Raw genomic sequence first — 55,779 nt, 5'->3', positions numbered from 1 at the left:
CGTGCCCAGCGCTTCCACAAGCTTTTCCGGGGCAATCGCGCGCAGCGCTGCCACATCGCCCGGAACAATGCCCAGCCGCGCAAGAAAGGCTTCGGCGCGCTTCCTGGCATTGATCGGACCGGAAGCCGTGACCTGTTGGCCGCTCATTGTCGCGGCGGAATGGAATAATCCCCTGGCGGCCGGTGCGGCCATGAGGGTTGCAATTTTTGCTCCGCCTCCGGATTGACCGAACACCATGACCCGGGCTGGATCGCCCCCAAACGCCTCGGCATTGGCACGCACCCATTCCAGCGCCGCAATTATATCCCACTGCCCGGCATTCCCGGAATCCGGAAAGGCCTCGGGCATCAGCTTTCCGAGAGAAAGATAGCCGAAAGCGTTCAGGCGATGATTGATCGTGATGACCACCACATCCCCGTGGGCGGCCAACCGGGCGCCATCATAAAGCTCGTCGGAGCCCGAGCCGGCGTTATACGCGCCCCCATGAATGTAGACCATCACCGGGCGCTGCGCCCCGCTCCGGGCTTCCGGTGTCCACACATTCAGGAAAAGACAGTCCTCAGACTGATTTGGTTCATTGCCCCGCTGAGGCGCGGCCGCGCCATAGTCAACGGCGCGCAGGGCCTCTTTCCAGGGCTCCGGCTGCCGGGGCTTTGCAAACCGTGTGAGGGCCGTATCGGCGCCATACCGGATCCCGCGAAACACGGCCACGCCGCCTTCATGAGCGCCTGAAACGGGGCCATTGGAAGTCAGCACGACCGGATCTTCCCCGCCGCCGGCCCGCGCCGCCAGCGCCAGCCCGGCGCTGCCCATGGCCGCGAGTACGCTGCGGCGGTTCAAATATATGTTCCGGTCCGCCATGCGCCGTCTGCCTCAGCGCGGTCTGAAGTGCCGCGTCGAGGGCAAAAATGACACCGGTATCAAATGGGGTCAAGCTTTAGAAGCGATTACGGAAAACAGTCGCTCGCCCCGGCCCTGCGCCCTATTCGGCCGCGACCATCGCGCCCGCGTCATCCTTGCGAACGGCGCGGCGGATCACGTCGAAATAGTCCCGCGAGAGGCAATCGACGCCCTCATAATAGCCGCGCGCGGCCAGCAGCGTGTGCAGCTTGCGCAAATTATAGGGCGGGATGTGCGCGAAGAGGTGATGCTCCAGATGGAAGTTCACATTGTTGGGCGCCACGAATACGCGCTGCCAGAAGGGGGCGAGCGTGGTGCCGGTATTCAGGCGCGCGTCGCGGCTGGTGCGGTCCAGCGCGGTGCCATGCTCGCCAATCTGGCGCAGGCGCACGATGGCCGGATAAACGAAAATCTCCGCCGCCCACCACATCAGATACGCCCAGGGCGCCCCTGCCAGCGTCAGCGTGCCGAGCAGCAACACATGAAACGCAAGCCACGGCCAGTTCCGCGACAGCTTGAAACTGCGGATCTTGCGCAGCGTATCGCGGTATCCCGTCTGACCGGTGAGATCGCGCACGAATTTGCGGCGCAGGCTTTCGGCCGGCACCGGATAGTTCTTTACAAAGATGATGTCGGGATCTTCCGGCGTGCCCGCATGCTGGTGATGCTTCAGATGGTAGGCGCGGTAAGCGGCCAGCGAAATGTTCATCGGCGCACCCACGATCCAGTGGCCGACAAACTCGTCCACCGCCTTGCTCTTGAAGAAGGCGTGGTGGGCGCAGTCATGATTGATGATGCCGAGGCCCAACTGGCGCCCGCCCAGGATGAGGATGCCCAGGAGGATCGTGAACGGGTTTGGCCAGACGATGGCGATGGCAAATGCCGCCACGATCAGCCCCCAGTTCCAGACCAGCGTGGCCGCCGCCTTCAGGTCAGATTTCTGCCGCAGGGTATTCAGGTCGTCTTTTGACAGGACGTCGGAAATCTTGGCTAAAGACTGCATGCACTGCCTCCCATTATGTGTTCTGAAACACTTATTACCTAAAATGACGCAATGAGTCAATTCTCGTATCATTTTGCGCCCCTGCCCCCGGAGGCGCTGTCGGCCCGCGCACTGATCCTGTCGCTGATCGCCAGCATTGGCACCGGCCGGCAGATGATTGCCGGGCTGATCCATGCCGGCGCGTTGTTTGGCATCGAACCGGCCACCATACGGGTCGCGGCCACGCGGCTGCTGAAAGAAGGCCTGCTGGAAAGCCCCGAGCGCGGCCTCTATGTGCCCGGCCCCAGGGCGCAGGCGCTGACCCGGCGGGTGCAGCAATGGCGGGATGTGGCGGGCAAGATGGTGCCCTGGAATGGCGACTGGCTGGTGGCGATGACCCATCCGCTGGGCCGGCGGGACCGCAAGCAGCTGCGCAACCGGGAACGGGCGCTTGCCCTGTTCGGGTATCAGGCGGCCGAGGCGGGCCTCTGGGTGCGTCCGGCAAACCTCGCCCGCGCCCTACCCGATCACCAGCAGGACCTTGCCGGCATCGGCGCTGACGAAACCATGCCGATTCTGCGGGTTACCGAAATGACGGCGCCAGGCCTGCAGGACTGGGCCGGGCTCTGGTCTGCGGCAGACCTGGAACAATCCTATCAGGCCGCCCTCCGTGCCATGACGGAAAGCCTTGAGCGCCTCCCCCGCCTCAGCCTGGCGGATGCGGCGCGGGAAACCCTGCTGACCGGCCAGGCCGTGATCCGGGCGATCAACTTCGATCCGCTGCTGCCCCCGGAACTTGGCAATCAGAAACTGTTCCTGGAAATGGTGGACGCGATGGGCGTCTATAACGAGCGAGGGCAGAAATGCTGGCGGGCCTATAATGCCGCGGTGCCCTCCGAGGCCTGAACACCGGAGGCTCCATCTGTGCCGGCATGAGACATTCCAGGCAGGCGCCGCCCAGATGCTGGGAACTTCGTTTGACTTCCGGGCATAAGAGGCGCATAGGGCCGCTTGTTAAGGCGGCAAAGCTGCCTGGTCGGGTCTGCGTGAGCGAGCAAGTCAGAGCAATCTGAAACGTTCCAGACCCTTCCTTAGAGACAATTCACCCCACGTCCTGAATCACGCCGGGCCGTTAATTGCCCCCCACGCTGGCTGCCACCTGTGCAGTTCCGGCGGCTTTCTGACGAAAGACTTCATGTCCGATTTCCAATCTCTCGGCCTTACCGGCCGGATCCTCACGGCGCTGACCAAAGCTGGCTATACCGCGCCGACCCCCATTCAAGCCCAATCCATCCCGCTCGTCATTCAGGGCCGCGACATTGTTGGCCTTGCCCAGACCGGCACCGGCAAGACGCTGGCCTTCGCCGCGCCGATCCTTGACCGCCTCAGCCGCAATGCCGGCCCGGCGCCCGTGCGGGGCACGCGCGTTCTTGTGCTGGCCCCCACCCGCGAGCTAGCTGGCCAGATCGCCAAATCCTTCGAGACCTATGGCGCGGGGTTGAACCTCCGTATCGTGATGGTCTGCGGCGGCGCCAAGATCGGCGGCCAGATCCGCCAGCTGGAGCGCGGCGCGCATGTGCTGGTGGCCACCCCTGGCCGCCTGATCGACCTGATGGAACAGCGCGCTGTATCGCTCGACAAGGTGGAAACCCTTATCCTCGACGAAGCGGACCAGATGCTGGACCTTGGCTTCATCCACGCCCTGCGCGCCATTGCCAAGAACGTGCCTTCCAAACGTCAGACGCTGTTCTTCTCGGCCACCATGCCGAAAGCCGTCGAATCTCTGGCCGCGACCTTCCTGCGCAATCCGGCAGAGGTTTCCGTCACCCCGCCGGCCACGACCGCCGGCCGTATCGAGCAGCAGATCTGTTTCGTCGAGCAGGCTGAAAAGCTCTCCCTGCTGGTCGAAAAGATCCGTGATCCGGCACTGCGCTCGGCAATCGTCTTTACCCGCACCAAGCATGGCGCAGACGGCGTGGTGAAACGCCTGGCCAAGGCCGACATCGACGCCGTGGCCATTCACGGCAACAAAAGCCAGGCCCAGCGCCAGAAAGCGCTGGACGCCTTCAAGGCCGGGCGCGTGCCAATCCTGGTTGCGACCGACATTGCGGCCCGCGGCATTCACGTCGATGGCCTCACCCATGTGATCAACTATGACCTGCCGGATGTACCCGAACAGTTCGTGCACCGCATCGGCCGCACGGCCCGCGCCGGCAATTCCGGTGTGGCCATTTCTTTCTGTTCGAAGGATGAGCGCCCAACGCTGCGGGCCATCGAGAAGCTGACCGGTCTGCGCCTTGCCCCGAAAGGCGAAGTGCTGCCGGATGAGCCGATCCGCCGCCCCGGCAAGCCGCAGGGCAACCGCAATGGCAACGGCAATGGTGGCCGCAACGGCGGCCGCCAGGGCGGTCCGCAGGGTGAGCGTAAGGCAAACCCGCACGGCGGCAAACCCCACCGCAAGGGCGGCCATGGAGGCGCACAGCAGACCTCCGGCCAGCAAGCGCAACGCTCCAGTAACGGATCAGCGCGCTCGCGCCGTTTCAAAGAACGCACCGACGCCTGATCTGGCCGACGCCATCAGACACAGTGCTGAAATAAAGACAGCCCCGGCAGCGATGCCGGGGCTGTTTCAGTTAAGGGAGTCATTTTTTGGAGGGTTATTCGTTGGCGGGCAGAAGCGGTCCCTGAAACTCGATCCAGGCGCCCTCGGGCGAGCGGATCGAGACGACCTGAACATCACCGAAGGGGCCGCGCGTCATTCCGGTTGCCGCCGTTTCGATGGGCCAGCCCCTGCCCGCGATGGCAGCCTGCGCGGCGCCGGCATCCGGCACGGGATAGGTTACAGACAACCAGCCGAGATTTGGCGCATGGCACCGGGGCGCATGATCAAACCCCTCCAGGCCATCAATCTCGATATATTCCATCCGGCCAAACTCGCCCTGCACCGGCTCGAATATTCCAGCGGCATAGGGCACGGTGGTCGTAAGATTGCGAGGAATGCCAAGCGGCATGTCCGTCGGCTGAGCATCGACATGGGGCGGGCCGTACCAGTAGCGGCCAAAGCCCAGAACATCCTCCATCAGAAGGCGGGCCGCTTCACGGTCCCTCGTCATCTGCATGATGTTGAAGGGCTGGCTGATCCTGTCGAAGGAACCGAACGCTTCCGGCAATGGCGGTGACAGCCGCTCATAGGCCTGCACCTGCAAACCATCCGGCCCCTGAAAGACGACGACTTTCAGAACCGAGCCGCCAAAGTCCAGATTCGCAACGGGCGTCTGCGTCCACCATCCCATGGCGACGGCGTCGTCATAAATGCTGTCCAGCCCATCTGCGCGTACCATGAGCGACCAGAAGCAACCGGTGTCCCAGGCGCGGGCGCCCGGACGGGTGGGTTCCTTGCGGCCAGCATCGTCAAACCGCACCAGCCTTACCCAGCCATGCTGCGCGCCAGGCGCGGCAAGGATCACGCCCGCTGCCGAGGCGCCTTCCGGCAGATTGAGCGCCGCAATCTCGCGCGGGTCGAGCGCGCCTTCCCACAAGGTTTCGTAGCCGCCGATCTCGCGAAAGAAACGCGCCGTGCGGTCAATATCCGTCACGCTGGCGGTCGCCATCAGCCAGGGAGCATCCGTTACCGGACTGGGCCGTTCCGCCGCCTGCAGGGTGGCACCCTTGTCAGCCTGCGCGGGCACCGGCGCTGGGCTGGCGCAAGAAGCAAACAGCCCCAGCGAGATCGCTGGGGCTGCCAGTTTTCCGAGGAACCGGAACATTCAGATCAGAACTTCCAGCCGAGATCGATACCGTAGGTAAGCGGCTCGGATGCATAGGCGGAGTAGGAGCCTGCCGTGGTGGCACGGTAGTATTTCTCGTCGCCGAGATTTTTGCCCCAGAGGGCAACAGACCAGCCTTGAGCCGACTCGTACTTCACGCGGGCGTTCACCAGGGTCGGGATTTCGCTCAGGGCATGCGCCGGATTGTTCGCCACGAGGCTCCAGGAATCATCCTCGAAGGCGACATCGCCCGAGAAGATGAGTTCCCCGCTGTAGAACGGCATCGTGTAGAGCGCGCCAAGCGTTGCCTTGTATTCCGGCGCGTTCTTCAGTTCGAGCCCAAGAGCGCAGGCTATGATCTGGGCATTGTCGGACGCCACCGTGCCAGCCGGGCAACCTGCGCCGTTGTTTGTGAGGCCGCGTGCCTGATCACCGGTCATGTCGGTGTATTCCGCGCTGAGCAGGCCGAGGTTGCCGTTCAGCTGGAAGCTGTCGGTAACCTGCCACACACCTTCAACTTCAAGACCCATGATCTCCGTCTCATCGACGTTAAAGCGGGTGAAACCAATGCCCGGAACGGTCGCGCCGATCTGCAGGCCTTCATACTTGTTGAAGAAGGCAGCCGTGTTGAGGCGGACCTTGTTGTCGAAGAGGTCAGTTTTCAGGCCAGCCTCGAACGAGTCGAGGGTCTCTTCGTCAACGCGCAGGAACACTGCCGTTGAGCTGAACGCATCCGGAGACCAGCCGCCGGATTTGAAGCCGGTGGAGTATTTGGCATAGCCCAGCACCGAGTCGTTGAAGCGATAGTCAGCGCCGATGGTGTAGCTGACATTGTCGAAGTCCGCGCTGTCGGTGCGGTTGAAGCCCAGCGTCCGGTTGATGCCGTAGAAATCCTTCGTTTCCGTCGTGAAACGCACGCCGCCCGTCAGGCTGAGCGCGTCGGTCAGCGCGTAGGTTCCCTGGCCAAACAGGGCGAAAGATTCCGTTTCAGCCTCGATCGAATTAGGGAAGACGAAGATCGAGTCGAGGGTCAGGTCTTCATTGAAATAGAAGCCACCAACCAGCCAGTCGAGCTTGTCGCCGGATTTGCCGAGGGTGAACTCCTGACTGACCTGAGACTGATCTGTCTCCTGACTGTAGGGTGATCCGATGCGCGTAACCAGTTCGTCTTCCAGTTCGCGGTAGGCGGTGATCGAGGTGAAGTCGAGACCAGCGATATCGCCCTTCACGGTTGCCGAGAGACCTGCGGATTTCGAGCGCTGATCGTAACCCACGAAGCAGCCAAGCGCCGTCGAGGTCGAGGTGCAGGTCACCCCAGGCAGCGGCTCGATGGTGAACAGGTCCCCGTCGGCATCAAATCCGGGCGCTGCAGAATCCGGGATCGGGTCCGAACGGTCGATGGTCTGGTCAGCCGCCACGAGCAGCGACCATTCCGGCGAAAACTCCGTGTAGAAGCTGCCGCGAACCGCCATGATGTGGGTGCGCCCCACTCCATCCCGGCGCTGATCGGCGAGCGCGCCATTCGGAATCACGTCATGGAAACCATCGCGCTCCCGCAGAAGACCCGTCAGACGGAAAGCGGAATTTTCACCAACCTGAAGGTTCGCAGTGCCGCGCACATCAAAGCGGCCATTGTTGCCGACGGTGGTGCGCACGTCTCCGGAATTTTCGAACTGCGGCTTCACCGATGTCAGTTTCACAGCGCCGCCGACGGTGTTGCGGCCATAGAGCGTGCCCTGGGGACCGCGCAGCACCTCGATGCTGGAAAGATCGACTACATCGAACAGCGAGCCCACCGAGCGGCCGACATATACGCCGTCGACATACACGCCGACTGCCTGGTCAACCGCGCCGCGGCTCTCGTCTTCGCCCACGCCGCGCAGGAAGATACGCGCAGCGTTGGCGGTGCCGGTGTTTGTGGCCATGTTGATGTTGGGCACAACGGATTGAAGGTCGAGGAGATCGCCGATCTGTTTGTCCTCGAGCATTGCCGAATCGAGCGCCGTGACGGCGATAGGCACATCTTGCAGGTTTTCTTCAACCCGCTGCGCGGTGACAGTGATGGCGCCGAGGCGGCGTGTGTCGGCATCAGCCGAGTCTGCTTCCTGTGCCACTGCCGGCAGCAGGCTGGCCCCCGAGAGCAGAACCGCAAGGCTCGCGCTCACCGAAAGTGAAGATCTGAAACGCATAGGGGTCCTCCCGAGCTAAAGGCAGAGCCAACCTCCACCTCCGCAAATGATATATCTTTTAAGGCGCTCTGATTACAATATGTCCGGTCAAAGTCAATTTCCTTCATGACAGAAATTGCACGGTCTTGAGGCGCGTGTGCCCATTCCTGAAGCGCTTTGCGTCCAGCGAGTGTCAGGGCAGGTTTAAAAATCTCCGCGCGCATGCCAGCCTCCCACAGGAAAATCCGGTCTGGCGCTCGACGCAAAGAAAAGGATATATCATTTGAAGATCACCCATTTTCCCAACGAGGATCCTTGTCCATGAGCGGCTACCCCACCGAACCCACCATGATCCGGTCCGACAAGACCGCCCGCGAGATCTTCGAGGAAACGCTGGCAAATCCGGCGCGTGCAAAATTCGGCTTCGGCGAAAAAATTGCCATCGTGAACGTTGACCCGCAGAAGGCCTACACCCGGCCGGACCTCTTCCCGAAAACGGCCTACATCACCGACCCCAACCAGGTGACCTATATAAATGACATTTCAAGCGCCGCGCGGGCCAAGGGTCTGCCGGTCGTGTGGACGCATGTTGCCTATATGGAAAACGCCGCCGATGCCGGCGTCTGGGGCACACGGACGAACACGCCCGATTCGCTGCAGAACATCAAATACGGGTCCGACCGCCATGCCTTTGACGACCGGTTGACCATCGATGAGAAGGTCGATGCCGTATACACCAAGCGCATGCCGAGCGCCTTCTTCGAAACGCCGCTGCAGAGCTTCCTCACCTGGCACAAGGTAGACACGGTCATCGTGACGGGCGGCTCCACATCCGGCTGCATCCGCGCCACGGCCGTGGACGCGCTCAGCCGGGGCTACCGCGCCATTGTTCCCATCGAATGCGTGGCCGACAAGCATGAAAGCTATCATTTCGCAAACCTCACCGACCTGCTCATAAAATATGCCGATGTGGTTCCCGTGGCTGAGGTGAAAGCCTGGATCGAAGGATACAAGGGATGACGCATTCCGATCCCAATCTCTATGATTTCTGGCCCTATGAGGGCAGGCCGCAGATCCGGTGGCCGGGAGGGAAGAAACTGGCCTTCTGGATCGCGCCGAACATAGAGTATTACGAGTTCGATCCGCCGGCGAATCCTTCGCGGGCACCCTGGCCCCGTCCGAACCCGGACATTATCGGATACTCCCAGCGCGACTGGGGAAACCGGATCGGCCATTGGCGTCTGATGGACCTGTTGGACAAATATGGCATGCGCGGCTCGATCTCGCTGTCGATCGGGCTCATCGACCATCACCCGGAAATAATTGAAGCCTGTGTTGCACGGAACTGGGAGTTCTTCAGCCACGGCATCTATAATACCCGCTATTCCTACGGCATGGACGAGGCTCAGGAGCGCGCGGTTCTGGAAGATTCGATCCGCTCTGTGGAGAAGGCCACCGGCCAGCGCATCCGAGGCTATCTCGCCCCGGCCCTCACCCATACTGAACGCACGCTGGACCTGATCGCCGGACACGATTTCTGGTATTCCTGTGATCTTTTCCAGGACGATCAGCCTCAGCCGCTGAAGACGAAAACCGGCAAGCTCGTCTCGATGCCCTATTCTCTGGAAGTGAATGACGTAATCACCTATTCCGTACAGGGATGGAGCCCACAGCGCTACACCGATCTGCTGAAACGGCATTTCGATCAACTGCTGAAAGAGGGGGAACAGTCCGGCACGGTGATGTGCATTCCGCTGCATGCCTATCTGGTCGGCCAGCCCCACCGCATCCGCATCTTCGAGGAAGCCCTCAAACACATCGCGACTCATTCCAGCGATGTGTGGATCACCACCGGCGCCGAAATCGCCGACCATTTCCGCACCCATTACTGGGACCAGAGTATTGCCGACATCGCCGCGCGCGGCGCCGCCACAGGAGGAACCGGCTTTGCCCCTGCCCGCTGAGTTTCTTGAATATCCCCACCGCGCCTATGGCATGGATCAGGACCGGTATGACTGGCAGCCCGCCGACCGGCGCGCGCCGCTGCATCTCAAATCCGGCGCAAAGGCGATGGCTTTCATCACCATCCCGCTGGAATTCTTTCCACTGGACCCGCCGGCCAAGCCCTTCAAGCATCCGGGCGCGATGGTTACGCCCTATCCGGACCTGCGCCATTACACGACGCGCGACTATGGCAACCGTGTCGGCGTCTACCGTCTGCTGAGAGAACTCGGCGCGGCCGGTGTGAAAGCCACCTTCGCTGTCAACGCCGCCGTGGCGGAGCGCTATGCACCGCTGATCGAGGCCATCCACGCTGCGGGCCACGAGATTGCCGCACACGGCGTATCGACCGCGCATATCCATCATGCGGGCCTCAGCGAAGATGAAGAACGCACGCTGGTGGCGCAGACACGCGCCGTCTTGCCCGAAGCCATCACCTGGATGAGCCCCGCGCGCAACCAGTCCTTCCGCACGCCAGACCTTGTCCGCGAAGCTGGCTTTACTGTCTGCCTTGACTGGGAAAGCGACCAGCGCCCGCTGGACATGCGCACCGCTCACGGCCCGCTGACCTGCCTGCCCAATCATTATGAGCTGTCGGACTTTCTCATGCTGTCTACCCGCTCCCAAAGCGAGGAGGAATGGGCTGATCAGATCCTCGAAGCGGCCGCCCAAACCTTGGCAGAGCATGACGCGCGCGGGGCGCAATGTTTCGGCTTCACGCTGACGCCCTACATCACCGGCCTGCCCTTCCGGATTGAAGCGGTCGCCCGTGTACTGACGGGACTGGCTGCCATGGAAGGGCTGGAGATCGCAACGGCTGCCGGGGTTTCTGCCGCATTTGCCGAGGCCAGCTCATGACGCGCCGCGGCCTGCTGATGGGCGCTGCCGCCACGTCGCTCCTGCCGTTCGCCGGCGGATCAAATGCCAATGCCGGGGAGGCTAAATCCATGCGCTATACCGCGCTCGCGCTGCAAACCGTCTGCGAGGCCGTCAATCAGGACAAGACGCCCGAAGCGTCTCACACCCGGATGAAGGGCGCGATTGCCCGCGTCACCGGCCAGATCATGGCCTCGAAGAACTTCCTCAAGGGCTTCAATGGCTATGATCTGAAACTCGTCGTGCTGCCGGAATACTGGATGACCGGTTTTCCGATGGGCGAAACGCGCGAAAGCTGGCAGGCGAAGGCGGCCATCCCCATGGACGGGGCCTTTCCCGATGCGCTCGCAAAAATGGCGCAGACAGCCGGCGTCTATCTGTGCTCGAACCATTATGAGACAGACCCAAACTTTCCCGAGCTCTATTTCCAGTCCAACGTCATCTATGGGCCAACCGGCGAAACGCTGCTGCGCTATCGCCGCATGATCTCGCTCTATTCGCCTTCCCCCTATGATGTCTGGGAGAAGTATCTGGATATCTACGGCGCCGACGCTGTGTTCCCTGTGGTCGAAACCGAGATCGGCGCGCTGGCCACCATTGCGAGCGAGGAAATCCTCTACCCCGAAATCGCCCGCATGAGCGCGTTCAAGGGCGCCGAAATCCTGCTGCACCCGACCTCGGAAGTCGGCAGCCCCGGCCTCACGCCCAAGCATATCGCCAAAAAGGCGCGCGCCATCGAGAACATCGCCTATGTCGTCTCGGCCAACTCCGCCAGCATCACCGGCACGCCGGTTCCCGCTGCCTCCACCGATGGCATGTCCATCGTGCTCGACTGGTATGGCCGCACCCTGGCCGAAGCCGGCACGGGCGAGACGATGAACGCCAACGCCGTGCTTGATCTCACCGCCCTGCGTGAAACGCGCCGCAAAACGGGGATGACCAACACGCTCTCCCGCCTGCCGCTGGCCGCCTTCGCCCCGGCCTATGCCGGAAACGAGATGGCCCCGGCCAATCGCACGCCGGATGGCAAGATGGTCCAGCGCGCCGACGCGCTTGCCCAGCAGCAGGCCGTGATTGACCGTCTCGTCTCCGCCGGTGTCCTGAAATGACCGGAACAGCGCCCCCTTTCGTCAAGAAACCCGAAGGCACCTGCTATCTCGTCATCTGCCGCGATGGCCCCGGCGCCGCCACGCTGCGCGCGCAGCATCTCGACGGTCACCTCGAACATGTAGAGCTACACTGGACCCGCTACATCACCGCCGGCCCTTTCCGGGAGCCGGGCGGAGAAACCTTCGTCGGCTCTCTCTTCCTGGTGATGGGCACCACGCTCGACGAGGTGAAATCGCTGATGGATGGCGATCCCTACATTCGCTGCGGCATGTATGCCTCAGTCGAGTACAAGGAGTTCACCAACTCCATCGGCCAGTTCATCGGCGGCAAGATATGGGAAAGCCGCGAGGCCATCCGCCACCGCGCCGCTGGCGGCCCGCCGCACGACATATCGAAAGGTTATAAAATTTCAACCTAAAAAGAGGGAATACTTTACTGCCAATGTTTATTGGTTGCCCAGTAGAGGATTAGATCAATGGCCCAATACGCAAGGCGAACATGTTATCATTGTGCGATAATGCTTCCCCAACCAAGCATGAGAATAGTCCATATAACTCCTATGAGCGTGACAGGAAAAGCGCTTCGCGGCCGCTCCAAATGGGTTTGCTCATCCTGTTTTAGCCTCCATCATCTTCTTTCCCCCGCTCAGAATGGTTTTTCCGCTTGGGATCGAAAGTTTATGGATCACTAAATCAGGTTTGATTGCTCACTTCTTCGGAGCTACTGGCCCCAACCCGGCCCGCCTTCCCCCTTCTGCAGCCTGCGGACTTCCTCAAGGCTTTCCGGCGGTGCCAGCCACAAAGGCTTCTCCGCCTTTGCCCATTCCAGAAGTTCCGGCGGAAACTCCTCCACCGAATCCACGCGCCAGCTCAGCAGATGGTAGATGCCTTTGCCGCCCCCGGCCCAGGGCGGCAGATCACCCAGGCGCTGCCAGCTCATCTGGTGGGGCTCGCTGACGCTGCCTTCGGGATGAATGAAGAAGTCGTAGTTCTCCCAGGCTTCATACTGCCCGCCGCTGGGCAGCGGAAAATTCAGGAACAGCGGCGCCGTGAATGCCCAACTATCGCCGACCTTGCGCGCGATGATCCCGTCCTTCGACTCGATCTTCTGCACGCGCGGCTCCACGCCCTGCTCCACATCGGCAAAGATCAGCCCGTCTTTCATCCGGTAACGGATCACCTGATAGGGATAGGCAATCGGCACCACCTTCTGCCCGTTGAACTCTGTCAGGAACTCTCCCGTCACCGGGTCTGTATAGGTGAAGGTCTTGCGCGTCAGGTGGATCACCTCGCCCTCGCCTCCCTCCGGCCAGATCACGCGCGAGCTGTCAAAGCCCGTCATGCCGAGGATCTTCTCGCCCGAGGGATAGGCATAGACCGCTCCCTGCGACACCCAGTGGACCGGCGCGCCATCGCCTGCCCGCGCCGCGATCCAGAGGCGGAAGATGTCGTCCTCTGCTGACGTCTCGGCTACGCTCTCCGCTTTCGGCGGCTCACCCGCCGAAGCACAGGCCACCAGAAAAAGCATGGCGCCGGAAACCAGATATCGAAACATGAACACCCCCAAATGATATATCTTTTGCAAGGCTAGCGGAAATGTACCGCCATGCAACTCAAACCTTTTGATTCCCCCGAAAACCCTATGGTGCATTGCAAACAGGGAACGCTCAGCCGATAAGTGGAACAAATCATTCAACTTGTAACGGATACTCGCTCCATGGCGGCCGACTCGACCCTCAGCCTGACTGCCGATCTCATCGACGAGACGGCCGGCCCCCCGCTCTACCAGCAGATTTATGACCTCCTGCGCGCCAAGATCGTCAGCGGAGAGCTTGGTCTCAACACCCGCCTGCCCGCCGAGCAGGAGCTGACTGAGATGCTTGGTGTCTCCCGCATCACGGTGAAGCGCGCGCTCAACGAACTGGCGGTCGCTGGCTTTGTCCGCCGCCAGCGCGGCATCGGCACGGTCATCACCTTCGACGCCGCCGCCCCGACTGTGAAGGGCAGCTTCGAAAACCTCATCGACGGCCTGACGCGCATGGGCGTTGAAACGCAGGTCCAGCTGCTGGACTGCACCATGGCAGCGGCCAGCCCCGCCATCTGTGACGCGCTGGAATTGCCCCATGGCTCATCCGTGCAGCGCATCGTGCGCCTGCGCCGCCTGGGCGGTGAGCCCTTCTCCTACCTCATCACATACATTCCCGAAGATGTGGCCGAGGGCTATTCGGAGGACGAACTGGCCACCGAATCCCTCATCAAGCTGCTGGAAAAGGCCGGCCATGCCCCGGTCGAGGCCGAGCAGACAATCATGGCCGAGGCTGCCGAAGCCGCAGTTGCGGCAAATCTGGGCGTAGCGCCCGGCTCGCCACTGCTGCGCATCCACCGCGTCATGCGCGACAAGAACGGCCGACCGGTTCAGGATATCACGGCCCACTACCGCGCAGACCGTTTCCAGTACCACATGCGCCTCACCCGTAACACAGCGCGCCAGAAAGACTGGAAAACAGACAGCTGAGCTTGCGTCCGGCGAAACTTCGCGCGATTAAAAGATATATCTTTTGATCTCCGGATACGCCGATGACCGAAATTGCGATCTTCACGCTGCTCCACCTTCTGGTGTTTGTTTACTGGCTGGGCGGCGATCTCGGCGCCTTCTACACCAGCCGCTTCCTCATCAAGCCGGGCATCAGCGCCGACCGGCGCATGCTTGCCGCCAAAGTGGTCAATGATGTCGATATGGCGCCGCGCACGGCGCTCATTCTCGCCTTTCCCACCGGGCTGACGCTTGCCCATGTCAAAGGCTGGATCAGCCTGCCCCTGCCGCTGCTGGTCATTGTCTGGCTCGCCGCGCTCGGCTGGCTGGCCCTTGCCTGGGCCATCCATATGAAACATGGCGCCGCCCCGGCGCTCTGGCGCCAGGCGGACCTTGCCATCCGCTGGGCACTGATCACCGGCCTTGTCGCCGCTGCGCTGTGGAACATGGCCGGCGAGGGCAGCCTGCCCCTCTTCCTGTCGCTGAAGCTGCTGGCGCTCGCGGGCTGCACAGGCTTCGGCCTCTTCATCCGCTCGGTGCTGAAGCCACTCGGTCCGGCCCTGATGGGGCTTTCCGGCCCGGACGCGCCGGCTGCGGAAGCCAGCCTCGCCGCAACCTTGAACCGCGCACGCCCGCTCGTCACCGGCATCTGGGCGCTGCTTGTCATCGCCGCCCTGCTCGCCCTCTTCAAACCCGTCTGACCCTCCCGGAGAACCGCCATGGATACCGCCACCGTCCCGCAGACCATCGCCGCCGTCCTGAAACAGATCCTGGGCGCGTCGGGCTACAGCGAGGATCTCGCCGCCCGCGAACTGTTCAGCCAGGACATCTGGGCCAAGGGCGTCACCGCCGATTTCATCGCCACCCCGGACACCGTTGAACAGCTTCAGCAGACGGTTGCCGCCTGCCACCAGCACAATATTGCGCTCAACCCGCGCGGCGGCGGCATGTCCTACACCAGCAGCACAACGCCGGATCGTCAGGGCGTCGGCATTCTGGATCTCTCCCGTCTCGACAAGATCGTGGAGATCAACAAGGACGACATGTATGTCACCGCGCAGGCAGGCGTTACCTGGAAACAGCTCTATGACGCGCTGAAGCCGCTGGGCCTGCGCACGCCTTTCTGGGGGCCGCTCTCGGGCCTGAACTCCACCATTGGCGGCGGCCTTTCCCAGGGCAATGCAATCTTCGGTGCCGGCATCTATGGCACCACGGCTGACAGCGTAACCGGCCTGCTGGTGGTTCTGGCGGATGGAACGCCCGTGCGCACCGGCACCGGCGCCACGAAGGTCGGCAAGCCCTTCTGGCGCTATTACGGCCCGGACCTGACCGGGCTTTTCTGTGGCGATTCCGGCGCGCTCGGCTTCAAGGCCGAAATCACTTTCCGCCTCATTCCGTGGCCGGAGCATGAAGAGTGGGCAACCTTCGAATTTGCCACCCGCGATGCCTGCGCTGAAGCTATGGCCGCTGTCGCGCGGCAGAACCTCGCCTGCGAAGTTTTCGGCTTTGACCCTGCCCTCACTCGCGTACGCCTGAAACGCGCCTCGCTCGCCGCAGACACGAAGACGCTCGCCAATGTGGTGAAGGCACAAGGCAATCTGCTTAAAGGCCTTCAGGAAGGCGCCAAGATCGCAATGGCCGGGCGCAACTTCATGGAGGCCGATAGCTGGAGCCTGCATTTCGTTGTTGAAGGCCGCTCCAAGGCCGGCGTCGCAGATGATATGAAGCGCCTGAAGGCGGCCTGCGCGGCGGTGGGCGGAAAAGAATCTGAAAACTCGATTCCGAAAATCGTCCGCGCAAACCCCTTCACGCCGCCAAACACCATCCTGGGCGCCGAAGGCGAACGCTGGGTGCCGGTACACGGAGTTGTATCTCTTTCTGACGGGCCGAAAGTCTGGAAGGCTCTGGAAGACTATTTCGCCTCGCTTTCCGCCGAGTTCGAAAAGTACGAAATCCAGACCGGCTTCCTCATCAGCTCCCTGGGCACAACGGCCTATCTGATCGAGCCGGTTTTCATGTGGCCCGAAGAACTGCTCGCCATTCATGAAGACACTGTCGATCCTGCCCATCTCAGGAAGCTCAAACGCTTTCCGGCAAACCCGGCGGCAACCGCCGCTGTGGCCAGGGCGCGCCGCGGCGTGGTGGACCTCTTCGATTCCTATGGCGCCGCCCATTTCCAGATTGGCCGCTGCTATCCGTATTCGGAAGTTCTCAGCGACGCCTCGCTGAACCTGCTCAAAGCTGTTAAGGCGGTGGTTGATCCCAAAGGCAATGTAAACCCTGGAGCCCTTGGCCTGTGACCTCTCGCACACTCCCCGTCCGCAACCCCCGCACCGGCGCGCAGGATTATGAAATCTCCGCTGCCGGCACGGCGGAAATCGCCGCCACGGCCGCGCGCCTGCGGACGGCGCAGAAGGCATGGGCCGCCCTCCCGCTCGCCGATCGGGGCGCCGCGCTGCTGCGTCTTGCCGGCGCGCTGGTAAAGCACCGCGCCGCCATCACGGCCGCCCTTGAGATCGACACCGGCCGCCGCCGGATCGCGGGCATGGAGCTTGACGGCGCCGTCGCCGCGCTGCGCGGCTGGGTTGCCCAGGCGCCCCACCTCTTGCCCGAAGGCTGGACGCAAGGCCGCGCCATGCCCCACATTCGCCACGCGCCGCAATTCATTCCGTATGCGCTCACGGGCGTCATCTCGCCCTGGAACTTCCCGCTTACCCTCTCGATGATCGACACCATCCCGGCCCTGCTCGCAGGCTCGGCTGTCATCATCAAGCCTTCGGAGGTCACCCCCCGCTTTGAAGCCCCGATGATGGCGGCCATCGTGGACGCAGGCCTGGAAGATGTCCTCACCTTCGTCACCGGCGATGGCGCGACCGGCGCTGCGCTGATCGAGGCCGTGGATGTGATCTGCTTCACCGGCTCGGTTGCCACTGGCCGCAAGGTTGCCGCTGCGGCGGCCGCAAAGATGATCCCCGCTTTCCTGGAACTTGGCGGCAAGGACCCCCTCATCGTCACCGCCAGCGCGGATATTGAAAAAGCAACAGACGCGGCCCTGCGCGGCTCCGTCCTTTCCACTGGCCAGGCCTGCCAGTCCATCGAACGCATATACGTCGCCAAAGATATCCACGACGTGTTCCTGAAACGCCTCACCGAAAAAGCCGCCGCCGTCCGCCTCAACTGGCCAGACATCACCAACGGCGACCTCGGCCCCATCATCTTTGACAAACAGGCCGCCATCCTCGCAGACCAGATTGAGGACGCAAAATCCAAAGGTGCCCGCATCCTCACCGGCGGCGAGATCGAAACCCATGGCGGCGGCCTGTGGCTGCGCCCCACCGTCCTTACAAATGTCAGCCAGCAGATGAAGGTGATGACCGAAGAAACCTTCGGCCCTCTCCTGCCGGTCATCCCCTACACGGCAACAGAAGACGCCATCGCGGCGGCCAACAACAGCGAATACGGCCTCTCCGCCGCCGTCTTTGCCGGCACGCTGGAGGAAGCCGAAGCCATCGCGGTGCAAATCGAAGCGGGCGCCATCAGCCTCAACGACGCTGCCCTGACCGGCCTATTCCACGAAGCGGAGAAGCATTCCTTCAAGCTCTCCGGCCTCGGCGGCAGCCGCATGGGCCCTGCCGGTTTTCAGCGCTTCTTGCGGCGCAAGGCGCTGATCGCTAACACCGGCGCGCCTGCCCCGCTTTCCGCCTTCGCTGAGGATGCCCAATGACCCTTCCGATCCGCCTCGACATTGCCGCCCCGCTTGCCGAAATCGTGCTCAACAAGCCTGAGCGCCGCAATGCCCTGTCGGTCGATATGTGGGCCGCCATCCCCGGCCTGGTGGCTGAGGCGAATGCGACCCCGGATGTGAAGCTGATCCTCCTGCACGGCGGCACAGCCGGCGCTTTCGCCGCCGGCGCAGACATCTCCGAATTCGAGACCATCTACGCGACCGGGGAAGCCGCCAAAGCCTCCGGTCAGCGCATTGCGGACGCGCTCGACGCCATCGAGAACAGCGAAAAGCCGGTGATCGCCGCCATTGAAGGCGCCTGCGTCGGCGGCGGTGTCAGCCTCGCCATGGCCGCAGATCTGCGCGTGGCGGGCGCGGGCGCAAAGTTCGGCGTCACGCCCGGCAAGCTCGGTCTGGTCTATCCCGCCGGCGACACGCGCCGCCTTCTCTCCGCAGTCGGCCCCGGCGCCACGAAAGACATTCTCTTTACCGGCCGCATCTTCGCCGCCGAGGAAGCAAAAGCCCTTGGCCTGATCGATCGCCTGGTGGAGACCGGCACTGCCCTCGAAGCAGCCCGCACCTGGGCCGGCGAGATCGCCGCCATCTCGCAATGGTCGGTCCGCGCCACCAAGCGCATGATCCGTGGTCTGCAGAATGGCTGGACGGAGGAAACTCCGGAAGCGGAAAGCCTGTTCCTGAACGGCTTCTCGAACGAGGACTTCAAGGAAGGCTACAAAGCCTTCCTCGAGAAACGCCCCGCCAGGTTCACCTATCGCTGAAGCGCCAGCGGCACGGGCGGGGCCCCAAACAAACGCTCCAACGTCTCGGCCACGTCCAGCACGCGGGCCTCGGCGCCCTTCGGCCCGATCACCTGTAATGACAGCGGCAGCCCCTGCGCGCTGAGCCCTGTGAACACGGCCGCTGCGGGCAAGCCCGCAAAGTTTGCCCATGCGGTAAAGTCCGCCTGATTCTCCGGCACGGGCGCGCCGAAGGGAAACGCGGTCTGCGGCGCCACTGGCGCGATCACTAGATCCTGCGCGGCAAACACCGCGCCTGCGGCGGCCTCAACGCTGCGGATATGCTCATACGCCGCTTCAATCTCCGCCTCAGGCCGCGCTGCGCCCCATGCCATCAGTTTACGGAAAATTTTCGAAAACCCTTCCGGATCATCTGCGAGCTTTGCCGCGTGAATTTCGCTCGCTTCCACTTCGGAGATCAGCAGCCCTGCGCGGCGGGATTTGCCATATTCATAGCCGGGCGGCTCAATCCTGCTCAGCACAGCGCCGGCCGCTGCGATCCTTTCGGCCGCCGCCGCGAATGCCGCCGCCACGCCCGGGTCCATGCCGTCGCGGCCCTCCCCGTCCCAGATGGCGGCGCGCAGGCCGTTCAGCGCGCCCCGCCCAGTGGGAAATTTCTGCCCCGTCATCACGCCCAGCGCGGCCCGAAGGCTCGCCACATCCCGCGCATGCGGGCCAACGGTGTCGAGCGTATGCGAGAGCGCCAGCACGCCTTCGCTCGGAACAAGCCCGGCGCCGGGCTTGATGCCTTGCGCCCCGCAATAGGCCGAAGGAATGCGCACAGACCCCATCGTATCAGAACCAAGCGCCACATCGCACAGCGCTGCGGATACCGCCGCGCCCGATCCGCCAGACGATCCACCCGGCGTGTAGCCTTCCTTCCACGGATTTTGTGTCCGCCCGAAGGCTTCATTGTCTGTGGTCGCCCCAAGAGCGCCCTCATGCATGTTCACGATACCGAGGATCACCGCCCCGCCGGCCCGCAGGCGGCGGATGACTTCGGCATCCTCCGGCGCGATCATATCCCGGTAAGCTCCGATGCCGGCATGATGGGGCAAGCCCTTCACGGCAATGTTTGCTTTCACCGCGAAACACCAGCCATCAAGCGGCGACAGGGGCTTTCCGGCCTCATGGCGGGCCTGCGCAGCGCGGGCTTCTGTCTCCGCCTCGCCGAGGCGAAGGTGAAGATAGGCATGGATCGCGCCGTCATGCCGGGCAATCCGCCCGGCATAATACTCGAACCGCTCGATCGGCGTCATTTGAATCGCTCGTCGATCAGGCGGATCGGCTTCTGGCGAACTTCCGTCTGCGTCAGCGATGCCAGTGTTCCCGGCGCGCTGAGTTCCACGCCGACATCAATGCCGATCTTCTGTTTCAGAAGTGCCCGGAAACGCTCGGCAACCGCTTCGCCCGCGTCACCGCTGACTTCCGCCGCCACGATGAACTCGTCCCGGCCGCTTTCGTCGCGCTTTGCCTTGCAGATGAACTCGCCGGCAAATGCCTTGTCCTCTTCGAGGATAGGCCCCATCGCCTGCGGGAAAATGTTGATGCCGCGGATCTTCACCATATTGTCGGAGCGGCCTAGGAAGCCCTCAATCCGCTGGAAGTTGATCCCCAGGCTCGACTGACCCATGCGCAGGCGCGTCACGTCATGCGTATTGAAGCGGATAATCGGATAGATATCGTCCTTGAACAGACAGGTGCAGATCATGTCGCCTTCGGCGCCCTCGGCCACAGGTTTTCCCGTGTCGATATCGCCGATCTCGAGGAACTGCGCGTCCTCCATCACATAGAGACCGTCTCGGTCGGGACCTTCCCCGGCAATGCAACCGGTGTCGCCCACGCCATACCAGTCAAAACACGCCGCGCCGCCCCATGCCTGCGACAGCGTATCCTTGTCCTCCCGGCCCAGGTGGCCGGAAATCATGCGGATCTTGAGATCCTTCACCGGATCAATGCCTTGCTCGGCGGCCACGCGCGCGAGTTTCTTGATATAATCGGCAAAGCCCACGATTACCGTCGCGCCGAAATCCTTCATCAGCTGCACCTGCTTGACAGAAGGCGTTTCCACGCCCGTGCCAGCGGAAAGGAAAAGTGAACTCGTCCAGTGCGTCACCGCCTCGCGGACATAGTGACCACCATTGATCATGCCATGTCCGTAAACGGAGTGGACCACATCATCTGGACGCAGCCCCTGGAAACGGTAAAGACGGCCCAGCAGGAGGTTCTGCACTTCGCGCGACTTTGCACCGAACAGCAGCACCTGCGGCGTGCCCGTCGTGCCGGAGGTCGTGTGCATGATCGTTGGCGGGCGCTCGCCCAGCCCATAGGCTTCAAACCCGGCAAAATCACCCAGCGGAGGATTGCGCGCAATCGACTCCATGATGTCGCTCTTGTCGAAACTTGGAAGGGCCGGCAGCGTCTCGAGGCCCTTGATATCGCCCGGCTGGATGCCGGCCTTGCCCCAATGATGCTGGTAGAATTTCGTCTTCCAGGCCCGATCCACCAGACGCTTGAACAGTGTTTCCTGATGCGCGCGGATTTCGTCGCGGCTCTTCTTGGCGAAGGCGATGAATGCGTCGCCGGTGGGATGCTCTTCCTGCATCTTCGCCCAGTCGACCGCATTGAAGTAAGTATTGTGTCCATCCGTCATCGGATCACTCCATTATACCAGATGCGAGGCGGGAAAGCCGTCCGGCATCATCCAGATTTTCAAGACCGGTCACGGCGGCGATGATCGCCGCCTCTATATCCTCACGGGCCGTTCCGAAGCCAAAGGCACAGCATTCGCGGAACTTCGCCTCATTCTGCGCAGGGGTCAGGGGATCGGCGGGCGCTCCGAAAAGGGAATTGATCGTGAACTCGCGCGCCTCGCCCGTCATCAGCCGTATGCGGAGAACCTGCGGGGTGAAGGCCGCTGGGTTGGGCTGGCCATCAGCGACAACTTCGATCTTCGCGCCAAGCGCTGCCACATCCGCCCGCGCCAGCGCCTCTGGGGAAAAATCCTTCAGGCCCACATGCCCGTCGATCAGCGTCAGCGCGCCGGAATACTGGTAGCAGAGGCGGGCATAGCTGGCCGTCATGCCCGCCTGCGCCGGGCGGCCCACTAGACGCTTGATCAGCGGCGGCGCGGTCAGGACAATTGATGCAATCTCCTCAGGCCGGATGCCTGCGGCCTTCGCCTGCTTGGCCAGCACGATCCCGCCCTGCGCGGCGCGCCCCGTTGGAAAGGGCTTATGGCTGACTTCCGCAATCCGAAACACGCGGCCGAGCGCGGCCACCACCGGCGCCACATCAAATCCGTCCTCGAACAGAGTCAGGTATCCGAACGGCCCCTCGATACTGTCCTGCGCCGCTTCCATGCCGGCGGCGGCCAGGTCGCAGGCCATCACAGCGCTACGGGCTGCATTGGCAATCTGCACCGGCAGGGCCGGCTTGCCTTCCGTATGCGCCTGCATCGTGCCCGACGCGAAAGAGAGCGCGTAGCCGAGCGCGTTGCGCGCCTCGCCTTCCGAAAGCCCCCGCAACCGGGCAACTCCCAGCGTCGCGCCAAAGACCCCCGCCGTGGCGGGGCGGAAGAATTTCAGCGGCGTCTTGGCGGCAATGCCCAGCCCTGTGGCCACATCCACCGCCGCAGCAATCGCCGCGCCCAGGTTGGCGCCCGTCACATCGCCCTCCCGGTCGCAGGTGGCCATCAGCGCGGCAAGGATCGTCGCCATCGGGTGAACCACGGCGGGTTCGTGGACGCAGTCGAATTCCTGGCAGTGGATCTGGAAACCGTTGATGAAGGCCGCATTCGCCGCGCTCGTCCGGTAGCTGCCCCGGCCCCATACATTCGCGTCGCCCGCCCCCGCCCAGGCCAGCGCAGCCTGGCGCACCTGCGCTGTCAGCGGCGCTCCGGCGCCGGCGATGCCTACGCCCAGGCTGTCGAGCAAGAAGGTCTTCACCGCCTCTTGCGCCCCGGCAGGGATGGCATCCCAGCGCAGCCCAAGGGCATGGCTCACAAAGGCATCTGCCGCGCCGCTCATGACAGCACCTTGCCAATCAGGCCCGCAAGGCCGGGCGAGGCCGTCTCGGCCGCCGCCCTCAGCGTCTCGGCCTCATCCCTGCTGAGGCCACCGGCAGCGAACAACGCCCGAGCCTTCTCCCGCAGCTGATCCAATCCGACCGGGTTCTCCGGGTCGCCCAGGGCGTCCGGAACTGTCTCGGTCTGTCCGGCAAAGGTCACCGAGGCGCCGAACCGTGACGGGTAATTGTCCTGAAATGTCCGATTTTGTCCAACTTTGACACGTCTGCGCAGCGCCGCGAGCACCGGGTCAGCCACCGCCTCCAAGCTGAAATCCTCCAGCTTCGGGCGTCCACGCGCCATCACGACCGCTACCGAATGCTGCAACGAAAATTTCGCCTCGATCACCGTTCCCGGTTCCGGCTTGTCGCAGAATGTCAGCGCATCGCGATAGGTTTCAACGAGGATATCGCCGTCCTTGTCCAGCACATCCACACGCTCGCGCAGCGCCAGCGCCGCATCAATGGTGGCATGGGCATGGCGGCAGGCCGGCCAGGGCTTGAAGCTCACATCATGAATGCGCCAGCCGGCGTCTCCTGCAATAACAGCGGCTGGATCAGCCCCGGGGCACATCGCCGCAAAGAAGCCCTGCGGCCCTTCCAGGATTGTCAGCGGCCCCTTGAAGCCCGCCGCCGCCAGCCGCGCCGCATCCAGCCCGGCCCGCGCCGAAACCGCCGTGTGCAATTGCTTGCCCATACTGGCTGGCTCATGCCGTGTCTGCCAAAGTCCCGCCGATTGACTGACCGCCAGCGCCAGCGCGTGGGCCGTGGTTGCCCGGTCAAGGCCCAACAGGCTCGCGCATGCCGCCGCCGCCCCGATAGCTCCGCAGGTGCCCGTATTATGCCACAGCGCATAATGCCCCGGCCCCACCGCCCGGCCGAGCCGGATCGTCGCCTCATAGCCCCGCACGATGGCATCCAGCAGCGCGCCGCCGGAAAGATTTTTGTCGATGGCAAGCGACAGCGCCGCCGGAATGATGCTCGGACCGGGATGGAGAAGCGCGCGTTTGTCGACATCATCCATCTCGAGAATATTGCCAAGCCCGCCCCAGGCAAAAGCCCGTCCGCCTGCGCCAGCCTCCATCTGCGACAGGAGTATCCTGCCCGCAATTTCAGCTCGCCCGGCGACCGCACATCCCGCCCAGTCGAGCAGGTGCAGGCATGTGCGCGCCCGGTCTTCCTCTCCGACAGGCGCGTCAAGCAGGCCGGCAAGCGCCTCCACGAGGGTCAGGGAAGCCTGAAAATCGGGAAAAGTTTGTCCGGACATATGACGTGTCTACATGAGCCTTTCGCAAACGAAAACTGCTTTTGGTATCCTCGGGGAATTTATTTGATATATCTATTGTATTCTCGCCTGTTGTGCACAGATCGGATGCGGTCAGCCACTGATTTTCGCGGCTTGCGATCTCGTCTTGGGCGCGTTCTGTCCAAATTTACTGATTGTTACGGGATTGCCGTCCTGCAGGGGACTGGCCATTACTGGTTGACGTTGAAGACAAGGAGAGGGCGTTGAACACGATACAGCCCCGTTACAGACAGATCGCCGATGAACTTCGCCTGCTCATTGCATCGGGCAAGCTGAAACCCGGCGATGCCCTGCCAACGGAAATGGAGTTGTGCGAGGTCAAGGACATCTCCCGGCATACAGCACGCGAAGCGCTGCGCATCCTGACCGAAGATGGGCTGATCGCCCGCCGCCGCGGCGCCGGTACGGTCGTCACCACGCCGCCTGCCCCGGCCTTTGCTCAACCGATCGGCGATTTCGAGTCGATCCTCCAATATGCCCGCGACGCCGTCTTCATTCCCGAGCGCACCCGTCCGGCGAGCGCTGCCGATCTCAAGCGCATGGGCGTCGAGGGAGACTATATCGCATATACGGGCCTGCGCCGGGCCACCGGTGAAGCCCCGCTGGCCATCACCACGATCCTGGTGCTCCGTCAGCTTGCCCCGCCGCTGGAAGAAGTGAACCAGCTCCAGGGCTCCATCTCCGAATGGATCGAGGGCGCACATGGCGCCTCGGTATCAAACGTCATTCAACGGATGGAAGCGGTCGCCCTCGGCAAGGGCGATGCCGCCCGCCTCGGTGTCGCCCCCGGCTCCCCGGCCCTGCGCACGCTGCGCCGCTATGCCGATACGGCCGGCCGCACGATCCTCGTCTCTGAAAGTCTGCATCCGGCAGGCCGCTTCGCCTATGAGATGAAGCTGACCCGTCAGAGGAAATAGGCGTCAGGCAACACGCGATTCTTCGCAAAGCGTGCGGCGATAGATCTGGCCGTCCTTGAACCAGTGCCATGTGCGGGCCCGGTGTTTGCCCCCTTCGCCCATGATGATGAGTTCGACAAAATAGGCGCCCGGCTCATCCTTGCGGATCAGGTTCAGCATCAGATGGCCGCCTTCCGTCTCCCAGCTGCGGCCATGAAATGTCGGAGAATCATAATAAAGATGGTCACCCCGGTCGAGGCCATCGAAACCCGCTTTGCTATAAACCCCATCCGGCGTCCAGAGCTCCGTGGTCTGCCGGTAGATGACCCCATCCTTCTGCGGGAACTCGCAGGTGACGCGGGAGCGGAAGCGGCCCTCTTCCGTGCCGTCCACGGCCAGATGCCGATACTTCCCCTCCCAGATACCTTCATGCGCGAAATGGGCTGGAAAGCGTGTCATCAGATGGTTCCTTTCGCCCTCAGGGCCTCAATCTCTTCCGCGCTCAGACCGGCCTCGTGTGCAATCTCCACCGAATGCTCGCCATACGCCGCCAGCTTCGGGCTCGGCCTCGGCGGCTCCTTCGCAAAGCGGATCGGGGGGCCGACATGGCGGTTGCCGTCGGCATCTGTGAACACCATGCCGCGCTCCGCCGTGAACGGATCATCGAACGCTTCCTTGAGATTGCGCACCGCCGCCCAGCAGCAGTCCACCGGCGCCAGAAACGCCTCCCAATGGGCCTGCGTATTGCCGGCGAAAGTCTCGCGGAAGAAGGCCTTCAACGGCTCCTGCTCATCGCCCGGCGGGATCTTCGCATAGGGCAGAAGGTCCACGCGCCCCAGCGCCGTCAGAAGGTTCTCGGCAAACTTCACTTCCGATCCGCCAATCACGATAAACCCGCCATCCGAGGTCGGATAAATCGAATTCATCGCCGCGCCGCCAAAGCTGCGCATCTTCTTCGGCTCGGGCGCCGCGCCCTTGCCAAAGGTCGGCCCCAGCACATTCGGCGTCCAGGCAATGGCGGCGTCATACATCGACATGTCGATATAATCGCCCTCGCCCGTCTGCGTGCGCCGGTAAAGCGCCATCAGGATCGCCGACAGCGCCATCAGCGAGGCGGAGGCATCCGCAAATGGAACAGGCGGGGGCGCGGGCTGCCCATCGCTGAGGCCCCGACCAATGTCCATCAGCCCCGTCATCGCCTGCACCACCAGGTCATGCGCGGGCTTCTGCACATGCTGCCCCTCCTGCCCGAAGGCAGAGATGGAGCAGTAGACAATCTTCGGGTTGCGCGCCGACACCGCCTCATAGCCCACGCCGAGGCGCTTCACCACGCCGGGCCGGAACGCCTCGACAAACACGTCCGCCTCCTCGGCGAGCTTCAGCAGCAGCGCCACACCGGCAGGGTCTTTCAGGTTCAGCTTCAGGCTGCGCTTGCCGCGCGCCACATTGCGAAACCACACGGTCGTCCCGTCCGGCGTCCGCTCCCCGATCTCCCGCACCGGCTCGCCCACGCCATTGGCCGGCTCCACCATGATCACGTCGGCCCCATGGTCGGCCATCATCATCGTCATGTGCGGACCGGGCAGGAAGGCCGAGAGATCGAGAACTTTGACACCGGCGAGTTTCATGGTTTTGCCGGCGCGCCGTGGCTGAACTCGCCATTATGCTCGCCAAGCTCGGGCGCCCGCGAGGTGACGGGGCGTTTCCCGTTCACGCGGAACGGCGACGCCAGCGTGCGCAGACCTTCCGGTTTGGAGGGATGGGCAACAACCTCAAGCATCTCGGTTTCAGCGAGGTAGGGATTGTCGAGCGCGCGCGGGATGTCGAGCACAGGCGCAAACGGAACCTGCCCGGCAAAATGGTCCACCCATTCCTGGCTCGTCCGTTGGCTGAGAATTTCGTCAACCACTTCCGTAAGCTGTGCAAGGTTCTTGTGGCGTGCCGGATTGGTGGCAAACCGCGGATCTGTCTTGAGATGCTGAGCGCCTGCAAGTTCGCAGAAAAGATCCCAGAATTTCGGCGTCTGGCACATCAACAGGCCCCAGCCATCCTTCGTCTTCACCAGCTGGCTCGGCGCGATGGAGGGGTGCGCGCCGCGCGGCAGGCGCTCGGTCGCGTGGCCGCGGTTGAGATACCAGGTCGCCGGATAGGACAGTTGATGCAGCGCAGTATCAAACAGGGTCACATCGACATCACACCCCTTCCCTGAACGCTGCGCGCCGAGGATACCGGCAAGAATAGCAGTGGCGAGATGGCTGCCGGTGTGGAAATCGATGATCGAAAGGCCGCAGCGGATCGGCGGGCCATCCGGCTCCCCCGTCGCCAGCATGAAGCCGGCTTCCGCCTGCATCAGGTAATCATAGCCCGGCCAGCCCGCACGGGAATTGTTCCGCCCATAGGCCGAAAGGTGGGCACAAACGATCTTCGGATTGACGGCGCCGAGCCGCGCAAAGTCGAGGCCGAGCTTTGCGGGCTGATCACCCCGAAGATTGTTCACGACCGCATCGGAAGAGGCGACAAGCGTGTCGAAAAGCTCGCGCCCCTCCTTGCTCTTGAGGTCGATATCAATGGATTTCTTGCCCTTCGAAAAGGTCTGAAAGAAATCAGAATCCCCTTCGCCGAGAAGGTAAGGCCCGACAGCACGGGAGACATCCCCGCCGCGCTGGCCATCCTCGATCTTGATGACTTCCGCACCCAGATCGGCGAGCAGTTGCGTGCCATAGGGCCCAGCGCCATATTGCTCGACAGAGAGAATGCGGATGCCTTCGAGAAGCCGTGTCATCTTGTTCTTACCCTCCTTACACCGACTGCCATGGATCAGGATCAGGCCGGGTTACGCTTCACGAGCTGTTTGGAAATGATGATCCGCTGCATCTCGTTTGTGCCTTCCCCGATACACATCAGAGGGGCATCACGGTAGAGCCGTTCGATGACATATTCCTTGGAATAGCCATAGCCGCCATGGATGCGCATGGCTTCGGTGGCCACTTCGACCGCCGTTTCCGACGCGAAATATTTCGCCATGCCTGCTTCCATATCCACACGCTCGCCGCGATCATAGGCCGCCGCAGCGTCCTGGACGAGAAGTTCGGAGGCGCGCGTCTTGGCGGCCATTTCGCCGAGTTTCAGCTGGATGGCCTGGTGCTCGCAGATGGGCTTGCCCATCGTCTTCCGGAGTTGGGCGTAACGGACACTCTCCTTCAGCGCGCGGCGGGCAATCCCGACCGAACGTGCCGCCACGTTGATCCGGCCAATTTCGAGACCGCCGGTCGCCATGAAGAAACCTTCGCCTTCCTTGCCGCCCACGAGCGAAAGCTCAGCGTCGCACTCATAATCCTCGAAGATGAACTCGCCCGAGTCGATGCCCTTGTAACCGAGCTTTTCCAGCTTGCGGCCATTCTTGACGCCTGGCAGCGGCTCGCGCGTTTCCGGATTGATCTTCGGAATGATCAGGATCGACATGCCCTTATAGCGCGGCTGGGCATCGGGATCGGTCTTGACGAGCAGCGCCACGCAATGCCCCTCGATCGCGTTGGATATCCAGGTCTTTGTTCCGTTCACGATGTATTTGTCGCCCTTCCGGCGCGCTACCGTGCGGATGCCCTGAAGATCGGTGCCCGCGTCCGGCTCAGTCAGACCGAGGCTGCCGCGCAGCTCACCGGCGGCAAACTTCGGCAGCCAGTATTCCTTCTGCCGGTCCGTGCCGAATTTCTGCACGACGATCGACATCATCAGGTGAGAGTTGAAGATGCCCGACAGGCTCATCCATTCTTCCGAGATCATGGTGACGATCTTGGAATAGGTCGTCGCCGACAGGCCAAGCCCGCCATAATCAGGGTGGATCAACGCGCCGAATAGGCCAAGCTCGGTCATGTCCGCCACGAGATCGGCGGGCCAGATATTGTCGTGCTCGAGCTGCATCGCCACGGGGGCGACCTTCTTCTCGAGCCATTTCTGGATCGAGTCGAGGATCTGGCGCTCGTCTTCTTCGCTGAGATATGTCGTGTCAGCCATATGCATTCTCCTGAACCGACCGGGCAACCCGATCAGTAATTGCCGACCTTGTCTTCCACGGCATTGCCGCGCGAGGGGATGAGCATGTTGCGCTTGAACGTGCAGATCATCGTGCCATCCTGATTGTACCCCCGCGTGACGATGGTCACGATGCCCTGGCCGGGACGGCTCTGGCTTTCCCGTTTGCTGAGCACTTCACTCTCGCCATAGATCGTGTCGCCAGCGAAAACGGGCGCCGTAAACTTCACCTCGTCCATGCCGAGATTGGCGATGGCTTTCTGGCTGGTGTCGGTGACGCTCATGCCGATCAGCAAGGCGAGCGTATACGGACTGACGACAAGGTTGCGCTTGAACTCGGACGCCTTGGCAAACTCCGCATCAAAATGCATCGGATGCGTATTCAGCGTCAGCAGTGTGAACAGGTGGTTGTCGTATTCGGTGACGGTCTTGCCGGGGCGATGCTCGTAAATGTCACCGGCATTAAAGTCTTCAAAATAGCGGCCAAAGGTTTCGCGGTAGCGGTTCGGGCCAACCTGTTTCCAATTCTGAACCATGATGGATACTTTCTTCCTTAGACTGATTTTGCTTTGCTGAGTACGCGCTCGGCCGCGAGAATGACGGGGCGGTCAACCAGCTTGCCCTTGTGCAACACAGCGCCGCCCTGCGCCGCGTTCAGCGCATCAATGATGGCTTGCGCTTCGGCAAGCTCGGCCTGGCTTGGCGTGAAGGCGGCGTTGACAAGCGCCACCTGGTCGGGGTGGATGCAGGCGCGGCCCGAGAAGCCCATAAGGCGGGCCTTGTGGGTTGTCTCGGTCAGGCCGGCAGGATCTTTCACATCAAGATAGGGGACATCATAGGCCGGAATTCCGGCCGCCCCGCAGGCAGCAGCCACCAGTGCGCGCGCGGTGAGCATCGCGTCCCAGTTGGCAAGGTCGGCGCCAAGGCTCGCGGAAAAATCGGCGCCCCCGAACAGCATGCCGCCTGTCGCTTTCGCCGCCACTGACTGAACATTGGCGAGCGCGCGGCCGCTTTCCATGACGGCAATCAAGGGAATGTCCGCCCCCAGGGCTTCTGCGACGATCTCCAGATCAACCGCCGTTTCCGCCTTGGGCACCATGATGAAATCAAGTTTCGCCAGAAGGCCGGAGGCCGCAAAGGCGGCAATATCAGCACAGCCATGGGCGGTGCGCGGAGAGTTGATGCGGACAGCCAGCCCCTTGCCGTCCCACGCGCTCACCCAGGCCAGAACATCAGCGCGCGCCTTGTCCTTTTCACCGGGAAGCACAGCGTCTTCCAGGTCGATGATGGCGGCATCTGCCCCTGCGGCAACGGCTTTTGCAAACCGGTCCTGCCGCGCGCCAGGAACAAAAAGAAAAGAGCGATAAACTGATGGCATAAGGAAATCCAAACCGAAACTTTGTCCGGACAAATTAAACCGATACCGCAAGGTGTCAATGTCTCAGCCGGTGGAAATCGACAGGCCGCGCTAGCGGGCGGCGCGGGGGTCGGAAATCATCTGGTTGAGTTCGATCGTGTAGCCATCCGGGTCCACAAGCATCGAGACCATAACGATGATATCGCCGGCCGGGGATGGATAATGCCGCTCAGCCGGGGCGCTGATCACCTGAACGCCCGGCACAGCGGACGCCGCCGCGAAGCGCGATTCCAGATCGGTGGTGTTGAACAGCAGAACCACATTTCCCGGCGTAAAGTCTGCCGCGCCCGGCGGGGTGGTATCCTTCTCCGTCTGGTCCAGAAACTGCCAGAGACCAATCATGCCCATGGCCGCGCTGTTGGTTTGCGTCAGCACCAGACGCGAGCGGTTGATGCCATCGGCGCCGTGGCGGGTCTCCAGTCCGGGCGAGGTCAGTTCCTGATCGTAAACAACCTCAAATCCCAATGCGTCCCGATAGAGGCGCAAGGACGCCTCGGCGTCCCGGACAACAAGCGTGGTCCGGCGCAGGTTGATCGGATAAACCGGATACGGATTTTCCGATCCCAGCAGCGCCGGCGCTCCTTCCGCCGCTGCCGGAGGAGCTTCCGGCGCAAGGGCGCAGCCAGCACAGAGCCAAGCAGCAATCAAAACACCCGCAGTCGTTATCTTCATTGCGCAAGCCCCCTCCGGCTAATGATCAACGGGCGGTGTCCGCAGAGACCTGGCTGGCAAAATGCGCGGCAATCTGCTCGCGCGGCGCCACCCAGACATCTGGATACCCCTTCACATGGTCAAGAAAATCTGCAAACGCCCTGATCCGTCCGGGCCGTCCGATGATACGCAGATGCAGGCCGAGGCTCATCATCCGGGCGCCTTCCCGTTGGCTTTCCTCATACAGCCAGTCAAAAGACCGGCGCGCATACTCAAGCCACATATCCGGCGTGAAGCTGGGCGAAAGCCAGAACTTCATATCATTGGAATCAATGGCATAAGGCAGCACAACCATGGGCTTTTCGGTGCCGTCCGCCATCGCGACCTTCGCCCAATAGGGAAAATCGTCCGAATAGTCGTCCATATGATAGGTATAGCCCTGTTCGAGAATCAGACGGCGCGTGATGTCCGTATGCAGATATCGCGAAAGCCAGCCCGAGGGGCGGCGCCCGCAGGTTTTCTCGATGCTCTCGGTGCCCTTGGCGATGAAGGCACGCTCGGCCTCTTCGTCCATGAAAGCGGTGAAGGCCCATTTGTAGCCGTGGTTGCAGGGCTCATCGCCCCGATCCACAATCGCTTTCGCAAGCCAGGGCGCCTTCTCAAGCGCCAGACCGCACACCGTCCAGGTGGCGTTGATGCCGGCCTTGTCGAGAATCTGGATCACCCGCGGCGCGCCGCGATTGATACCATACTGATAGTTTGTCTCGTTCCCATGCACGCGAATCGGCTTGCCGGGCACGGCGCCCAGCTCGTCAACCGGCTCAGGCCGTTTATCGCCTTCATCAATCCGGCGCTCGGCGCCTTCCTCGACATTCACAACAACCGACAAGGCGAGCTTCGCCCCGCCCGGCCAGGTAAACCCCTCAGGCGCAGGATCAGGTGGCAGCTTGGTCAATGGGGTTCCTCCCCTCCGGAAACGTTCATACTTTCAGCCGTGATGTAGGCCGCCTGATCCGTACACAGCCAGGCAACAGCGTTCGCCGTATCTTCCGGCAGGCCGGGGCGGCGCATCGGAATGCGATTGGCCATACTGGTCATATAATCCTCGACAGAGGCATGCCCGGTCACCTTGGAGAAATACTCGTTCTGCCAGGCGCCAAGACCCGTGGTCACATGGTTCGGGCACACATTGTTGACGGTGATCCCGTTGGGCCCAAGCTCAATCGCGGCAGACCGCGCCAGGCCGACAAGTCCGTGTTTGGATGAGGTGTAGGCCTGCGCATGCGGGAAGCCGGACTTGGCCGCCTGGCTGGCGATGTTGATGATCCGCCCGCCTTTGCCCTGCGCGATCATGACTTCGGCAGCCGCCTTCAGGCCGAAGAAAGCCCCGGTCAGATTCACGTCAATCACCGCCCGCCAGTCTGCCTCCGAAACCTCCAGAAGCGGCTTCATGATGTAGCCGATGCCCGCATTGTTCACCCAGATATCAAGCGATCCATGCCTTTCGGCGGCATGCCTGGCCAGCGCGCGGACTTCCTCAAGGCTGCGCACATCGCAAACGCAGGTGGACACTTGCACGCCCAACCCGCGAAGCTCCCCGGCAATCGACTCCATTTCTTCCGTCGTGCCGATATGGGCTTCCCCCGTAGCGGCATCGCGCGTCTTGCCGATGTCGGAGATGACGATATTCGCGCCTTCTGAAGCCAGCTTGCGGGCGATGGCTTCACCCAGCCCCTTGCGGCGGCCGGAGCCGGTAATAACGGCCGTCTTGCCGGTAAGCGTTCCCATTCCCTGCCCTCAGCCGATTTTGTCGGTAAGAATGAAGACGAGGTCGTCGGTCATTGGCCGGAACTCGGCAGCAATCTTCTGCATCGCTTCGGTGCTGACCTCGGCGCCAAAGCCTTCCATGTCGTTCACATCGATGATCTCGATATAGGCATAAGGCGGCTTGGCATCGGAGCCGAGCACACCCGTGGAACGGAAAACTTCAAATGCATCGACGGATTTCAGGCCGTTGACGGTGGGAATGTCCTTTGTTTTCGCCCAATTTTCATAGTCTGAAACGGAAACGCTGGGTTTAAGATTGAAAAGTGCGACAATCCGGGTGCTCATATGGGTAATCTCCCCTACTTGGTCATTTTGCCTAAATGATATATCTTTTGGTTGTAGGTCAATTGTGAATTGACCCTAGCGCAGGAGGAATAGGATGGCTGACACGGTGCGCCCGCCCAAAACAGCGCCGAAAGGCAAAGCGGTCAAAAAGGAGGCAGCGCCCGCGCCGCGCGCCTATGACGGCCCCCCGGACTACCGCGTTGTCGGCCGCCATGGCGTTTTTCCGGAAACGACTCATGATGAGGTCGCCCGGTTCAATTTCCTCGCCCATATGAACCGCCATCTGGCGGCCAATGTCATGCCGGGTGTCGGCGAAGCCTTCGAGGCCAGAATCAAGCCCGCCTTCGAGAAAAAGGAAAAGCGCAGCTTCAAGGATCGCCATGAAGTGCGCAAAGCCCTGACCCAGGATCCGATGTGGCAATGGTGGTCAGCGCTGCGCCGCGGCACGATGGAATCGCGCCAGCAGGCCGGCCGCTGGGTAACCCTCCGCCAGGCCGATGATCTCAACGGCAAGGTCCGGGAAATGACCGAAAGCGACAGCCGCCTCGTTCTCGCACCCGGCTTCAGGCAGCCTCGCTCGACCGAGGCCATCGACCATCACTGCATGCCCGGCAGCTATCACACCGAACTCGTGCCCGGCGATGTAACTGGCCCCGCCAATTATGACATCGGCATCTTCGCCACCACCGGCGGCATGCTGGGCCGCTTCAATGATGGAGGCGGCGTCGCCGTGGCCGAATGGGTCAAGCAGAACATGCCGGACTTCAAACCGAAGCGGATCCTCGATATCGGCTGCGGCCTCGGCCACAATGTCGTGCCGCTCGCCCAGGCCTATCCGGATGCGGAGATTGTGGCCGTAGACGCCGGGGCGCCGATGCTGCGCTACGGCCTGGCGCGCGCCAAGTCGCTCGGGGTCAACAACATCACCTTCATCCAGGGCGATGTTTCAGACCTCTCGCAGTTTGAAGACAACAGCTTCGACTGGGTGCAATCGACGATGTTCCTGCACGAGACCAGCTACAAATCCATGCCGAAAATCTTCGCAGAGACCCAACGTCTCCTGAAACCCGGCGGCATCGTGCTGCACGTCGAGCAGCCCCAATATACCGCCGACATGCCCCTGTTCGAACAGGCCATGCGCGACTGGGACGCCTTCTACAATAACGAGCCCTTCTGGACGAAAATGCATGAGATTGATCTCGACGCATGGATGGAAAAGGCGGGCTTCACGAAAGACGCCCTCATTCATGGCGGCGTGGCCGCTGTGGTCGATCCAGAAGTCTTCCCCGAGGCCGCGAAGGATACCAAGCAGGAAGACTATGGCCGCAAAGCCGCATGGCACGTTATCGGTGCGCGGAAGGTAGCCTGAACCATGACCACGAAACTTGATCCCCTCGCCCTCTCCGGCGCCAAGGCCAAAGGCAAACGCCCCTGGTTCCTGAAAGACCCTGACGTCGAGCGCGTGATGAACATCACCCTTGCCCTCATGCAGGAAGTCGCAGTCCTCCGGGAGCGGATGGATACGATAGAACGCCTGATGGAGCGGGATGGAAAGGTGACAAAGGCCTCGATTGAAACCTTCACGCCAACCAAGAAGGAAGCCGAAGAACGCGGCGCCTGGACCCAGGAATACATCGCCCGCGTTCTGCGTATCGTCCAGCAGGACCGGGAAGCCATCGAACGTGGCGAGGAAGCCTCCTCCGAAGAGGTGGCCGAAGAGTTCGCCACGACGACGCCCTAAATTACCCGGCCCATTCATGACAAGGAAAGCGCCTGCTCTGCGGGCGCTTTTTTGTGCGTCCGGCCCGTTCCAGTGCAACGTATACGGAGAGACCCGCAGAAACATCGCGCCTAAGTATTTTCCACTATGGAATTTTACGCACCAGCCAGATTAAAAGATATATCTTTTGATCATCTCGCTGGGAGGCACCATGCTAGAATTTCTTGCGGCCTATGAGCTGCCGATCCTCCGATGGCTGCATATCGTTGCCATGGTCTATTGGCTTGGTGGCGAATGGGGCGTGTTCCAGACCTCCTACAAGGTCGTGAACCCCGCCCTGTCTCTGGAGGAACGCTCGCGCCACATGGATACGGCTTACCGTATCGACATCATGGCGCGCACAGGCATCATCTCGCTGCTGCCCCTTGGCCTGCACATGGGCCATCTCTGGGGCGTGCAGCCCTTCGGCGGCGGCTGGCTGGTTGCGATGTGGATCCTCTGGATCATCTGGATGGCCATAACCTGGGGCGCATTCTCCAATCGTGGCAAACCACTCGGGAAACGTCTGTCAGACATTGAAGACTGGACGCGCTATATCGTCATCCCCCTGCTGATCATCTGCTCGATTTCCTCGCTTCTCGGTTATGGTCCGTTCCTGGCAGGCGAAGGCCAGAAATGGTTCTCGGCGAAGATGCTCACCTATGGCCTGCTGCTGATCCTCGGCTTCGGCTTGCGGTTGGTGATGCATGAATGGCGCGCCCTGTTCCCCATTCTGGCGGCAGGCCCCAATCCGGAAGTGGAAGCCAGGCTCGACCGCTCCATCAAGGTCGCCCGGCTGATCGCCTACACCTACTGGGCCGGCATCCTCACCACGGCTTTCTTCGGCGCCGTAAAACCCTTCTGAAACAGGGCAATAAAAGTGGCGCCCATCTGGCGAGGGGCGCCACAATATTTCCCGGACTCTTCCCGGCCTTGTCAGAAGGTCGGCCGCTCCGGTTCTTCTGAAATGACGAACACGGACTGATCAATCGGTGCGCCAATCTCCACCTTGGTCCAGACCGCCTCGTTCGCTTTCATGCCATCATAGAAAAGCCGCACGCGGCCAGGCTGCACCCAGCGCGAGCCCGGCACGGTGAAGAAATTCGAATAGCGCCGCTCATGCCAGCCGCGCGGCGTGCTGAAGCCCGCATACACGGTGGCAAAGTCTGACTGGCGAATACCGAACTTCGTCCTTCCGCCCGCAGGATCGGTCAGCTCCACCATATAGGCGGGCAGGCCATCGATCAGATCGTCGGGCAGACGCGCCTGTGTCCAGCCTTCATCCAGCGCGTTGCGGATAGCGCCGAAGCCGAAATTCGACGCCCAGGCCTTCGCCGCCACCTCTTCCGGCATCGGACCATTCTGATCATAGGTCGTCTCGCCATCGAAGCTGATCAGCATCGCCAGCTTCTCGCCGCTCCACGCCTCGATCCGCACCTTGCCTTCCGCGGCATGGGCGTTAGCCTTGCTGTCGGAAAACTCCCGCCACATGGCATACCGGTCCCACAGCACTTCGGAGCCGTCAGCCTGGCGGATGATGTTGTAGCCTTCAAGATACAGGCTTTTCACATCACGCCAGTTCTCCCCGCCAGCCGCCTCATGCGCCGCAGCAATGATGTCTCGCGCGGAGAGCCCGGGATTGGCCTGCACGGCGGCAGGCAACAGCGCACGCCTCGAAACATCCGGAGGCAGACCATCTGGATATATATTCCCGCTCCCTGCCGTCACGGTGGCGCAGGCAGCAAGCAGAGCGAGACACAGAAGCGGCAAATGTTTCATGCCGGATCTTCCACAATCATTACATGTGCCTCGGCCAGCGGCTGGCGCGCGGCTTTCAGCACCTGATATTCCGGGCTGTCCCAGAAGCGGCGGATCGCCGCCTTGTCCGGCCACTTCGAGATTACCGTGCTCGCCCCGTCAAACAGGCCGCCTTCAAGCGACTCGACACCCGGGCCGCGCACGACATATTCCCCGCCAAAGCGTGAGATCAGCGCCGCAGTCGGTGCTGCATATTCGGCCACGAAGCGCTGGCGATCCTTCACCCGCGCAAAAACGATCATGTACGCCGCCATCTGCATCCTTTCAGCTTGGCCCAATCGATTCAAATGATATATCTTTTATTGGACGGCCTCCAGAGGCCATAACAAAAGAAAAGGCCTAACCATGAAGCTGCTCAGAGCCGCCACGCTGACTGTCTCCGATCTGGAACGCTCAATCGCCAATTATGCGAAATATTTCGACTATTCGGTCGTGGAGCGCGGGGATGTGCCGGCAGATCTCGCCGCCAGCTGGCAGGCTCCAGCGTCTGCCGGCCTGCCCTACGCCGTGATGCAGCCCTCCTCTGGTGCTGAAGTCTATCTCCGTTTCATCCAGCAGCCCCCAGTGGCCGGCTACAAGGCCCTGCGCTCCTATGGCTGGAACGCCATCGAGATCTGCGTTCAGGATGTTCTGACCGCCAATGCGCGCATGGAAAACTCCCCCTTCGAGATCATCGGCCCGCCGCGCGAGATCGAGGGCCTCGACGCGATCTACCCAATGCAGGTCAAAGGTCCGGACGAGGAAATCGTCTACCTCACCCAGATCCGCGACGACCTGCCCGCCTTCGACCTTCCGCGCGCTGCCTCAACCATCGACAAGCTGTTCATCCTTGTCCTCGGTTGCAGCGACATGAAAGCCTCGCTCGACTGGATGGTGCGCCATTGCGGCCTGGCTGTCGGGCGCGAGGAAATGGAAATCGTCTATACGATGATCGCCAAGGCGTATGATCTGCCGATGGAACAGCTCCACAAGATCTCCACCATGATCCATGGCCGTGATGTCTTCCTCGAACTCGACCAGTATCCCCCCGCTGCCATCCCGCGCCCCCACCATGAGGGCATGCTGGTGCCCGGCTGCGCGGTCGGCACGCTCTGGCATCCGGAATTCGATAGCTTGCCCGGCCCCTGGATCACCCCGCCAACCCGCCGCGATGGCCCGATCTATCAGGGCAAGCGTGTTGCCACGATCCAAGACCTTGATGGCGCCCTGATCGAGATTGTCGAAGCATGAAACGCTACACGCTGAAAGCTGCGCTCTCCGCCGCGCCCGTGGCGGAAGATTTCGCCGCGATTGATGTGCCGTATCCGGACTGTCCGCCCGGCGGCATTGTGGTGCGTACAATCTATCTCTCGCTCGATCCCTATATCGGCTCGCGCCTGAGGGGCCGCCATATGGGGGAAACGCCGCCGGCGCCGATGGCCGACGCCATCCCGGGCGCCATCGTCGGCCAGGTCGTGGAGAGCCGCGCCCCCGGCATTGCCGAGGGCGATTATGTCCATGCAATGGAAGGCGGCTGGCAGGAATATGCCGCGCTGCCTGCAGGCCATTTCCGCAAGCTCGATCCGGCCGCCGCGCCCCTGCGCGCTCATATCGGTGTGCTCGGCATGCCCGGCCTCACCGCCTGGGCGGGCACTACCCAGCTGGCGAAGGTCACCACCGGTGATGTTGTGCTGGTCGACGCAGCGGCCGGCGCCGTCGGCGGCACAGCTGGCCAGATCGCCCGCATCAAGGGCGCCGCAAAAGTCGTCGGCATCGCCGGCGGCCCCGAAAAATGCCGTCTCGTGACGGACACTTACGGCTTCGATACCTGCATCGATTACAAGGCCCAAGGCTGGCAGGCCGCTCTGAAGGAAGCGCTTCCCGAAGGCGCCAGCGTCTTCTTCGAGAACGTCTCTGCTGAAATGGCGATGACCGCACTTTCCGTTTCCAGAACCTATGTGCGCGGCGTGCTCTGCGGCCTTGCGGACGCTTACCAGTCGGCCGGCCCTGCGCCCCACGCCCTCAATGCCGGCGCCATCATCGGCAAGCGGGCCCAGATGCTCGGTCTTGTCGTCTACGATTTCTATCCCCGCTGGGATGAATACGTCACCGAAGCCAGCGGCTGGATTCGCGATGGCAAGCTTGCCTTCGCGGAGGACCATGCCGACGGCCTGGACAATGCTCCCGCGCTGTTTGGCAAGCTCATGCGCGGCGCAAATGTCGGCAAACCCATCATCACCGTTTCAGAGGAACAGGCATAATGGCCCGCGTCAGAAGATCATATGTAGACGGAACATACGGCCAGCTTCACTACCGCATTGCAAGGCCCGAAGCGCCCTCCTCCCTGCCGCCGCTCTACTGCCTGCATCAGAGCCCGAAATGCGGGATGGAATTTGAAACCCTGATGGGCACCATCGGCGATGAACGCATCGTCGTTGCCCCAGACTATCCCGGCTATGGCCAATCCGATAAGCCGCCGGAAGAGCACCTCGCTACGGTGCCTGCCTATGCGCAGGCCTGCTGGCAGGTGGCCGATGCCCTTGGCCACGACAATATCGCGCTGTTCGGCAATCATACCGGATCAAAAGTTGCAACAGAAATGGCGGTGATGCGCCCCGGCCATATCGGCAACATCGCCATGGTGTCTGCTGCTCTGCTGACGGATGAAGAGCGCGCCTTCTTTGCCGGCTATTTCACCCCGATCCCGCTGGATGATGCCGGCACACGCTTCTCAACCATGTGGCAGCGGATCATCGAGCGCCGGGGCCCCGGCGCAACGCTGGAAATGCTAGCCCAATCCCTGATGATGAACCTACTCGGCGGGGAAGAATATGAGTGGGGCCATGCGGCCGCCTTCTCTTTTGCGGAGCCTTTCGAGCAAGCGCTGAAAACCCTGCCGAACCGGATCACCATTCTCAACCCGGCAGACGACCTCACCGAATGCACGCGCCGCGCCACCAATCTGCTGCGCAATGGCGAAGTCATCGAATGCCCTCAATGGGGCTACAACTTCATGGACGTGTGGCCCGAAGAAGTTGCAGCCCTTCTGAGGTCACACCTCTGAGGGTGCTACCGCGCCCGCCGGCGCAATCGCTGGCGGCGCCTCTGCCTCATGCTCCCGTCCGTACCGGTACTTTCCGAGTGCCAGGATCGGCAGCGTGGAGATGAACAGGATGATCGCCGCGCTGGTGAGCGTCCACTGCCAGTCATGGCCCGGCAGAATGCCGGTATCGGCCCCCAGGAAGTGGATGCCCCGGCCATCGGCAATATCGGTCATGATCGACGGCCCGAGACCGGCGCCCACGGCGAAGAAGGCATACAGCGCGCCATAGATCGCGGTGTAGGACTTCATCCCGAAATACTTCGACACGATGTAGGCCATGAAGTCATATTCCACGCCCGCGCCGAAGCCGATCATCAGAATGGCAATTGTCGCCATGCCCGGCGTGAGTCCCGGCTGGCCGAGAAGCCAGAGCGCGATCGCCGGCGAAGCGAGAAAGGCAAACGCCACCGCAGGCGCCCAGAAGCGGTCAATCAGATAGCCCCCCACTGCCCGGCCCAGCAGCACGGCAAGCCCCGTCAGCGTTGCCAGCCCGACAGCCTCGTTAATATCGAACGACTGATGCACAAGAATGCGCTCAATGTTCGGAATGACGGCGCCCACGGCATAGGAGATCGGCATGAAGCAAATCCCGAGCAGCCAGAAGCGCCAGTCTTTCGCTGCGGCTGCCAGGCTCATGCCCGTCATCACCACCGCCTTGCCCTCAACCGGCACCGGAGGTGACTTGCGAATGTCGAGGAAGATCATCGCCAGAACCGGCAGCAGCATCATCAGCGAAAAGGCAATCGCCATGAGATATTCAAGGCGGGGGCCATGTGTGTCGATCAGCGGCAGAACCTGCATCCAGACAATGGCCGTCAGCCCCAGCGTGCCCAGCAGCGAAATCCCCAGAATAGGAAGCTTCAGGCGCACTAGGCGCGACTCGCTCGCCGGCTTGTCGTCAATGTCGCGCAGGCTCAGCACGCTCATCGGCAGTGAAATCGTCAGGGGTAGCAGCGCCAGCAGGATATAGGCACTGCGCCAGCCCGAGCCATTGAAGAAATGCCATTCCGGAGTTGAAACGATGTACTGCGCGAAGAACTTCGCCAGCGCCCCGCTCACCCCCGTCGCGATCAGCGCAATGCCCAGCACGATGCCCCGGTTCTTGTCGAACCAGGCGGCGACCGGGCGCGTAAACGTGATGGGCAATGTTCCGGCCCCGGCAAAGGCCAGCAGCAACCAGAGAAATATGTAGAGCGGCTTGGAGCCGTTGTTGAATGCCAGCGCCATCATCGCCAAGCTGAAAGTCACGGTCGAAATCAGGGCAATGATCCGTGCCCCGAAGCGCTGCGCCAGGATGCCCACCATCGGCGCGGCCACGAAGACACCAAAGGTGTAGATCGCCAGCGCGTTGAGAATATCGCCCGGCGCCCAGCCCATCGGCCCAAACTCTGCCAGCATCGGCGGGATCATTACCCCGATCGTATAGAATGGCAGCGGCGAAAGTCCGAGTCCGACACCTATGGCCGCAGCGCTGACTACCGGCCAGCCGCGACTGAACTCACCTGTTTCCGCCATTCTACAAACTCCTCGCTTGTTCGGTGCTTGCGCGAACGCAATTCCGGGTCTTATCGTGGTTTAATTGGTATATCATTTGAGCGCCCCGTCGAGAGGAAATCACAATATGCCTATGTCACGCCGGAAATTTGCACTCCTGGCAGGCGCAGCTTTGCTGTCGGCCTGCGCACCTGTGCCCGCGAAAGGGCGCCGGGATGCCGCCGATGTCATCATTCTGGGCGCCGGGCTCTCAGGCCTCTATGCGGCGCGGATGCTGGCGGCGGCCGGCATGAAGGTGCTGATCCTGGAGGCGGATACGCGGCCCGGCGGACGCATCCTGACACTCGATGATGTGCCGGGAAAACCGGAAGGTGGCGGCCAGCAGGTCGGCCAGACCTATGCGCGGATGCGCAAGACTGCGCTGGACCTGGGCGTGCCGGTCGTTCCCTATCCGCTCCGTCCGCGCGACGCCGCAGTCGCCGCGGCTGGCCGCGTCATGGCGGCGAGCGATTGGGCCACCGCGCCGGAAAACCCTTTCCCCGGCCCCTTTCGCCCGCTCACCCCTTCGGCCGCCTTGCTGGTCGCCGCTGGGCGCAGCAATCCGTTTGCAGACAATTACGCCTGGCGGGAAGTCACGCCTGCCAGCGACATCTCCGCCGGCGATTTCCTCGCTGGGCTCGGCTTTGACGAAGCCTCCCGCGCGCTGATCGACAGTTCCCTGAACGGCAACAGCCTTGCCACCTATTCCATCGCCAATGTCTGGCGCACCCTGACACTCTATGCCGAGGATGCCGCCCTTGGCCCGTCAGATCGCATTGCCGGCGGCTCGTCCCGCTTTACAGAGGCGCTGGCGGCCAGCCTGGCGGAGGGTATGCTGCGCCTTGGAACAGCCGCCGAAGCAATTGCCGAGCGCGGCACGCATGTCGAAGTGACTGCCGATGGCACGATCTACACGGCCCCCTTCGCAATCTGCACCCTGCCTTTCCCCGCCCTGCGCCGGCTGGATCTGACGCTTTCGGAAACCGATAGCTTTTCCGCCGAGCGCCGCGCAGCCATCAGTGCCATGCCCTATACCCGGATCCATCAGATCCATGTCGAGCCCGAGGCGCGCTACTGGGAGGCCGACGGCCTGCCCATCGAAATGTGGACCGATGGTCCCATCGAGCGCGTCTTCGCAAACTTCGACGAGGCGGGCGAAGTAGCCAGCCTCACCTGCTGGGTCAACGGCCAGGGCGCTGATCCCGGCCGCACGGATGAAGACTGGTTCGCCATCGCCAATGCCGAATTCGGCCGCCTGCGCGGCACCGGCACGCGCGGCATCAAGGTCGTGCGCTGGGATGAAACCCAACCGCGCTCGGGCGGAGCCTACATGCACTGGGCACCGGGGCAGATTGGCGCCTGGGCCACCCGCATTACCGAGCCTTCAGGCCGGCTGCACTTTGCCGGAGAGCATCTCTCCTTCCTGCATACGGGCATGGAAGGCGCGCTGGAAACAGGCGAACGCGCGGCTTATGCGATCCTGGAAGCTGCGCAGCTCTAACCCTCCAGGTAACATCTGCACACAGAAAAAAGCGGCGCCGGGACGGGAGTCCGGCGCCGCCAGGTTTTGCTGTATGCCCGATCAGAAGCGGACACGCAGCTCCGCGCCAAACTGCGGCCCGCGGCGAAGCGAACCGAAGAATGCACGCGGCGCGCCACGAGAAGCGGTCGTGGGCGCAGTATTCGAGCTGAAGCCCGTGGAGAAATAAGGCCCTTGCAGCCAGCGCGTTGCCACCACGATGGAGTCCTCATCCGTGATGTTCTGCCCATAGGCCGCCAGCGTCCAGCCTTCAGTCTCGAAACCGAAACGGGCGCCTAGCAAGGTTGCATCGCCCGTCTCGGCAAGATTGTGAATCTGCACGAACTTGGAGCTTTCGTAAGTCAGGTCACTGGAGATGAAGAAGTCAGATCCAAACGGCCCCGCATCGCGGAAATCGAGACGCACGAACACGCTCGCCTGATGCTCCGATGTCAGAGGGAATGTGCGGCCTGCGATCGAGCAGGAAGCCGTATCGCCGCCAAACAGCGAGGAATAATCAACGCCGCTCTGCGTGGATGGACTCGTGAAGTTACCACCGCCCGATGTCAATATCCATTCATCAGCATCGCACCCCTCGGTGAACTTTGCATCCGTCCAGGCATAGGTGAAGCCCCCGCTGAGGATGTCGTTCACCGCGCCGCTCAGATCGACTTCGATACCCTTGATTTCACCCGCACCCTGATTGGTGGCAATGGAGTTGATCGCCCCGGAAGTCGCCGCCACAGCGGAGGTCAGCTGTACGTTAGTGGCTTCGGTATAATATCCGGCCAGAGACAGGTTCCAGTTGCCAACGCCCATATCCGGGAGCGGCGTCTTGATGCCGAGTTCGATATTGTCGGACTCTTCCTGCTTGTACGTCGGCATGCCGACCGCTTCGCCGATCGCGCCGTTGATACCACCCGGCTTCACGCCCTGCGCCAGTACGGCATAAACCGTACCGCCATTGCTGAGATCATAATCGACCGTCAGGCGCGGCGTGAATTTGTTGTAGGAAACCTCCGGCGTCACCGTCGAGGTGCGATCCGTTTTGGTTTCTTCCGCATACCGCCCTTCGAGGGTCGCCGTAAGGCGATCGGTGAAGTCGAACTCTACAAGACCAAAGACGGCTTCGTTGCGCACGGTGCGCTTGCCGGTATCGGCGGCCCGGCCGGAAGGATCGGCGAAGGTGATATCGCCCTCATAGAGGATCTGGTCATACATATACACACCCAGCATACCGCGCAGGCGCTGATCCTGCGGCGTGGCGAGTTGCGCCTCGATGCTGTAGTCCTCAATGTCCTTGCGCGTCGTGTTTGCAAAGAACGGCTCCAGCGTAGAGCCGGAGAGGAAGAAGTTCACCGACGAGTGATCCGAGTCATAGCCCTGCTTGTTATGCTCTTTCGAATAGCCGGCCAGCAGGCTGAGCTCCCAACCAGAATCGCCAAAGCGATAGTTCGACACCGAGTTGGCTACCCACAGATCGCGCGAAATACCATCGAATGCCGTCCCGTCGCCCAGGCCGTAAGTCGCGGCCAAGTACGGAAAGGTTGCCGTCAGCGGCGCGCCAGGAACAACATTCGGTATCCCGTCGGCATCTGCGCCTGAGTTGACGGCCACCTGTCCGGGCTTGATGACGCCGCAATAATACTGATTGGTGTTGGTGCTGCCCGAACGCGACCAGTAGGCCAGCGATCTGTAGCCCGGCATACAGTTGTTTTCCTCAGCCGACTGCAGGAACAGTGGCAGCACGCCGTCGCGGTCCTCCGTGAAGCTCACCCGCAGGCGCGTGTCGAAATTGGAGATCGGTTCCCAGTCCAGCACACCGGCAATGCTGGTCGTCGCTTCCTGGCCAACGGTCTCGTTGGTCACCGCGTTGGTGTATTCGCCGCCATACTCATAGTCACGGAAGCTCAGCCGTCCGGTCAGCCCCTTGAACAGCGGCCCGGCGATGGATGCGGAAAACTCCTTCGTATTGTTGCTTCCGATACGGGCCTTGCCCGTGCCTTCGAAAGTTTCGGTGCCGCCTTTGGTGATGAAGTTGATCGCGCCGGCATAGGTGTTGCGGCCGTAAAGCGCCGATTGCGGCCCCTTGATCACCTCCACCCGCTGCAGGTCATTGGGATCAAGGTTCTGGATCGAGCCGGAATAATAGATGCCGTCAATGAAGTAGGCCGTGCCCGATTCCACGCCGAATTGCACACCCGCCAGAACGTTGGACTGACCACGGATGACAGGGCGCTCGGTGGACCGGCCAAAGGCCTTGCTGAACGAAAGGCCGGGCGTGAACCGGGCAATATCATCGACCGATTCCAGCTGCAGGTTTTCGATGGCCTGTTCGCTGAACGCGCTGACGGCCACCGGGGCCTCCAGAAGGCCCTCATCCTTCTTGCGCGCGCTGACAACAATGACGTCCTGCTTGAGTTCTGTCTCCTCCGAGGCCTCCTGGGCATGGCCCGGAAAGGCTTGAACTGACATCGCCAGGGCGGCGGCACCAGCCAACAATACTGTCTTCTTCATGTCAGGTTCTCCCCACTGCGTCATTCTGCGCGCGACACCACGTCTCGACAGCGACACCAAATGATATACCATTCATGATCAGTCGCGTTTATATGCTTGGCAAGCTCTTTTCCGTGGGCAGACGAGATTATTTTGACACACACGTGACATTCGAGGCACAGTCAGAGCAGAAATGAGGCAGCCATGACCGACTCCATCACCTCCGCAGAACTGAAAAAGATCATGCCCCTGCTCGCGCGCCATGAAGGCGTGTGGGAAGGCGTCTATCGTTACTATGACGCCGAGGGTAACAAGACGGACGAGCATGCCTCCCGCCTGCTCTGCCGGTTCCCGGAAACCGGCCCGGCCTATCACCAGACGAATTTCTATCGGTGGGCGGACGGCCGCAGTGAGATCAGGGACTTCCCGGCAAACATCGTCAACGGGCGCATCGCCTGGGACAATGAATTGATCAATGGCTGGGCCAGCGATGTTCCCCTTGATGATTTCAAGCGTACCACCATGCTCAACTGGACCCGCACGGGCGAACCAGACCTTTATCTCTACGAGATGATCCAGCTTTCCGATGATGGCCAGTCCCGTTCGCGCACCTGGCAGTGGTTCAAGAAAGACCGCCTGTTCCAGCGTACACTGATCGACGAAAAGTTCATCAGCGCCGACTGGAAATCCTATGACGGAAAAACCTTCTGAGCTGATCAGGGGCCGAAAGGAAACAGACCAGGCCGGAGCATTGCTCCGGCCTTTTTTCTAGTTTTTTTATTCAAATCAGAGAGTTATCGATCAGGCTTCTGGATCGATCCATCCCTGATCCCTTTGAAGTAAGTCCAGCTCGTCATGTTCGCACGCGGATCACCTTCAGGCGGCGGGCTTGCATATTCCGGATAGTGCGCCGCGATCTCCGCTTTCATCGTATCGGAAATCTCGTCATAGCTGGCGACCTTGCGGCCAGAGGTGTGAATATACATCACGCCTTCCCGGCCGTTCATCATCATCCAGGGCAGCCAGTCGGCAACGCGCGTCCAGGCAACGGTCGCCGAAGCTGTTTCCGTCTTCGGGTCGAGCAGTTCCCCCGCATTTCCGAAGAAATTGAAAAGCTCCGTAGCGTGATAAGTTCCGCCAATCTCTTTCTGATAATCCCCGGCCAGCGGATTGGGATACCAGAGCGGAATGGTCGAGCGCAGCCACCAGAACGGTCCGCTCACCTCGCCGCCCCAGTTGACAGGCTGGCCATCACGCCCGGTCTCGTAAACTTTCCAGTTCACCGGATCATTGGCAACATGGAGCACTTCCACATCCTCGCCCGTCCAGGGATTGGTCCAGGTCTTGAGAACTTCCCCAGTATCCTTGTCCTTGTACAGAAGGATTTCGCGTGACACGAGCTGGTAGCCCTTCAGGCCAGCCTCATTGGTAATCGCCGCGCAGGCGCGGATGTTGTAGCCCTCAACATCAAACAGGTGGATGTCCTTCTCGCCCTGGCGGCGTGAGAAAGTCTCCCCCTCCCACCAGAAGATTGCCGGTGCGTTGTCCACTGTCGAGCAATGCACCTTGCGCATCAGCGTCAGGGCGTCTGCCGGGTTCACCGGATCGAGCTTTGGCCCCTGCGCCTGGCTCAGAGACGCGCAGGCAGAAACCAGAACTGCGGCAACAGCCAGCGCAATGTGACGGACAAACAGCATTCCAGGCCCCCAGCAAGGATATATCTTTTATGGTTATATCTTTTGCATCTCACAACTTGGCAGAGGCGCCAAGCGCCTCTTTGTGCTGCCCTGCAACAATTCTGACCAGCATCAGCGCCGCGACTGCCGCAAGCCAGGGCACTGTGCGGGCCCAGACAGCTCCCGGCCCGGAATCGAGGAAAAATTCGTAAGCGAGCGACGTCACAAATCCTGCCAGGATCGCAGCCAGCACCTCTGGCCCACCCGGCCGCCTGCCAAAGGCGCGCAACACCACCACCGGCCCGAAACTCGCGCCCAGGGCCGACCATGCAAACAGCGTCCGGTCAAAGATCGTTGCGGGCAGCGCCAGCGTCAGCCCCACCGCGATCACACTCACAGCCAGCATGGCAAGGCGCGTCGCCAGAACCGTTCGCCCGCCCATGAGGCGCGCCGCGCCAAGATCATGACTGATCGCCCCGCTCGCCACCAGAAGCTGGCTGTCCACGGTCGACATGATCGCGGAAAGGATCGCCGCCGCGACAATCCCGGAAAGAATACCCGGCAGCAGGTCTCCGGCCAGTTTGAAGAAGATGCCTTCAGCCGGCGCGTCGGCGCCAAACAGGGCCCGCCCCGAAAGCCCGAGAACCGCCATGCCCGCATAGACCACCGCGCCCCAGCCGATGGCAACGCCCGCGCCCATCACGCGCGCCCTGGAATCGCGCGCCGCCATGATCCAGCTGATCAGATGCGGCTGGCCCAGCGCGCCAAACCCCGTCGCCGTCATGCCCAGAACAAAACCTGCCGCAACCCAGCCCGCCCGCCCGCCGAAGGTGGAGAGGTAACCGGCCGGCGCCTCGCCTAGCGCGCTGGCAATGCCGCCAGCCCCGCCCGCCGCGCTGAATGCCAGCAGCGGCAGCACAATCGCCACCAGCATCATGATCACGCCCTGCACGGTATTGATCACCGACACCGCAAGGAAGCCGCCCGCAAAGGTGTAGGCCAGAATGATCACGGCGCCCAGGAGGATGCCCCCGGTCATGCCGATGCCGAAGAGATCATCAAAGGCCACGCCCGCGCCCTGAAACTGCGAGGCGATATAGTAGGAAAAGCAGAAGGCGATCATCAGTGTCGCCGAAATCTGGATCAGCCGCGTCACCCGCGGCCCAGCTGTCTCGGTCAGGAAGGCGGTCAGCGTCAGCTGGTCCTTGTCCCGGCTCGCGGCCTGCAGCACAGGCCCGGCAAACAGCCACACCGCGCCGTAGCCCAGCAGAATGCCCGGGATCATCCACAGCGCAGAGGGGCCCGTGCTGTACACAAACCCCGAATAGCCCAGCAGTACCCAGGCGCTCGAACTGGACGCCGCATAGGCCAGCCCGGAAACCAGCGGCCCCAGCGACCGCCCGCCCAGAAGGAAAGAGCTCGCCTCAGAGCGTACCTCCCGTGCCGCCCAAAGGCTCACGCCCACAAGCAGCACCGCATACCCGATCAGTGTGATTAGCGCCGGAAGATTTGCCTGCACCCCTCGCCCGCCTTCAGCCTGCTGCTGCCACAGCCGGCACCGGCTCGCCCTTGAATCCCAGCGGCAGGCCCGCCTTCGGGGTGAAGCCGTAAAGCTCCTCCCCCGGCAGCGCCGCTGCCACGATCTCGCGCGTCGCCATCAGCTTGCGCAGGTCAATGCCGGTCGAAATGCCCATCGCCTCGAACATGAACACCATGTCTTCGGTTACAACATTGCCGCTCGCGCCGGGCGCCGTCGGGCACCCGCCCAGCCCGCCCAGCGAGCCGTCAAACGTCGTGATGCCTTCCTCATAGGCAGCCAGCGCATTGGCCAGCCCCAGCCCGCGCGTGTTGTGCAGGTGTACGCCCGTGAGGTTCTCTGTCCCCACCACCCCGCGCACCGCCCGGATCAGCCGTTTCACGGACGCCGGGTCGCCATAGCCCGTGGTGTCCGACAGGCCGACCTCATCACATCCCGCCGACATCAGCTGCTCGGCGCAGCGCAGGATCCTCGCCTCCGGCACCGGCCCTTCCAGCGTGCAGCCGAATGCCGTGGAGAGCGACCCTTCAAAATGCGGCCGCGGCCCCTCCGGCAGCGATTTCACCAGATCGGCAATCGCCCGCGCCTCCTCGATCACCTGCGCATGCGTGCGCCGGATATTGCGCAGCGAATGGGTTTCCGAGACAGACATCGGCAGCGTGATCTTGTGTGCGCCGCCCGCAATCGCCGCCTGCGCGCCTTTGAGATTGGGCACCAGCACGGCCACCGTCAGGCCCGGAATCGTCACGGCGAAATCCAGCACTTCCGCCGTATCCGCCATCTGCGGCAGCAGCTTGGGCGACACGAAAGACCCGATCTCGATCTCCGTCACGCCCGCTTCAGCCAGCGCCGCAATCCAGCGCTTTTTCTCCGCCGTGGGCATGATCGCCTTGCAGTTCTGCAGGCCGTCGCGCGGCCCAACTTCGCTGATCAATACGCTGCTCATCGAATTCCACCTGATTGTTATATCAAAGAATGTATGCCCTTGCTTGAAAAGATATATCATTTGAGCAAGTAATGGCAATCATCGCGGGCAGGAAGTTCAAGGAGTATCAGGTATGAGTGAAACCGGCGGACCGCTGTCAGGCCTGCGCGTGCTGGAATTCACCCATATGGTGATGGGGCCGGCTGCCGGCCTTGTCCTCGCCGATCTCGGCGCTGAGGTCATCAAGGTCGAACCCATTGGGGGCGACAAGACGCGCAATCTGAAGGGTTCCGGCGCGGGCTATTTCCCGATGTATAACCGGAACAAGAAAAGCCTCGCGATCGACCTGAAGTCCGAGGAAGGCAAAGCCATTGCCCTCGCCCTGGCCGATCAGGCCGATGTCTTCATCGAGAATTTCCGCCCCGGCGCCCTCGAAGCGCTCGGCTTTGGCTATAGCGCCCTCTCCGCGCGCAATCCGCGCCTTATCTACTGTTCGGAAAAAGGCTTCCTGGACGGTCCGTATGCGCACAGGACGGCGCTGGATGAAGTGGCCCAGATGATGGGCGGCCTTGCCTATATGACAGGCCCTCCCGGCCGGCCGCTGCGCGCGGGCGCCTCTGTCATTGATGTCACCGGCGGCATGTTCGGCGCCATCGGCGTCCTCGCCGCCCTCAACGAGCGCCAGACGACCGGCAAGGGCCGGCACGTCACAGCCTCCCTCTTTGAAACCACCGTCTTCCTCGTCGGCCAGCATATCGCCCAATACGCCGTCACCGGTTCGCCCGCTGCGCCCATGCCGGCGCGCGTCTCGGCCTGGGCCGTGTATGATGTGTTCGATACAAAGGACGAAGAGAAAGTCTTCGTCGGCGTTGTCTCCGATGGTCAGTGGACGTCTTTCTGCAAGGCCTTCGGTCTGGATGACTGGGCCGCCGCCCCCGACCTGGCCGGAAACAATGACCGTGTTGCCCGCCGCGACCTTATCCTGCCCCGCCTGCGCGCCCTGTTCGCCGGCTATTCCAAGCAGGATCTGATGGACAAGCTGGAAAAGATCGGCCTGCCTTTCGCGCCTATCCAGCGCCCGGAAGACCTGCTGGAAGACCCCCACCTCCTCGCCAATGGCAGTCTGCTGAACATGCAGCTTCCCGAAGGCGGCGAGGTATCTCTCCCCGCCTTGCCGCTGACGCTGGATGATGACCGCCCCGGCCTGATGCTCGATCCGCCCCGCATCGGCGCGCATTCGGTCGAAGTGCTGGGCGCTCTCGGTCACTCGCCGGAAGAAATTGAAGATCTCGTCAGCCGCGGTCTCGTCCAGGTCAGCTGAAGTCAGCCCCCGGCATAAACCCAGGGGCGCCTTGCGGCATCTGCCTGCTGATAGGCCTGGATCGCCGGCGCCTGCAGCAGGGTCAGCCCGATAGGGTCAAGCCCCTCCAGCAGCAGCCGCTTGGCATACGCGCCGATCTCAAACCGCCCCGTCCAGCCTGGTAATGCCGCTGCCGTTATCGTCTGCGCCTCCAGGTCAATCGCGATCTCGGCGCCGCCGTCCAGTTTCAGCAGCCGGTCAACCTCCCCCTCGGGCAGCGCCACCGGCAGAATACCGTTGCGTACGCAGTTGCCGTGAAAAATCTCGCCGAAGGATTTGGCGATCACCGCGCGCACGCCATAATCCATCAGTGCCCAGACGGCATGCTCCCGCGAGGATCCGCAGCCGAAATTGGTGCCGGAAACCAGGATGGACGTGCCTGCCTGCTCCGGCCGGTTCAGCACGAAATCAGCCACCGGCTCGCGCCCGCCCGGAACGGTATAGCGCCAGCCCGCAAACAGCCCCTCACCAAGGCCGTCGCGGCTGACAGCCTTCATTTCCCGCGACGGGATGATCTGGTCGGTGTCCACATTGTCGGCGGGCAACGGAGCGGCCACGCCGCGATGATGGCGGAACGGGGTCGGCATCAGGCAACGCCTCCAGCTACAAGAATGTCAGAGGGCGCACAGATCATGCCCGCAACCGCCGAGGCGGCCACCACGGCCGGGCTCGCCAGATGCGTGCGCACGCCCGGGCCCTGCCGCCCTTCGAAATTGCGATTGGTAGACGACATCACCCGCGTTCCCGGCGGGAAGGTTTCCCCGCCCGCATAGAAGCACATCGCACATCCCGGGGCGCCCCATTCAAAGCCTGCCTCGATGAAAATCCGGTCGATGCCAAGCGCTTCGGCCTCCCGGCTCACCGCCTGAGATCCCGGCACGCACACCGCGCGCACACCCGGCGCAATCCGCCGCCCTTTGAGAATTTCCGCCGCCGCCTTCAGGTCGCTGAGACGCCCATTGGTGCAGGATCCGATAAACGCCCCGCCGATCGGCAATCCGTAGACAGACTGCCCAGGCTTCAACCCCATATAGGAAAGCGCCCGCGTGCCTGCGTCGGCCGGAATGGCCTCTCGCAGCGCCGTTGTATCTTCCGGGCTGGTGCCCCAGCTCACCTGCGGCTGCACCTTGCCGGCGTCCACCTCCAGCACTTCATCAAACACCGCGCCGGGGTCCGTGTGCAGCTCCGCCCAGTGCGCCAGCGCCGCCTCTTCCTGCGCCGCAGACGGTGCGAACGCCCGCCCGCAGGCATAATCCAGCGTCCTGGCATCGGGCGCGATCAGCGCCGTGAATGCGGCAAACTCTACCGCCATGTTGCAAAGGGTCAGGCGCCCCTCGATACTCAGATCACGGATCGCCTCACCCGAATATTCGATGGCGCAGCGTTTGCCGCCATCGGCGCCAAAGCGGGCGATGATGTAAAGCGCCAGGTCCTTTGCCGAAACCCCGGGGGCCAGCTTGCCGGAAACGCGGATATGCATCTGCCGGGGCTTTGCGGCGCGCAATGTGCCGGTTGCCATCGCATGTTCGGCGTCGCTGGACCCGATGCCCCAGGCTAGCGCGCCCAGCGCGCCGAGGCTGCAGGTATGGCTGTCGGGGCAAACCAGCGTCAGGCCGGGCAGCGCAATGCCCAGTTCGGGTGCCACCACATGCACGATGCCCTGCGCCGGGCTGTCGGTGTCGATCAGGTGGATGCCCGCATTCTGCGCCATCTCGCGTGTTTCAAGAATGAAGGCCTCCCCGCCGGGGCTGCGCGCTTCATTCCGCCCGCGGCCATGCCGGAACGACACGATATGATCCATGATCGAAAAGACGCGCGCCGGGTCGAGTACCGGATGGCCATTGGCGGCCAGAGATTTCAGCGCCACGCCGCCGGTGCGCTCATGCAGCAGCAGCCGGTCGATGGCGATCAGGTCTTCCCCATCGCCCGCATCGCCCACCCGGTGCAGATCCCACAGCTTGTCGAATAAGGTCGCCACAAAACCCTCAAAACCAATAGATATATCTTTTGAGATAATGCGGCAAATGCAATCTGGCGAGCGCTATTGTCAAAGCCGATTGTCGCGGCCTGAAATTGCCGAAAACCGGTCAATTTTTCAAAGCCCCCCCTGCGGCAGTAGGCGGGGTTTCCATCTGCCCCGAATTGGGACATTTTGTACGCGACTCGCTTTTTCTGAGGAGGTCAGATCGCGCTCGTGGTGTTCGGCAAAAAATCTGGTACGCCGATCTCGCCGGAGCGCCTGTCAGCGGCTCTGCGCACCAACACGCCTGCCGATCACACCAAGCTCATCCGGCGCCGCCCCCGTGCTGACCGCCAGTCAACCTGGGCGCCCTGCGTTCTGGTGTGGGAGCCGAAAGGCCGCGAAGAAGGCGTCTGCATAGACATCTCCGAATCCGGGGCGCGCATCCGGTTCCGCAACAAGGTCATGCTTCCGGGCAAGTTCTTCTTCGTCTCCGCCAAACTCGGCATCAACACCCCCGCCGAATTCATCCGCCAGGATGGCCACGACATCGCCATCCGCTTCACAAGCTGAGCGTTCCCCATATGCACAAACGCCATGACAGCGCCGCCGCAAGGCGCGCTGTTTCAATTCCAATGTCCGGCTGTTTTCTGTCTGGAGCGGGCGAAGAGATTCGAACTCTCGACCCCAACCTTGGCAAGGTTGTGCTCTACCCCTGAGCTACGCCCGCATCCGACAGGTATGTCCGCCTTGTCAGCGGAGCGGACGGAATATGCGGGAAGCGGCGGCTTTGCAAGAGCCAAATGAGGCGTCCTCTGCACAAATTGTGAGTTACCCGCGCAGCACTGCCCGGATCTGATCCGGACGCACCTCGCGCCCCTCTGCGTCCACGAAGGCAGCCCGGATGGCGCTTTTCGATCCGGCCTTGGTGAAGCTGATCGGCGGCGACTCGCCCTGGCCCAGCCACACGTCGCCCCACTGGGTCAGGCCAATCAGGATCGGGCGCAGGGAGATGCCCATCGCCGAAAGCACATATTCCGGCCGCGCCCGCTTGCCGGGCACCTTGTAGGCCCGCTTGGTCAGCAGCCCGGCATCCACCAGCGTCTTCAGCCGGCCAGACAGCACCGTGCGCGGGCATTTCAGCTCCGACTGGAAATCGTCAAACCGGCGCACGCCATAAAGCGCCGCCCGCAGAATCAGCATCGTCCAGCGGTCCCCGATCAGCTCGATGGCGCGCGCCAGGTTGCAGTTTTCCGGCGGAATGGGGGAGCGGCGGGCAAGCGGTATCTGACTCATGCCGCTGAACCTGAAAGGGTTCGCTTTCTAAATCCAGAGGGGGCCGCACACCTTTTCACGAAATGGTCAGACCTTTGTCATCCGGTAGTCGGCATTCGCCGCAATAGCCACCCGTGAAGCCCGCCACAGGAGCCCCCATGCGTTTCCGCGCCCTACTGACTGCCCTGATGGCCGCCGGCTTCCTGGTCACCTGCGCAGGGCCGGAAGAAGTGGTCGTAAATGGCGCCCCGGTGATCGCGGATGTCCGCCAGAGTCCGGATGTGTCCGAAAATGTCCAGGCCGTGTCACCCGATGCTACCGGCCGGGACGGTCTCTGGCGCGCCGCCGACCATGCCAGCGCGCTGATCGCCGCCTCCTGCCCGCCCGGCACCCCGCATCAGGAGCCCCTCCCCATAGACCTCTCGGTCACCCCCGTTTCCCTGGGCGACGCCGCCCAGATCGCCCGCCGCATTCCGGAAACCGTAACCGTTTCAGGGGCCTGGGAACTCACCTCATCCAACTCCAATGTCGGCGGGCTCTCCGGTCTCGCCCTGCTGCCGGCCTCTGAAGGCGGCGGCCTGCTGAGCGTGACCGATGCGGGCGCCTTCGTCTGGATCGGCCTCGAGAAGGGCGCCCCCTCCGGCGCAAAAATCTCGTATATGCAAGGTAGTGACGGCATGATGCTGACTGGCAAGACAGAAGGCGACGCCGAAGGCCTCGTCTGGTCGGAGGGCCTCGCTTTGGTGAGCTTTGAGCGCAGCTTCCGGATCGAAGCCTTTGCGCTCGGCGTCTGCGGGTCAGCCGCCCGCGCGGCCCGTGTCGCCGATCTTCCCGGCCAGCATAACAACCGGAATATCGATGAGAATCAGGGCCCTGAGGCGATCTTCCTGGAAGCCGATGGCGCCCTCGGCTTTGGCTATGAGGGCATGCTCGGCACCTCGCCGCTGGGCCGCGTGCTCGCCGATGGCACTGCCGAATGGACCGGCAACACCGCCCCCGCCCCCAGCCTGCACGGTCTCGTCGGCCGGGAGATCGTCCCCCTGCCGGATGGCACCGCCCGCACCCTGGACATGTATCGCGCCTGGGATCCCCTTCAGGGCAACCGCATCCGCCTGACCTGGGGACCAGGCGAGGCCGAAACCCTCACACTCAGCCGCCCGCTTCTGGTGGACAATTTCGAGGGTATCGCCGCTGAGGCCCTGTCAGATCAGCTGATCCGCGTCTGGATCGTGTCGGACAACAATTTTTCGGCCAAGCAGAAAACCCTGCTGTATTCATTCGATATCAAAATCACACAGAACTGAGCGCTGCCAGCCGCTTTCCAAAGCGGGGCAGAGCCACTAGATTTGTCAGGCACAAGGGCTGCTGCGCTCGCGTGGGACTGATCTCCGGCGACCTTACTTACCGTCAGGGGGCTGGCACTCTGGCTGGGGCCGTGGCCCTGGCTCATCCGGCGCCCACCTAGTCTCTAGGTCGACGGGAGTGAAATGTGCCCGGCGGCGA

General features: G+C 62.3%; 53 protein-coding genes and 1 tRNA gene (1 of these 54 running past the window's edge). 24 read left to right on the top strand and 30 right to left on the bottom strand.

Annotation, left to right across the window (positions count from 1 at the left end; genetic code table 11):
* Positions 1-840, bottom strand: the 5' portion of a protein-coding gene (locus ACQKI2_RS04495) for a carboxylesterase/lipase family protein (RefSeq protein ID WP_427378512.1). The gene continues 726 nt to the left of window position 1, outside the view; 840 of the gene's 1,566 nt are visible here — the first part of the coding sequence; it begins with the start codon at positions 838-840; its stop codon lies off the left edge, out of view.
* A 142-nt stretch (positions 841-982) separates the two neighbouring features.
* On the bottom strand, positions 983-1,903 hold the full coding sequence (locus ACQKI2_RS04490) for a fatty acid desaturase family protein (RefSeq protein WP_427378511.1): 921 nt from the start codon (positions 1,901-1,903) through the stop codon (positions 983-985).
* A gap of 51 nt (positions 1,904-1,954) precedes the next feature.
* Between ACQKI2_RS04490 and ACQKI2_RS04485 the strand changes: the two genes are divergently transcribed.
* Together ACQKI2_RS04485 and ACQKI2_RS04480 are read left to right on the top strand one after the other, a co-directional pair.
* Complete coding sequence (locus ACQKI2_RS04485; protein ID WP_427378510.1) at positions 1,955-2,788, top strand: hypothetical protein; 834 nt, start codon at positions 1,955-1,957, stop codon at positions 2,786-2,788.
* A gap of 289 nt (positions 2,789-3,077) precedes the next feature.
* Positions 3,078-4,445: a DEAD/DEAH box helicase gene (locus tag ACQKI2_RS04480; protein WP_427378509.1), complete on the top strand. Its 1,368-nt coding sequence runs from the start codon at positions 3,078-3,080 to the stop codon at positions 4,443-4,445.
* A 94-nt stretch (positions 4,446-4,539) separates the two neighbouring features.
* Here ACQKI2_RS04480 and ACQKI2_RS04475 read toward each other — a convergent pair whose 3' ends face one another.
* Together ACQKI2_RS04475 and ACQKI2_RS04470 are read right to left on the bottom strand one after the other, a co-directional pair.
* Positions 4,540-5,649: a VOC family protein gene (locus ACQKI2_RS04475; RefSeq protein ID WP_427378508.1), complete on the bottom strand. Its 1,110-nt coding sequence runs from the start codon at positions 5,647-5,649 to the stop codon at positions 4,540-4,542.
* A 5-nt stretch (positions 5,650-5,654) separates the two neighbouring features.
* Positions 5,655-7,838, bottom strand: coding sequence for a TonB-dependent receptor (locus ACQKI2_RS04470; protein ID WP_427378507.1), 2,184 nt, complete (start codon positions 7,836-7,838; stop codon positions 5,655-5,657).
* Positions 7,839-8,165: 327 nt separating this feature from the next.
* On the opposite strand from ACQKI2_RS04470, the gene ACQKI2_RS04465 reads away from it, so the two are divergent.
* Genes ACQKI2_RS04465 through ACQKI2_RS04445 form a run of 5 tightly spaced genes read left to right on the top strand, consistent with a single transcriptional unit; the run spans position 8,166 to position 12,222 of the window.
* Positions 8,166-8,837, top strand: coding sequence for an isochorismatase family protein (locus ACQKI2_RS04465; protein WP_035594749.1), 672 nt, complete (start codon positions 8,166-8,168; stop codon positions 8,835-8,837).
* On the top strand, positions 8,834-9,781 hold the full coding sequence (locus tag ACQKI2_RS04460; RefSeq protein WP_427378506.1) for a polysaccharide deacetylase family protein: 948 nt from the start codon (positions 8,834-8,836) through the stop codon (positions 9,779-9,781). The genes ACQKI2_RS04465 and ACQKI2_RS04460 overlap by 4 nt, the downstream gene beginning before the upstream one ends.
* Complete coding sequence (locus ACQKI2_RS04455) at positions 9,765-10,676, top strand: polysaccharide deacetylase family protein (RefSeq protein ID WP_427378505.1); 912 nt, start codon at positions 9,765-9,767, stop codon at positions 10,674-10,676. Before ACQKI2_RS04460 ends, ACQKI2_RS04455 begins: the two co-directional genes overlap by 17 nt.
* Positions 10,673-11,803, top strand: a complete 1,131-nt coding sequence (locus tag ACQKI2_RS04450; RefSeq protein ID WP_427378504.1) for a nitrilase-related carbon-nitrogen hydrolase — start codon at positions 10,673-10,675, stop codon at positions 11,801-11,803. Before ACQKI2_RS04455 ends, ACQKI2_RS04450 begins: the two co-directional genes overlap by 4 nt.
* Positions 11,800-12,222, top strand: coding sequence for a YciI family protein (locus tag ACQKI2_RS04445; protein ID WP_427378503.1), 423 nt, complete (start codon positions 11,800-11,802; stop codon positions 12,220-12,222). Before ACQKI2_RS04450 ends, ACQKI2_RS04445 begins: the two co-directional genes overlap by 4 nt.
* A 302-nt stretch (positions 12,223-12,524) precedes the next feature.
* Here ACQKI2_RS04445 and ACQKI2_RS04440 read toward each other — a convergent pair whose 3' ends face one another.
* Positions 12,525-13,358, bottom strand: coding sequence for a DUF1838 family protein (locus tag ACQKI2_RS04440; protein ID WP_427378502.1), 834 nt, complete (start codon positions 13,356-13,358; stop codon positions 12,525-12,527).
* Positions 13,359-13,520: 162 nt separating this feature from the next.
* Between ACQKI2_RS04440 and ACQKI2_RS04435 the strand changes: the two genes are divergently transcribed.
* The 5 genes from ACQKI2_RS04435 to ACQKI2_RS04415 all read left to right on the top strand — a co-directional run bounded on the left by ACQKI2_RS04435 (position 13,521) and on the right by ACQKI2_RS04415 (position 18,839).
* Entirely contained in the window at positions 13,521-14,318 is a 798-nt protein-coding gene (locus ACQKI2_RS04435) for a GntR family transcriptional regulator (protein WP_427378501.1), read from the top strand.
* A gap of 62 nt (positions 14,319-14,380) precedes the next feature.
* On the top strand, positions 14,381-15,037 hold the full coding sequence (locus ACQKI2_RS04430) for a hypothetical protein (protein WP_427378500.1): 657 nt from the start codon (positions 14,381-14,383) through the stop codon (positions 15,035-15,037).
* Positions 15,038-15,055: 18 nt separating this feature from the next.
* Positions 15,056-16,636 carry an FAD-binding oxidoreductase gene (locus ACQKI2_RS04425; RefSeq protein WP_427378499.1) on the top strand — a complete coding sequence of 527 codons (1,581 nt, stop codon included), beginning with the start codon at positions 15,056-15,058 and terminating at the stop codon, positions 16,634-16,636.
* On the top strand, positions 16,633-18,060 hold the full coding sequence (locus tag ACQKI2_RS04420) for an aldehyde dehydrogenase family protein (RefSeq protein ID WP_427378498.1): 1,428 nt from the start codon (positions 16,633-16,635) through the stop codon (positions 18,058-18,060). The genes ACQKI2_RS04425 and ACQKI2_RS04420 overlap by 4 nt, the downstream gene beginning before the upstream one ends.
* Positions 18,057-18,839 (top strand): enoyl-CoA hydratase/isomerase family protein, encoded by a 783-nt coding sequence (locus tag ACQKI2_RS04415; RefSeq protein ID WP_427378497.1) that lies wholly within the window; start codon positions 18,057-18,059, stop codon positions 18,837-18,839. The genes ACQKI2_RS04420 and ACQKI2_RS04415 overlap by 4 nt, the downstream gene beginning before the upstream one ends.
* Here ACQKI2_RS04415 and ACQKI2_RS04410 read toward each other — a convergent pair.
* Genes ACQKI2_RS04410 through ACQKI2_RS04395 form a run of 4 tightly spaced genes read right to left on the bottom strand, consistent with a single transcriptional unit; the run spans position 18,830 to position 24,189 of the window.
* Entirely contained in the window at positions 18,830-20,116 is a 1,287-nt protein-coding gene (locus ACQKI2_RS04410) for an amidase (RefSeq protein WP_427378496.1), read from the bottom strand. The genes ACQKI2_RS04415 and ACQKI2_RS04410 overlap by 10 nt on opposite strands.
* Positions 20,113-21,510, bottom strand: coding sequence for a phenylacetate--CoA ligase family protein (locus ACQKI2_RS04405; RefSeq protein ID WP_427378495.1), 1,398 nt, complete (start codon positions 21,508-21,510; stop codon positions 20,113-20,115). Before ACQKI2_RS04405 ends, ACQKI2_RS04410 begins: the two co-directional genes overlap by 4 nt.
* A 4-nt stretch (positions 21,511-21,514) precedes the next feature.
* Positions 21,515-22,885: an MmgE/PrpD family protein gene (locus ACQKI2_RS04400; RefSeq protein ID WP_427378494.1), complete on the bottom strand. Its 1,371-nt coding sequence runs from the start codon at positions 22,883-22,885 to the stop codon at positions 21,515-21,517.
* Positions 22,882-24,189, bottom strand: coding sequence for an MmgE/PrpD family protein (locus ACQKI2_RS04395; RefSeq protein ID WP_427378493.1), 1,308 nt, complete (start codon positions 24,187-24,189; stop codon positions 22,882-22,884). The genes ACQKI2_RS04400 and ACQKI2_RS04395 overlap by 4 nt, the downstream gene beginning before the upstream one ends.
* Before the next feature lie 242 nt (positions 24,190-24,431).
* On the opposite strand from ACQKI2_RS04395, the gene ACQKI2_RS04390 reads away from it, so the two are divergent.
* The gene (locus tag ACQKI2_RS04390; RefSeq protein WP_427378492.1) at positions 24,432-25,145 is read left to right on the top strand and encodes a GntR family transcriptional regulator; all 714 of its coding nucleotides are present in this window, start codon (positions 24,432-24,434) and stop codon (positions 25,143-25,145) included.
* Positions 25,146-25,148: 3 nt separating this feature from the next.
* On the opposite strand, the gene ACQKI2_RS04385 is transcribed toward ACQKI2_RS04390, so the two are convergent.
* The 10 genes from ACQKI2_RS04385 to ACQKI2_RS04340 all read right to left on the bottom strand — a co-directional run bounded on the left by ACQKI2_RS04385 (position 25,149) and on the right by ACQKI2_RS04340 (position 33,336).
* The gene (locus tag ACQKI2_RS04385; protein WP_427378491.1) at positions 25,149-25,583 is read right to left on the bottom strand and encodes a hypothetical protein; all 435 of its coding nucleotides are present in this window, start codon (positions 25,581-25,583) and stop codon (positions 25,149-25,151) included.
* Positions 25,583-26,752 carry a CaiB/BaiF CoA transferase family protein gene (locus ACQKI2_RS04380; protein WP_427378490.1) on the bottom strand — a complete coding sequence of 390 codons (1,170 nt, stop codon included), beginning with the start codon at positions 26,750-26,752 and terminating at the stop codon, positions 25,583-25,585. The genes ACQKI2_RS04385 and ACQKI2_RS04380 overlap by 1 nt, the downstream gene beginning before the upstream one ends.
* The gene (locus tag ACQKI2_RS04375) at positions 26,749-27,906 is read right to left on the bottom strand and encodes a CaiB/BaiF CoA transferase family protein (protein WP_427378489.1); all 1,158 of its coding nucleotides are present in this window, start codon (positions 27,904-27,906) and stop codon (positions 26,749-26,751) included. Before ACQKI2_RS04375 ends, ACQKI2_RS04380 begins: the two co-directional genes overlap by 4 nt.
* A 41-nt stretch (positions 27,907-27,947) precedes the next feature.
* Positions 27,948-29,138 (bottom strand): acyl-CoA dehydrogenase family protein, encoded by a 1,191-nt coding sequence (locus tag ACQKI2_RS04370; protein WP_427378488.1) that lies wholly within the window; start codon positions 29,136-29,138, stop codon positions 27,948-27,950.
* 32 nt (positions 29,139-29,170) lie between these two features.
* Positions 29,171-29,692, bottom strand: a complete 522-nt coding sequence (locus ACQKI2_RS04365) for a MaoC family dehydratase (RefSeq protein ID WP_035598512.1) — start codon at positions 29,690-29,692, stop codon at positions 29,171-29,173.
* Positions 29,693-29,709: 17 nt separating this feature from the next.
* Positions 29,710-30,534 (bottom strand): HpcH/HpaI aldolase/citrate lyase family protein, encoded by an 825-nt coding sequence (locus ACQKI2_RS04360; protein ID WP_427378487.1) that lies wholly within the window; start codon positions 30,532-30,534, stop codon positions 29,710-29,712.
* A 90-nt stretch (positions 30,535-30,624) separates the two neighbouring features.
* Positions 30,625-31,245: a VOC family protein gene (locus tag ACQKI2_RS04355; protein WP_427378486.1), complete on the bottom strand. Its 621-nt coding sequence runs from the start codon at positions 31,243-31,245 to the stop codon at positions 30,625-30,627.
* Between the two features lie 25 nt (positions 31,246-31,270).
* Positions 31,271-32,179, bottom strand: coding sequence for a polysaccharide deacetylase family protein (locus ACQKI2_RS04350; RefSeq protein WP_427378485.1), 909 nt, complete (start codon positions 32,177-32,179; stop codon positions 31,271-31,273).
* Positions 32,176-33,012 (bottom strand): SDR family NAD(P)-dependent oxidoreductase, encoded by an 837-nt coding sequence (locus ACQKI2_RS04345; protein ID WP_427378484.1) that lies wholly within the window; start codon positions 33,010-33,012, stop codon positions 32,176-32,178. The genes ACQKI2_RS04350 and ACQKI2_RS04345 overlap by 4 nt, the downstream gene beginning before the upstream one ends.
* A gap of 9 nt (positions 33,013-33,021) precedes the next feature.
* A complete protein-coding gene (locus ACQKI2_RS04340) occupies positions 33,022-33,336 on the bottom strand; it encodes an REDY-like protein HapK (protein ID WP_427378483.1) in 315 nt (104 codons plus the stop codon).
* Positions 33,337-33,430: 94 nt separating this feature from the next.
* Here ACQKI2_RS04340 and ACQKI2_RS04335 point away from each other — a divergent pair, with 94 nt between their 5' ends.
* From ACQKI2_RS04335 to ACQKI2_RS04325, 3 genes are all read left to right on the top strand, one after another.
* Positions 33,431-34,705, top strand: a complete 1,275-nt coding sequence (locus tag ACQKI2_RS04335; RefSeq protein ID WP_427378482.1) for a methyltransferase domain-containing protein — start codon at positions 33,431-33,433, stop codon at positions 34,703-34,705.
* Between the two features lie 3 nt (positions 34,706-34,708).
* Positions 34,709-35,077: a hypothetical protein gene (locus tag ACQKI2_RS04330; protein WP_427378481.1), complete on the top strand. Its 369-nt coding sequence runs from the start codon at positions 34,709-34,711 to the stop codon at positions 35,075-35,077.
* A 190-nt stretch (positions 35,078-35,267) separates the two neighbouring features.
* The gene (locus ACQKI2_RS04325; protein ID WP_427378480.1) at positions 35,268-35,960 is read left to right on the top strand and encodes a hypothetical protein; all 693 of its coding nucleotides are present in this window, start codon (positions 35,268-35,270) and stop codon (positions 35,958-35,960) included.
* Positions 35,961-36,031: 71 nt separating this feature from the next.
* Here ACQKI2_RS04325 and ACQKI2_RS04320 read toward each other — a convergent pair whose 3' ends face one another.
* Positions 36,032-36,874, bottom strand: coding sequence for a hypothetical protein (locus ACQKI2_RS04320; RefSeq protein WP_427378479.1), 843 nt, complete (start codon positions 36,872-36,874; stop codon positions 36,032-36,034).
* Complete coding sequence (locus ACQKI2_RS04315) at positions 36,871-37,167, bottom strand: DUF1330 domain-containing protein (RefSeq protein WP_427378478.1); 297 nt, start codon at positions 37,165-37,167, stop codon at positions 36,871-36,873. The genes ACQKI2_RS04320 and ACQKI2_RS04315 overlap by 4 nt, the downstream gene beginning before the upstream one ends.
* A 91-nt stretch (positions 37,168-37,258) precedes the next feature.
* On the opposite strand from ACQKI2_RS04315, the gene ACQKI2_RS04310 reads away from it, so the two are divergent.
* From ACQKI2_RS04310 to ACQKI2_RS04300, 3 genes are read left to right on the top strand one after another with little or no spacing between them, the layout of a single operon-like run.
* Positions 37,259-38,143, top strand: a complete 885-nt coding sequence (locus ACQKI2_RS04310) for a hypothetical protein (protein WP_427378477.1) — start codon at positions 37,259-37,261, stop codon at positions 38,141-38,143.
* Positions 38,140-39,153: a zinc-binding dehydrogenase gene (locus tag ACQKI2_RS04305; RefSeq protein WP_427378476.1), complete on the top strand. Its 1,014-nt coding sequence runs from the start codon at positions 38,140-38,142 to the stop codon at positions 39,151-39,153. Before ACQKI2_RS04310 ends, ACQKI2_RS04305 begins: the two co-directional genes overlap by 4 nt.
* On the top strand, positions 39,153-39,956 hold the full coding sequence (locus ACQKI2_RS04300) for an alpha/beta fold hydrolase (RefSeq protein ID WP_427378475.1): 804 nt from the start codon (positions 39,153-39,155) through the stop codon (positions 39,954-39,956). Before ACQKI2_RS04305 ends, ACQKI2_RS04300 begins: the two co-directional genes overlap by 1 nt.
* On the opposite strand, the gene ACQKI2_RS04295 is transcribed toward ACQKI2_RS04300, so the two are convergent.
* Positions 39,945-41,510, bottom strand: coding sequence for an MFS transporter (locus ACQKI2_RS04295; RefSeq protein ID WP_427378474.1), 1,566 nt, complete (start codon positions 41,508-41,510; stop codon positions 39,945-39,947). The two genes, ACQKI2_RS04300 and ACQKI2_RS04295, sit on opposite strands and share 12 nt — an antisense overlap.
* A gap of 106 nt (positions 41,511-41,616) precedes the next feature.
* Here ACQKI2_RS04295 and ACQKI2_RS04290 point away from each other — a divergent pair, with 106 nt between their 5' ends.
* Entirely contained in the window at positions 41,617-43,029 is a 1,413-nt protein-coding gene (locus tag ACQKI2_RS04290; protein WP_427378473.1) for a flavin monoamine oxidase family protein, read from the top strand.
* Positions 43,030-43,110: 81 nt separating this feature from the next.
* Here ACQKI2_RS04290 and ACQKI2_RS04285 read toward each other — a convergent pair whose 3' ends face one another.
* Positions 43,111-45,564, bottom strand: coding sequence for a TonB-dependent receptor (locus ACQKI2_RS04285; protein ID WP_427378472.1), 2,454 nt, complete (start codon positions 45,562-45,564; stop codon positions 43,111-43,113).
* Positions 45,565-45,747: 183 nt separating this feature from the next.
* Here ACQKI2_RS04285 and ACQKI2_RS04280 point away from each other — a divergent pair, with 183 nt between their 5' ends.
* The gene (locus ACQKI2_RS04280) at positions 45,748-46,254 is read left to right on the top strand and encodes a DUF3598 domain-containing protein (RefSeq protein WP_427378471.1); all 507 of its coding nucleotides are present in this window, start codon (positions 45,748-45,750) and stop codon (positions 46,252-46,254) included.
* An 83-nt stretch (positions 46,255-46,337) separates the two neighbouring features.
* Here ACQKI2_RS04280 and ACQKI2_RS04275 read toward each other — a convergent pair whose 3' ends face one another.
* The 3 genes from ACQKI2_RS04275 to ACQKI2_RS04265 are packed head-to-tail and all read right to left on the bottom strand — an operon-like array spanning position 46,338 to position 49,702.
* Entirely contained in the window at positions 46,338-47,240 is a 903-nt protein-coding gene (locus ACQKI2_RS04275) for a DUF1838 family protein (protein WP_427378470.1), read from the bottom strand.
* 49 nt (positions 47,241-47,289) lie between these two features.
* Positions 47,290-48,738, bottom strand: a complete 1,449-nt coding sequence (locus ACQKI2_RS04270; protein WP_427378469.1) for a sodium/proline symporter — start codon at positions 48,736-48,738, stop codon at positions 47,290-47,292.
* A 13-nt stretch (positions 48,739-48,751) separates the two neighbouring features.
* The gene (locus ACQKI2_RS04265) at positions 48,752-49,702 is read right to left on the bottom strand and encodes a hydroxymethylglutaryl-CoA lyase (protein ID WP_427378468.1); all 951 of its coding nucleotides are present in this window, start codon (positions 49,700-49,702) and stop codon (positions 48,752-48,754) included.
* A gap of 112 nt (positions 49,703-49,814) precedes the next feature.
* On the opposite strand from ACQKI2_RS04265, the gene ACQKI2_RS04260 reads away from it, so the two are divergent.
* A complete protein-coding gene (locus ACQKI2_RS04260) occupies positions 49,815-51,002 on the top strand; it encodes a CaiB/BaiF CoA transferase family protein (RefSeq protein WP_427378467.1) in 1,188 nt (395 codons plus the stop codon).
* Positions 51,003-51,004: 2 nt separating this feature from the next.
* Here ACQKI2_RS04260 and leuD read toward each other — a convergent pair whose 3' ends face one another.
* Together leuD and ACQKI2_RS04250 are read right to left on the bottom strand one after the other, a co-directional pair.
* The gene (gene leuD, locus ACQKI2_RS04255) at positions 51,005-51,628 is read right to left on the bottom strand and encodes a 3-isopropylmalate dehydratase small subunit (protein WP_427378466.1); all 624 of its coding nucleotides are present in this window, start codon (positions 51,626-51,628) and stop codon (positions 51,005-51,007) included.
* A complete protein-coding gene (locus tag ACQKI2_RS04250; RefSeq protein ID WP_427378465.1) occupies positions 51,628-53,019 on the bottom strand; it encodes a 3-isopropylmalate dehydratase large subunit in 1,392 nt (463 codons plus the stop codon). Before ACQKI2_RS04250 ends, leuD begins: the two co-directional genes overlap by 1 nt.
* A gap of 216 nt (positions 53,020-53,235) precedes the next feature.
* On the opposite strand from ACQKI2_RS04250, the gene ACQKI2_RS04245 reads away from it, so the two are divergent.
* Positions 53,236-53,574 (top strand): PilZ domain-containing protein, encoded by a 339-nt coding sequence (locus tag ACQKI2_RS04245; protein WP_427378464.1) that lies wholly within the window; start codon positions 53,236-53,238, stop codon positions 53,572-53,574.
* Between the two features lie 82 nt (positions 53,575-53,656).
* Here the strand turns inward: ACQKI2_RS04245 and ACQKI2_RS04240 are convergent.
* Both ACQKI2_RS04240 and ACQKI2_RS04235 read right to left on the bottom strand, forming a co-directional pair.
* Positions 53,657-53,731, bottom strand: a tRNA-Gly gene (locus ACQKI2_RS04240).
* Between the two features lie 101 nt (positions 53,732-53,832).
* A complete protein-coding gene (locus ACQKI2_RS04235; RefSeq protein WP_427378463.1) occupies positions 53,833-54,297 on the bottom strand; it encodes a winged helix-turn-helix transcriptional regulator in 465 nt (154 codons plus the stop codon).
* A gap of 137 nt (positions 54,298-54,434) precedes the next feature.
* Here ACQKI2_RS04235 and ACQKI2_RS04230 point away from each other — a divergent pair, with 137 nt between their 5' ends.
* Positions 54,435-55,580: an esterase-like activity of phytase family protein gene (locus tag ACQKI2_RS04230; RefSeq protein ID WP_427378462.1), complete on the top strand. Its 1,146-nt coding sequence runs from the start codon at positions 54,435-54,437 to the stop codon at positions 55,578-55,580.
* Positions 55,581-55,779 lie beyond the last annotated feature (199 nt).

The organism is Hyphomonas sp. NPDC076881 (genome assembly GCF_050269995.1).
In the GTDB taxonomy this organism is placed as follows: domain Bacteria; phylum Pseudomonadota; class Alphaproteobacteria; order Caulobacterales; family Hyphomonadaceae; genus Hyphomonas.
This window is presented reverse-complemented; position numbering and strand designations above follow the sequence as displayed.

Excerpts from the sequence above, each read along its gene's own strand:
- ACQKI2_RS04280 (WP_427378471.1), top strand. The coding sequence starts at position 45,748 with ATGACCGACTCCATCACCTCCGCAGAACTGAAAAAGATCATGCCCCTG.
- ACQKI2_RS04320 (WP_427378479.1), bottom strand. The coding sequence starts at position 36,874 with ATGAAACATTTGCCGCTTCTGTGTCTCGCTCTGCTTGCTGCCTGCGCC.
- ACQKI2_RS04480 (WP_427378509.1), top strand. The coding sequence starts at position 3,078 with ATGTCCGATTTCCAATCTCTCGGCCTTACCGGCCGGATCCTCACGGCG.
- ACQKI2_RS04315 (WP_427378478.1), bottom strand. The coding sequence starts at position 37,167 with ATGGCGGCGTACATGATCGTTTTTGCGCGGGTGAAGGATCGCCAGCGC.
- ACQKI2_RS04400 (WP_427378494.1), bottom strand. The coding sequence starts at position 22,885 with ATGAGCGGCGCGGCAGATGCCTTTGTGAGCCATGCCCTTGGGCTGCGC.
- ACQKI2_RS04360 (WP_427378487.1), bottom strand. The coding sequence starts at position 30,534 with ATGCCATCAGTTTATCGCTCTTTTCTTTTTGTTCCTGGCGCGCGGCAG.
- ACQKI2_RS04425 (WP_427378499.1), top strand. The coding sequence starts at position 15,056 with ATGGATACCGCCACCGTCCCGCAGACCATCGCCGCCGTCCTGAAACAG.
- leuD (WP_427378466.1), bottom strand. The coding sequence starts at position 51,628 with ATGCCGACCCCGTTCCGCCATCATCGCGGCGTGGCCGCTCCGTTGCCC.
- ACQKI2_RS04465 (WP_035594749.1), top strand. The coding sequence starts at position 8,166 with ATGATCCGGTCCGACAAGACCGCCCGCGAGATCTTCGAGGAAACGCTG.
- ACQKI2_RS04375 (WP_427378489.1), bottom strand. The coding sequence starts at position 27,906 with ATGACACGGCTTCTCGAAGGCATCCGCATTCTCTCTGTCGAGCAATAT.
- ACQKI2_RS04450 (WP_427378504.1), top strand. The coding sequence starts at position 10,673 with ATGACGCGCCGCGGCCTGCTGATGGGCGCTGCCGCCACGTCGCTCCTG.
- ACQKI2_RS04485 (WP_427378510.1), top strand. The coding sequence starts at position 1,955 with ATGAGTCAATTCTCGTATCATTTTGCGCCCCTGCCCCCGGAGGCGCTG.
- ACQKI2_RS04490 (WP_427378511.1), bottom strand. The coding sequence starts at position 1,903 with ATGCAGTCTTTAGCCAAGATTTCCGACGTCCTGTCAAAAGACGACCTG.
- ACQKI2_RS04275 (WP_427378470.1), bottom strand. The coding sequence starts at position 47,240 with ATGCTGTTTGTCCGTCACATTGCGCTGGCTGTTGCCGCAGTTCTGGTT.
- ACQKI2_RS04335 (WP_427378482.1), top strand. The coding sequence starts at position 33,431 with ATGGCTGACACGGTGCGCCCGCCCAAAACAGCGCCGAAAGGCAAAGCG.
- ACQKI2_RS04410 (WP_427378496.1), bottom strand. The coding sequence starts at position 20,116 with ATGACGCCGATCGAGCGGTTCGAGTATTATGCCGGGCGGATTGCCCGG.
- ACQKI2_RS04435 (WP_427378501.1), top strand. The coding sequence starts at position 13,521 with ATGGCGGCCGACTCGACCCTCAGCCTGACTGCCGATCTCATCGACGAG.
- ACQKI2_RS04395 (WP_427378493.1), bottom strand. The coding sequence starts at position 24,189 with ATGTCCGGACAAACTTTTCCCGATTTTCAGGCTTCCCTGACCCTCGTG.
- ACQKI2_RS04370 (WP_427378488.1), bottom strand. The coding sequence starts at position 29,138 with ATGGCTGACACGACATATCTCAGCGAAGAAGACGAGCGCCAGATCCTC.
- ACQKI2_RS04285 (WP_427378472.1), bottom strand. The coding sequence starts at position 45,564 with ATGAAGAAGACAGTATTGTTGGCTGGTGCCGCCGCCCTGGCGATGTCA.
- ACQKI2_RS04405 (WP_427378495.1), bottom strand. The coding sequence starts at position 21,510 with ATGACGGATGGACACAATACTTACTTCAATGCGGTCGACTGGGCGAAG.
- ACQKI2_RS04290 (WP_427378473.1), top strand. The coding sequence starts at position 41,617 with ATGCCTATGTCACGCCGGAAATTTGCACTCCTGGCAGGCGCAGCTTTG.
- ACQKI2_RS04415 (WP_427378497.1), top strand. The coding sequence starts at position 18,057 with ATGACCCTTCCGATCCGCCTCGACATTGCCGCCCCGCTTGCCGAAATC.
- ACQKI2_RS04385 (WP_427378491.1), bottom strand. The coding sequence starts at position 25,583 with ATGACACGCTTTCCAGCCCATTTCGCGCATGAAGGTATCTGGGAGGGG.
- ACQKI2_RS04300 (WP_427378475.1), top strand. The coding sequence starts at position 39,153 with ATGGCCCGCGTCAGAAGATCATATGTAGACGGAACATACGGCCAGCTT.
- ACQKI2_RS04340 (WP_427378483.1), bottom strand. The coding sequence starts at position 33,336 with ATGAGCACCCGGATTGTCGCACTTTTCAATCTTAAACCCAGCGTTTCC.
- ACQKI2_RS04330 (WP_427378481.1), top strand. The coding sequence starts at position 34,709 with ATGACCACGAAACTTGATCCCCTCGCCCTCTCCGGCGCCAAGGCCAAA.
- ACQKI2_RS04235 (WP_427378463.1), bottom strand. The coding sequence starts at position 54,297 with ATGAGTCAGATACCGCTTGCCCGCCGCTCCCCCATTCCGCCGGAAAAC.
- ACQKI2_RS04430 (WP_427378500.1), top strand. The coding sequence starts at position 14,381 with ATGACCGAAATTGCGATCTTCACGCTGCTCCACCTTCTGGTGTTTGTT.
- ACQKI2_RS04355 (WP_427378486.1), bottom strand. The coding sequence starts at position 31,245 with ATGAAGATAACGACTGCGGGTGTTTTGATTGCTGCTTGGCTCTGTGCT.
- ACQKI2_RS04365 (WP_035598512.1), bottom strand. The coding sequence starts at position 29,692 with ATGGTTCAGAATTGGAAACAGGTTGGCCCGAACCGCTACCGCGAAACC.
- ACQKI2_RS04265 (WP_427378468.1), bottom strand. The coding sequence starts at position 49,702 with ATGAGCAGCGTATTGATCAGCGAAGTTGGGCCGCGCGACGGCCTGCAG.
- ACQKI2_RS04345 (WP_427378484.1), bottom strand. The coding sequence starts at position 33,012 with ATGGGAACGCTTACCGGCAAGACGGCCGTTATTACCGGCTCCGGCCGC.
- ACQKI2_RS04380 (WP_427378490.1), bottom strand. The coding sequence starts at position 26,752 with ATGAAACTCGCCGGTGTCAAAGTTCTCGATCTCTCGGCCTTCCTGCCC.
- ACQKI2_RS04325 (WP_427378480.1), top strand. The coding sequence starts at position 35,268 with ATGCTAGAATTTCTTGCGGCCTATGAGCTGCCGATCCTCCGATGGCTG.
- ACQKI2_RS04440 (WP_427378502.1), bottom strand. The coding sequence starts at position 13,358 with ATGTTTCGATATCTGGTTTCCGGCGCCATGCTTTTTCTGGTGGCCTGT.
- ACQKI2_RS04230 (WP_427378462.1), top strand. The coding sequence starts at position 54,435 with ATGCGTTTCCGCGCCCTACTGACTGCCCTGATGGCCGCCGGCTTCCTG.
- ACQKI2_RS04310 (WP_427378477.1), top strand. The coding sequence starts at position 37,259 with ATGAAGCTGCTCAGAGCCGCCACGCTGACTGTCTCCGATCTGGAACGC.
- ACQKI2_RS04470 (WP_427378507.1), bottom strand. The coding sequence starts at position 7,838 with ATGCGTTTCAGATCTTCACTTTCGGTGAGCGCGAGCCTTGCGGTTCTG.
- ACQKI2_RS04305 (WP_427378476.1), top strand. The coding sequence starts at position 38,140 with ATGAAACGCTACACGCTGAAAGCTGCGCTCTCCGCCGCGCCCGTGGCG.
- ACQKI2_RS04295 (WP_427378474.1), bottom strand. The coding sequence starts at position 41,510 with ATGGCGGAAACAGGTGAGTTCAGTCGCGGCTGGCCGGTAGTCAGCGCT.
- ACQKI2_RS04460 (WP_427378506.1), top strand. The coding sequence starts at position 8,834 with ATGACGCATTCCGATCCCAATCTCTATGATTTCTGGCCCTATGAGGGC.
- ACQKI2_RS04475 (WP_427378508.1), bottom strand. The coding sequence starts at position 5,649 with ATGTTCCGGTTCCTCGGAAAACTGGCAGCCCCAGCGATCTCGCTGGGG.
- ACQKI2_RS04445 (WP_427378503.1), top strand. The coding sequence starts at position 11,800 with ATGACCGGAACAGCGCCCCCTTTCGTCAAGAAACCCGAAGGCACCTGC.
- ACQKI2_RS04260 (WP_427378467.1), top strand. The coding sequence starts at position 49,815 with ATGAGTGAAACCGGCGGACCGCTGTCAGGCCTGCGCGTGCTGGAATTC.